This is a genomic window from Humibacillus sp. DSM 29435, from assembly GCF_001758225.1.
Lineage (GTDB): Bacteria > Actinomycetota > Actinomycetes > Actinomycetales > Dermatophilaceae > DSM-29435.
On the sequence record NZ_MAST01000019.1, the window covers coordinates 1 to 57,173 of the forward strand.

A 57,173-nucleotide genomic window follows, 5' to 3' on the forward strand; every position below is an offset into this window, starting at 1 on the left:
CGTAGCGAGCCCGGGACTCGGTGTAGCTCATGGTCTTCATGATGTCCTCCTGTACACAAAAGTGTACGTCATGATTCGGGGATGGGCAGCGCACCCTCTCGGACAATTCACTCATCTGACGCGGACAGGACGTCTCATCTTCGGCACGTAGCGCGCAGTCCTACCGAATCGCAGATCTTGCCCGACCCTCAGCACGCGTCGGCTCGGATGATTACTCAGGCCCCGACATTCACCGGCCCGCTAGCCTTGACGAATGTTCGGGAGGAAGAGAACCGCCCCAGAACAGCCGCAGTACCCCCAGCCACCGGGGAAGCTCGCGACGTTCCACGGCTTCAGCGGCTCCCCAGACAAGAGGGTCCTTGATACCGGGCTGTACGAGTTCTTCACCGACCAGAACGTCCTCATTCACATCCACGACAGCCAGTGCTCGGCGATCACCTTCGAGCCTGACCGGGCACGACTCGAGATGACGTTCATCTTCGACGACCCTCGCTACACCCCGAAAGGGCTCGTCCCGGAGGCACGTATCAACCTGCTGTTCGACCAGGTCGTGATCCTGCGCTGGGACGGGGATTCGGCGGCTCCTGAGCCAGAAGTCCCCGGAGGGCCGGTCAGGGATCTGTTCTTTGAACAACCGCACTTCTTCCGGATCGACCTGCCTTCGACCGCGCTGGAGTTCACGGCACAGCGAGTCGAGCTAGTAGTTACCTAGCGGCCTTTACCGGACATGCCGCGTTGAGGGGCCGACTGGTCTTGCCGGTGTATGGCCTGCTGCATCTATATCAGGTGTCGCTGTCAAGCTCGGTCAAATCGATCCCTGGTCGTAGACACGCCACCCGTCGGGGCCTTGGGTGAGTAGGAACGTCCAGGGCATCCAGCCGGCCGGGATGGAGAGATCGGAGCTACCGGTGGTGTTGATCTCGAAGGTGACCGCCTTCACAGCCGGCGAGCCGGGCCCCGGGGTCTGCAACCCGGCCAGCGCGCGCACGGTGCGGTAGTCGAGGATCTTGGGGTCATCACACCACGCGAAGGCCCTGTCCAGCGTCAACTTCTTCGTCAGATCACAGTCGCCGTTCTTCGCAGCGGCCAGGTAGGCCCGCGCCACCTCCTCTGGGGACGCTGATCGGGAAGGCATCGTCTGGGAGGGTGCGGCGGGGATTGCCGGTGTCGCTGCGCCCCAGAGGTGGAAGCCAGCAACGACGACGAGGACCACTGCCAGAGCGGCGGCAGACCCGAAGATCGCGGTACGGACACGCTGGCTGCGCTGTCGACGCTTACCGGCGAGCAGTACCTGCTGCGGGTCCAGGCTCATGGCGCGTGGTTCCGCCTGCGCTAGGAGGTCCTCGATGCTCATGGTCGCGCCTCAACTTCCTTCAGGTGGCCTCGAAGCTTGGTCAGTCCTCTGGACCCGGCTGCCTTGACGTTGCCAAGACTGACCCCGAGGAGCTCGGCCACTTCCCGTTCTGGCATCCCGACGTAGTACCGCAAGATGACGACTTGCCGTTCGCGCGTCGGAAGCAGTTGCATCATTCGCACCACGTGGTCGCGGTCCTCCACGATCGAGGAAGCGTGTCCCCGCTCGGGAATCTCGCCGTCGAGGGTGACCTCTTCACGAGAACGCGCTCGGACCCGGTCCACGTTCACGTTGAACAGAACCCGCCTGGCGTAGGCCAGCGGCGACGGTAAGCTCACGGATCCCCAACGCGGATACACCCGCGAGAGCGCGTCTTGAACCATCTCCTCGGCAGCGCTCTCGCTGCCGCTGAGCATCCACGCGAGCCGCAGCAACCCCGGCGAGGAAGCGGACACGAAGGCAATGAACTCGTCGTCGCTGGCCTGGCTCACGTCACCCTCTCCCTTCCCTCACATCTATATAACGGGATGCGAAGCGCAAAGGTTGTGCCCGATCGCGAAGACATTGCCCAGCAACAGAAACCCAGACCCACAACATCCTCAATTGCCGCTCTCCGAGGATCGTGGCGACGGGTGAAAGTGCCCTGGCGCGAACGACCGGGCTTCCCCAAGCTCGTCCGGCTGGGCATCATGAGATGCTGCCGGTTCATGGGCTCTTGAAGGGTGTTCGTGTCCGACATGGCTGTTGATCGACCAAGGATCGTTTGTCTGTGCGGTTCCCTGCGCTTCGGCAATGAGTTAGCGGCGGAGCGCACGCGCCTGACGCTCGATCTGGCGATTGTCCTGGCTCCGGAAGCCACCGAGGTGTCCGTGCCGGACCCTTCTCTCGCCCGCTCATTGGGAGAGCTGCACCTGCGCCGGATCGACCTCGCAGACGAGGTGCGAATCGTGAACCCCGGTGGCTACATCGGTGAGGCCACCCGGCGCGAGATCGCGTACGCCGACGCGCTGGGCAAGAGCGTGACGTACTTTCACGAGCCGCCCACGCGGGACAGCTAGCCCGGGCGGCTCCTTCGAAGCACGCTCCTGCCGCGATAGGCGGACTCAGTCAAGTAGATGGAGGTACTTGCGTCGCGCCTTCATGGCGTGAATGACGAGTTGCTGACCGCTGTCGAAAGTCAGGATCGCAAGCTCTAGGAGCCGACCGTTCGGATCGAAACCGAGCACCAACTGCTTGGCCGGGATGTCGTCGTCCGGCTGGCTGGCGTAGGCCCAGTTCTCGGCCGCAAAGAGGATGTCAGGTTCGCTGATGCCGTGCTGGAGGGCCGACGAACCGACCTTCACGCGACGTAGGCGCGAATAGCGGCACGGATCACTTCGGACCGACTCAGGTGGTCATGTTCAGCACGCTGATCCAGTGCGCTGAGCAGCGTGTCGTCAACACGGACGGGCACTACCCGTGCGGGGCCGTCACCCATCGGCTTTCGCCCGCGCTTACGCAGTTTCTCGACGTCGTAACCACGCTCGGCCTCCTCAGCCCACTCCCGGATCTTCTCCTCGCTGACCGGGACGCCGTTCACCGTTTCCATGATCAAAGCGTATTACAGAATGTAGGGCGTGTCACTGGACGCCCGCTCACTGCCGCGATCCGCGCGGTCGACGCCCACGGGCCGGAGGCTCCAAAAGGGATCCCTTCTAGAGACCGCGACCTGAGGCCACCAACCGCTTTTGGGGTCGGTGGCGTCCGACGGCGATGGACTCCTCTAGTTCAGCGCTCGGCGGTAACGCATGGCCACCACGCCGTTGCGGAACGGCTCCGCGGAGAGAAGCTCGAGTTGGCGCGTGCGTGGCAGCCCGCCTTGGTACAGCGTCGGGCGGTGGCCGGCGATCCTGGGATGGACGAGCATCTGGTACTCGTCGATCAGGTCCAGCCGGTCGAGCTCGGTCGCGAGCTTGCCGCTTCCGAGGAGGACCCCTGCCGGGGTTGCGTCCTTAAGGTTCTGCACGCCCTCGCGCAGATTCCCGGCGATGTGGTGGCTGTTGGACCACGGGAAGTCCTTGCGCGTCGAGGACACCACGTACTTGGGTTTGGCCTCGAGATCGGCCGCCCATTCGCGCACCGCCGGCGGCGCCTCCACGTCGCCGCAGGCGACAGCGGGCCAATAACTCTCCAGCATCTCGTAGGTGACGCGACCCCACAGCATTGCCCAGCTCTCGTTCATGAGACGAGTGAAGAAGCTGTGCGTCTCGTCGTCGGCGATCCCTTGCTCGTGATCGACGCAACCGTCCAGGGTGACGTTGATGCTGAAGGTGAGAAGGCCCATGGTCAGTGATCATGACGCCACTGCGGGCGTCGCCCGGGCCAAGTGGACCGCCGACTCAATCCCGCGATTCGAGCGCTATGGGCCGCAGCACCGCTGGCTATTGCCCTCACACCCTCACGGATCAGGGACAAGCTCGCGGCGCGAGCAGCCGAGACCGCAGCTGCCTACACCGCTCAACCCTCGCCTCCGTAGTGAGCAACATCAACAGCGAATACCGCGCCCCAGCCGACCGTCAGCGGCGTTCCGCAGGCCGGTCGTCGATCGACGCAGAGTGATCGCTTGGCGGATGGCCGCGTCACGGGAACGCCGTGAGGATCATTCTGTCGGTGTGGACATCGAAACCGCTCGTCAGTTCGCTGCATCGTGGGTCCGGGCGTGGAATGACCATGACCTGGACGGGGTGCTCTCCCATTTTGATGACGATGCGGACTTCTCTTCACCTGTCGCAGCCCAGCTCCTCCCGCACACCGGGGGTGTGCTCCACGGCAAACAAGCCATTCGGGACTACTGGACGATCGGTCTGCAGCGCTTCCCCGATCTGTACTTCGAGATCGTGCACGTTTACTGCGGGCTCGATTTGATCGTCATCAACTACCGCAACCACACCGGTGGGCTCGTGAGCGAAGTCCTGACTTTCAACGCTGCGGGCCAGGTCGTGACCGGTGCAGGGACCTACCTCCTCCAGGACGCTGCTGGAGCAAGCGGCGCCCACCCCGTTTAGCGAGAGCCGCCGATGTTAAGCCGAACACCGTTAAGCGGTGAGCTTATTGACGATGTCGCGTGCGTCGGGCACGGAGCGGGCCAGCCAAACGAGCTTGGTGACGACGGGGGGACCGCTTTGTTGGCAGGGGAGGCAAACAGTCCGAGGCGGCTATCGTTGCGGGTCGTCAGGCGCGGCTGTTGCTTGCGTAACTATGCGTCAGCGGCCTGATCCCCCATTTCCGGTCTTGCCGCGGAGCGGGTGAGTTCGGCGCCGCTTGTCTCAAAGTCCCCGCGCGAAGTCTCAAATACGCAGCTGAAGTGACGATCTGTCTCACGCCGTCTCAAAATCGTGAGTATTTCCCGAAACCGTTCGCCGCTGACAGCCCCGGTAGAGTCGGCCCCGATGACGACGTCACAGCCCGCCCACGGACGGCCGAGGTCGGCGCGCAGGCTCGCACGGGCTCGATGCCCCCCGCGAAGCCGCCACGGTCTTCGGCGCCCCCTCGTCGGGCGGGTGGATGGCAGGGATGACGAATCAGTGTTGGCCGGGTGACGATGTCGGCCGGTCTCGGCGTCCTGCAGCCGGGCTGGACCGCGTTCGAGCCCGACGAGGGGCGGGCTGTGCGCGCGAAGAAGCTCGACGAGTCGCTGGCGATCTATGCCGGCCTCCTGAGCGGGGAAGGCACCTTCACGTATACCGGCGAGTACTACAGCGCCGGCCCCAACGACTTCCTGCTGCCACCCGGCGCGCCGCCGCGACCGCATCCGCCGGTTTGAGACGTCGCTGCGCCGACCTCCGGCGGAGGTCGAGAGCCCTCGCTCGAACGCGTGACCCGCTGGCAGGGGTCGACGGAGACGACTGCCGGCCAGCCTCCCAACGAGCAGTCTGCAACTTCTTGCAAACAATCTTTGGATTATTGCGGCCGATACGGAACGATGGTGGCCCGTGACGCAATCAGCCGTGGACCTGACCACACCCTTGACCGCACCCTCGATCAGACCCTTGATCGCACGCCTCCCCGACCTGTCGGGCGACGCCACCGTTCGCGAGTCGGCCGTGGTGACCCACCACGGCGCCGGACCCGACGCGGCGTGGTGGCGTCAGGCCGTGATCTACCAGATCTACCCGCGGTCGTGGGCCGACAGCGACGGCGACGGCATCGGTGACCTGCCCGGCATCACGGCCCGGCTCGACCACCTGAGCCGCCTCGGCGTCGACGCCATCTGGCTCTCTCCCTTCTACACCTCACCCCAGGCGGATGCCGGCTACGACGTGGCCGACTACCGCGACGTCGACCCGCTCTTCGGCACCCTGGGCGACGCTGACGCCCTCATCGCGCGCGCCCGTGAGCTCGACCTGCGGGTCATCGTCGACCTGGTGCCCAACCACAGCTCCGACGAGCACGCGTGGTTCCAGGCGGCCTTGGCGGCGGCTCCCGGCAGCGCAGAACGCGACCTCTACATGTTCCGGGAGGGCGCGGGCGACGCAGGCGAGCTACCGCCGAACAACTGGCAGTCGGTCTTCGGCGGCCCCGCCTGGACCCGCATCACGGAGGGCGACGGACAGGCCGGCCAGTGGTACCTGCACCTGTTCGACCCCAAGCAGCCTGACTTCAACTGGGAGCACCCTGCGGTGCGAGCCGAGTTCGAGTCGGTGCTGCGCTTCTGGCTCGACCGCGGGGTCGACGGCTTTCGCGTCGATGTCGCGCACGGGCTGATCAAGGCCGATGGCCTCCCCGACGCGCAGGAGCGCACGACCATGCTCGGCGACACGGTGAGCGATGGCGCCGCTGTCAGTGACGACGTCGACGTCGACGACGTCGACGACGTCGACGACGCCGGCGACGCTGACGACCACCGGGTCGACACCCCCTACTGGGACCAGGACGGCGTGCACGAGGTGTACCGCGCCTGGCGCCGGGTGCTCGACGGCTACGGCGCACCCGACCGCATCCTCTGCGCCGAGGCGTGGGTCGAGCCGCAGTCGCGGGCCGTGCTCTACGTGCGGCCCGACGAGATGCACCAGGCCTTCAACTTCGACTTCCTTCAGACTCCGTGGCGGGCGCCTGACCTCACGTCGGTCATCAAGAGCTCCCTCCGCGCGGCCGACTCCGTAGGCGCGCCGTCGACCTGGGTGCTCTCCAACCACGACGTGGTGCGCCACACCACGAGGCTCGGCTACGCGCCGGGGTACCGGGTGCCGAACGGCATCTCGGCTGATGACGCCCAGCCCGACGAGGCCCTCGGGCTGCACCGGGCCCGGGCCGCGACCGCACTCATGCTGGCGCTGCCGGGCAGCGCCTACCTCTACCAAGGTGAAGAGCTCGGTCTGCCCGACTCGACCGACCTGCCGCACCACGTCCGCCAGGACCCCACCTTCGGGCGCACCGACGGGCAGGAGATCGGGAGAGACGGATGCCGGGTGCCGCTGCCGTGGGTCGGCGGGGCTCCGAGCCTGGGCTTCGGCCCAGCCGAGGCCACCTGGCTGCCCCAACCGGCGAGCTACGACCACTACGCGGTCGACCGTCAGGAGGGAGCGACCGGCTCCACCCTCGAGCTGTACCGCTCGCTGCTGGCCGCCCGACGCGACCTCTCGCTCGGCACGGGCTCACTCAGCTTCGTCGAGGGCTACGGCAACGACGTCGTCACCTTCGTCAACGATGCCGAAGGGCGCGATCGCCTGCTCGTGGTCGCGAACCTCGGCGAGACCACCGTGATGCTTCCGCCGGGCTGTGAGGTCATCGTGGCCTCGGGGCCGCTGGCCGAGGCCGGTGTGCCGACCGACACGACGGTCTGGGCTCGCTGGCTCTGACGAGTCCCGCTGGCAGGTCAGGGCGTTCATCTCCGTCGGGCGCCCTAATCGAGTCGTCTCCGACCCTGTGGACAACGCCCGAGACGTCTCGGCGGGATCTTTTACGGTCGGTGCATGGCTCGCTACCGCATCGATGACGTCGGCGTGTCGCAGGTGCGCCGATCCCTCGCGACCGACCCCGCGATGTTCCGCACCTGCGCCACCTCACTCTCGGTGACGGTGTCATCGGCGCAGGGGGCCGTCGACGCCGACAGCGACGGGCTGCTGCGGGCCCTCGAACGATTCCGGGTCGTGCACGTCGGCTCGTTGCACGCTGTCGCCGACGCGGCTGCCGCTCTGGTTGGTGATCTCGATCTCGTCGTCGACAGCGATCGCGAGACGCAGCTCGGTGTCGCAATGGCGTTCTCGGCCATGATCGGCCTCGAGGTCGCCGGGTGAGCCATCCGTCGTGGCCGTCCGGGACGGCCGTGGCCGCAGGCGCGGCCCTGCCGATGCCAGCGGGTGACGCTGCGCTGCTCCGCGCCCGGGCACGCAGTCTGCGGGGCATCGAGGCGGAAGCACGAGGCACCCCGCTCATACACGGAGTCCTGGCGCAACGGCTGCCTGAGGTCTGGGCCGGCGTGGCGGCCGACACCGCGGTCGCCGAGTCGGTGGTGCTGGTGGGCCGGGCCGCCCGGGTGCTCGAAGCGCTGACGGCAGCCGCTGCCGCCCTGACTCGCTACGCCGCCACTCTCGAGCTGGTGCGCAATGCCGTGGCAGGGTTGCAACAGCAGTGGAACGGCGAGATGGCCGCACACACCCAGGCGGTCGCGACCACCCGCGCCCAGGCCGTCATCGATCTGGCGTCGGCGCACGCCGTCATCCTGCTGACCGAGGAGCACGAGGCCGTGAAGTCACGGTTGTCGTGGCAGCACGCCCAGCAGGTCGAGGTGCTGCGCGCCGCGGCGGCAGCGGCGGCGCGGGCGGTCGAGGCGGCGACAAACCGCACCTTCCCGAACGGTGCCGAGCCGACCGGTACCGCCCTGCGTGAGCGGCTCTTCGTCGGGATGACCTTCGCCGAGGGCGCCGCCGCGGGCGCCCGGTCGCGACGGCTCGCCGTCGGCGACGCGGCCGCGCTCAGGCGGGTGCTCGGGCCGGGTGCCTCGAGCAGGTCGGGCGGGTCATCAGGCCAGCACCTGACCGACCTGCTCGCCTCGATGCGCGGTCGGGCTGGCGACCCGGTGTATGCGCAGGTCGTGGTCGACGAGCTCGGCGTGAACGGCATCCAGGGCCTGCTGGCCGAACTGTCTCGGCGCGACTCCACCGCGAGCGCCGACGACCTCCAGGGCGTCGCCGGGCTGTTGGGTCAGCTGCTGCTGACCGCCAGCAACCCCGCAGCCGCCGGTCTCGACCCCCGCACCCAGCGGCTCGTCGACTCAGGCTCCGCGCTCCTGCGTGACACCGTCGTCGCCTCCCTCGGCGGCGAGGTGGCCGACTCCGCCGGTAGCGACCGTTACGCGGGGTACTGGCTGATGGGGCAGCTGGTGACCGGGGCCCGGCACTCGGGGTGGACCGGCACCATCGCTCCCGGCTTCCTGCAGCGGCTCGTGACCGGCACCGCTCGGGCCGAGGTGGCCGAGACCCGCGACGACGACCTCAGGCGAAGGCACGGCGCCACCGTCGCCCCGCACGGCAGCGACCACTTCACCTCGTTCTTCGACGACGCGAACCGTTCCGGCGACGCCCTGCACGTGCTGCTCTCGGAGGTGGGAGATGACCCGGTGGCCCAGCGCGAGCTGCTGGCCGGCACGTTCGACGGCGGCATCCTGACCGATACCCGCGGCGGTCCGATCTCCGTGGCCGCTTACCTGGCCCGGCGCTTCGTGACCTACAACGCGAACGCCCCGGCCACCAGCAACGACCTGCACCTGGCCACCACCGACGACCTCGCCCGGTTGATGCGGGCGTCGTCTGTCGGCGGCGGCGCGCTGGCGGCTACCTTGCGCGGCAAGGTGATGGCCGAGATCGGGAGGGTGAGCGGCTACGCGCAGCAGGGCGTCTCGAGCACGCGACAGTACGAGCACAACACGGCTGCCGTTGAGAATCAGGCCGTCGATTGGGCGCTGGCGATGCACGCCAACGTGACGAGGGCGTTGAACACCCCGGGTCTGGCCCTCGACAGTGACGAGTACGCCAGCCCGGTCGGTGGTGACTTCCAACCCGTGCTCAGTGTCGGCGAGCTGAGCAACCTGGTGGGCGCATTCACTCTGTCGACCGACTTCTCGGCAGGCCCGAAGGCGCCGGCCGAGAACTATCAACGGCTGATGACCGGCTCGGTCGCCGACGCCAGAGCCGACGCGGTCAGTGGGCTCTCGGTCGACGACGGCATCCAGCGGATGGCTTTCTTCGACGCCTCAGCCTCGTGGGCGCTCATCGGGCTGGCGCGCAGGCAGGACGAGCTCAACGCCTCGATGTGGAGCAACCTCGCCGAGGCCACCAACTTCGTGGTGGCCCTGAGGAAGGGACCGAGAGAGCTCAGAGACCACGTCAAGACCCTGGTCGTCGACGGGAGCACCAAGGGCGACTACGAGAAGCTGGCCATCTCGATGGTGCGATCCGACGTCGAGCTGAAGCAGTCGTTCGCGAACGAACAACGCACCGCGGCTCTGACCGGGCTGCTCAACGGCATCCGCTCCACGACGGCGACGGGTCCCGACTCGCTCAAGGTGCTGCTGAAGAGCGGCACGAACCGCCTTACCCCTCTGCCGAGCGCCGGCTCGGTACTGCTCGCGAGGGTGACCGAGATCGACGCCGCGGTACGTGCCGTCGAGCGTCGACCCGAACCGACCCCGCTGAACCTCACCCCGACGCTGCGCGCCTTGGCCCACGGCGCTCAGTTCGTCTACGACCCCCTCACCGGCGGCAGCTTGGACCGCTCCGACGTCGATCACCTGAAGCAGCACGAGATCGACACTGCGGAGCGGCTCATGCACGCAGGCCACCGCATAGAGTTCATCCACGCCACCGGCACGGGGACCTCTCCCGATGTACGCCTCGACGGTGAGCTGTGGGAGTTCAAGGCACTGTCGGGTAGCAGCACCAGCACGGTGGTCACCGCCATCAGAAGAGGCGGTAGCCAGTCGTCGCGCATCCTCGTCGATGCCACGGAGTCAGGACTGCCCCTCCGGGATATTCTCGGCGCGGTTGACAACGCTCTGCTTCGCTACGGCTCCGCCCCAGCGGTTGACGGCGGTCGCGGAACAATCGAGGTGGTTCGGGTCATCCTGCGCGATGGCCGTACCGTCGAAAGAAGGGTGTGACATGTCAGGTTGGCTGATCAACATCGACCTCCCTTTCGAGCAGGTTTCGGCCCTGCTCCGGGGTATGGCTGGCGCTGCGTTCACCGAGTCCCGCACAGGTCTCAGCCTCGACTTCGGGCAGGACAGGGGGGCCAGCGCCACGAATGCCTTTCCTGATATGGGCACCGACATCGCCGTCGGCGACCTCACCGAGACGCTCCCCTGGACCATCTACGACTTCCTCGCTGAGCGAACGTCGGCCGTGATGTGGATGGTCGATGACCTCACGATGCTGGTCACTGCCCGTGGCACCACCCCTGAGGCGCTCGGGCTGCAGCTGGTCCACGATCGCGTCCCTCCCCTCATCTCCACCATCGACGCGTCGGGTGATGCCTACGAGTGGCGGGCTGAGCCAAATCCGAGATCAGGCACTCTGACCTGAAACGGTGTCAGAGCTGCTGGCAAGGTCTCACAGGTTGGGCGGCAATGTCGGTGGGTCTGCGGCACCGGTCTGGCACGGGCCGCATAGGGTCGCAGGATGAGCAGAGCTCGGCCCTACCTCGACCACACGCCGGTCGCGCTGGCGCACCGGGGCGGCTCGCTGTACCCGCCGAACGTGGGCCTCGAGAACACGATGACCGCGTTCGGCAACGCCGTCGGTCTCGGCTACACGCACCTCGAGACCGACGTGCACGTCACTCGCGACGGGAGGGTCGTGGCCTTCCACGATGTTCGCCTCGACCGGGTGACCGACCGCAAGGGCCTGATCCGAGACCTACCGTGGAGCGAGGTGAGCCAAGCGCGGCTCGGCGCAGATCGGAGCGAGGGGGTGCCGCTGCTCACCGACGTCATCGAGGCCTTCCCGGGCACCTACCTCAACGTCGACCTCAAGGCCCGCGGCACGGCGGGCCCGCTGTGGCAGCTGATCGAGCGGTACGCCGTGCACGACCTGATCTGCGTCGGCTCTTTCCAGCAACGTCACCTGTCGCGGTTCCGTTCACTGGCCAAGGGGTCGGTGGCCACGGCGGCCGGGGCGGCCGGCACCGCCCTCCTGCGCTTCTCACCGGCATCCCTGAGCCGCCTGCTGCACACCCCCGCCGACGTGCTGCAGGTGCCCGCGACGGTGCGCGTCGCGGGTCGGCAGCTCGATTTGGTGACGGAGTCGTTCGTCCAGGCGGCCCACCGCGCCGGTCGCCAGGTGCACGTCTGGACCATTGACGATCCCGCGGAGATGACCCGGCTGCTCGACCTGGGCGTCGACGGTCTGGTCAGCGACCGCATCGACGTTCTCAAGCGCGTCCTGACCGAGCGCGGCGCCTGGACCGGAACCAGCTGAGCACGAGCACCACTCCGCGTGGGACCGGGCTCAACGAACGAGGACGTGCCCCTGCGACGTGCTGAGCCGCGTCCATCGCCCGTTCGCCGAGACGGATGCCGCGGAGCCCGCCACCGTGAAGCCGAGCACATGCGCTCCCAGCGCCAGACCGGCGACGATCGGTGGGCGCGTGTCGCTCATCGCCCCCCACACCCGCCGGCGCAGCGCCTCGACGGCCAGACCTCCCGCCGTGGCGGGGCTTCCTTCAGCGACGGCCGAGATACCCTGTCGCGCAATGTCATCCACGTCGGAGCAGGGCAGTGAACCCACCGGCTCCCAACCTCCACGCGGCGGCGCCAACCCGGCCCACGGCACGCTGACCGTGACCGGGGGGACGGGCAGCACGGCCGAGCCTCCGCGTGCCAGGCGGTCACCGATCGACGCGAACGAGACTGTGGCGTCGAGGTCATCGGTCGCAGCCACCGGCACCACGCGCAGGCCGAGCACGGCCCCCTCCCCCATCAGACCGGAGCCGTCGAGCACCGCGACCGTCGACAGCAGCAGGCCACCCATCACCTGAAGCCGCACCGCACCATCCGCGCGAACCTGTCGGGCGCGACCGACGAAGGTCGCGAAGTCGGCGAGCGCGTGCTCGTCGCCGAAGTCGATGGAGCTCATCGGCGGCTCACCTGCGACGTCGACGGAACGGGGCGGGTCCGCCCATGTGTGCGCGCACCGACTCGCGCTCGTGGTCGCGCATGCGTCGGGGGGTCTCGGAGGTGAAGTCGTAGAGGGCCAGCTCGGTCTCGGCCACCGCGTAGACGATGCCGCCACCACCGCCACCACCGTCTTGGTCGGCGGCCATCCCGGCCGGGTCGGTGACGATGTACGCCACGTCGAACCCGGCTCCACCGACCCGGGAGACCCACATCTGGATCTCCACCGGCTCGTGCCGAAACCCCAGGGGCCTGCGGTACTCGATCTCGTGCCGCGACACGAGCACCCCTTCGTCGAGCAGCGTGCGCTGCCCGGCGTCCTGGCCGCCGAACCAGTCGCGGAACCCGATGACGCGGGCGTCCTCGAGCAGCCGCAGGAACTGCACGTTGTTGATGTGCGCGTAGGCGTCCATGTCTGACCACCGCAGCGCCACGTGTGCTGCGTACGGCTTCGGCTGGTCGGCTGCTGCGTCGGCTCGATCATCGGTCATGACGCCATCCTCGCACCGCCCGTCCACACCCCTCACGCGGTGTCCGCGCTCGTCCACAGCGACCGGATGCCGGGCCGCCGCGTCAGCGGCCCCACGTAGGTTGGGGTCATGACCGGCTCCCCCTCGACCACCACTCTGACCGACGGAACCTTGAACCCAGAGCTGCGCGAGCGGGCCGAGTCCGCCTTACGTCGGCTGGTCGGCCGCGAAGACGTCGACTTCCGTGACGGGCAGCTCGAGGCGATCAGCGCGCTCGTCGAGGGGCGCCGACGGGTGCTCGTGGTGCAGCGCACCGGGTGGGGAAAGTCGGCCGTCTACTTCGTGGCCACCGCCCTGCGGCGGGCCGAGGGCGCCGGGCCGACCGTGATCGTCAGCCCCCTCCTGGCCCTGATGCGTGACCAGATCGGGGCAGCCGAGCGGGCCGGCATCCGGGCCGTCACCCTCAACTCCACCAACCCCGAGGAGTGGGCCACGGTCTCGGCCGCCCTGGCCCGAGGCGAGGTCGACGTGCTGCTCGTCAGCCCCGAACGTCTCAACAACCCCCGGTTCCGCGACGAGCAGCTGCCGACCCTGGCGCAGACGTGCGGGCTGCTTGTCGTCGACGAGGCGCACTGCATCAGCGACTGGGGCCATGACTTCCGGCCCGACTACCGCCGCATCCGCGACCTGCTCACGACGTTGCCCGACCGCACTCCGGTGCTGGCCACCACCGCCACCGCGAACGCGCGCGTCGTCACCGACGTCGTCGAGCAGCTCGGCGCCGGCAACCGTGACGTGCTCACCCTGCGCGGCCCGCTCGCGCGTGCCTCCCTGCGCCTCGGGGTGCTGCCGCTGGCGGCGCCCGAGCAGCGTCTCGCGTGGCTCATTGCGCACCTCGGCGAGCTGCCCGGCTCGGGGATCGTCTACGCCCTGACGGTGGCCGCCGCCGAAGACGTGGCCGTGGCGCTGCGCGAGGCCGGTCACCAGGTTGCCGCCTACACCGGTCGCACCGAGCCCGGTGAACGCATCCGGCTCGAGACGGCGTTGCGCGAGAACGAGGTCAAGGCCCTCATCGCCACCAGTGCGCTCGGGATGGGCTTCGACAAGCCCGACCTCGGGTTCGTGCTTCACCTCGGGGCTCCTTCCTCACCGGTGGCCTACTACCAACAGGTCGGACGAGCCGGCCGGGCCACCGACCGCGCCGACGTGCTGCTGCTGCCCGGGCCGGAGGACAAAGACATCTGGCGCTACTTCGCGTCGGCGTCGATGCCGAAGCAGGAGCAGGCCGACGCCGTGATCCGGGCCCTCTCTGCGGCCCAGAAGCCGCTGTCGACGATGGCTCTGGAGTCGATCGTCGACATCCGCCGCACTCGCCTCGACCTGCTGCTCAAGGTGCTCGACGTCGACGGAGCGGTGCAGCGCGTTCAGGGCGGCTGGACCGCCACCGGTGCTGACTGGGCCTACGACGCGGAGCGCTACGGTCGGGTGTCTGAGGCGCGCGAGCGGGAGCAGCAGCTGATGATCGACTACGAGCGCACCGGCGAGTGCCGCATGGCGTTCCTGCAGCGCTGCCTCGACGACGACTCAGCCCAGCCCTGCGGCCGCTGTGACAACTGTTCGGGCCCGTGGTTCGACGCGCAGATCCCCGACGCGGCCGTCAACACCGCCCGAGCGCGGCTCGACCGGCCGGGCGTGGTGCTCGCGCCCCGAGCCCAGTGGCCTACCGGCATGGACCGGCTGGGCGTGCCGGTCAAGGGCAAGATCGCACCGGCCGTGGCCATGGACGACGGCCGGGCCGTGGCTCGGCTCTCCGACCTCGGCTGGGGCCAGCGGCTGCGCGAGCTGCTGCGTTCCGAAGACCAGCAGGTGCCCGCCCCCCTGGTGCAGGCCTGCGTGGCCGTGCTGGCGGGCTGGAGCTGGGCGCAGCGGCCGGTCGCCATCGTCTCGGTCCCCTCGCGCCGACGGCCGCAGCTGGTGGGCTCCCTCGCGACCGGCATCTCCCAGCTGGGCCGGCTGCCCTACCTCGGCAGTCTCGACCTCGTCGACGGTGGCCCGGTCGGTGACCCCGGCGGCAACAGCGCGTTCCGCCTCGCTGCCGTATGGGAGCGACTCGCGGTGGGCCCGGCGCTCGCGGCCGCCCTCCGCGAGGTCAACGGCCCGGTGCTGCTCGTCGACGACGTCTGCGACTCGCGGTGGACCCTCACGGTCTCGGCCGGCATCCTGCGGCAGGCCGGGGCCGAGGCTGTGCTGCCCTTCGTGCTCGCGCTCGAGTCCTGACTCACGCCTCGAGGGTGCCTTGGCACCCGCCCGGGCTCGGGCACAGGGCGTGCTCTCGTAGCTTCACCGATTGTGGCCGCGAGAGCATCGACAGCGGCTCGCGCCGCCCGTCGACCAGCACCAGCTCGGCGGGCGGAAGCTTCCAGTCGTTGTCGGCCAGCACGGCCACGTCGCCGACCTGCCTCAGGGCATGCCGCCTCGCGCCAGCGGACTGACGCCCAACGCCTATGCGGCCACTCTCCGCGACCACCCCAGAGGCCTCGCCCACCCAGTCTCGCCCGAGCCCATCGTGGCGCAGACGCCCTACGCAACCCGGCCGTCTCATGCTTCATCCTGCGCGTGACGCTGTGAGGGCGATCAGAACGGTGGCGGGTCGTGGGGCTCGGCAGCTCGCCGCTGCAGATCCATCGAAGCCGGCGCGATCGGTGGGGTGTGGTCGGAGGCCGGCTGATTCGGCCTGACGCCCTCGAACCAGTCGTACGGAAAGGTGATGTAGCGTCGGCCCGCTGCGGTACGCCACTCGATCGAGTCGTCAGGGTGGCGAACAGCCGACCACAAGCCGGTCGTACGTACCCGGTGGTGCTTGCGGTCCTTCGACGAGAGGTGGTCGACATCGGTCGGACCGACCGGCCACGGAATGTCGTGGTCGATGTCGCACCGATCGGCCCTCACCTGGCAACCAGGCCCGCGGCAGATGCCGTCAACGGCCCGAACGTGCTCGATCATCTCCGGAGTCGGGCGGTACCCCTTGCGGGAGAGGGCGAGTGCGCGACCGGTGTCGAGGTCAGCGAGCAGCGCCTGCCACGTCGACCCCTCGGCCGTGGCCATCTCGCGCGCGTGCCGGGCGCTGACCCAGCCGTGCCCGGGCAGCTCGCACGGCGCGTCGTCGTGGCCGAACAACGTGCTGAACGGCATGACGACCCGCACCGATCCGGCGGGTTGGCGTCTGACCGACCCGAAGGAGCCACGGCCATCGGGCCAGCCGAAGATGGCGGCATCCGTGAGGAAGTCGGCGCGCAGCTGGTCGAGCGTTCTCGGGTCGCCCTGGGCGCGGGCGGCGCGGGCCGCACGATCGGCCCGGTCGATGGCGGCAGCGATCTTCTCAGCATCGTTGGTGATGGTGAGCGTGCCGGTGCCGTCGTCGAAGATCTGGGCGTAGGCGCCGACGCGCTTGCGGGCGGCCGCACGGGTCGCTTCGCGTTCGGTGTCGACCGCGAGGATCGCCCTTCGCATCCGCTGCGAGAAAAGCGGGTCGGACAGCCCTGAACCGTCACGGGTGGGAGCCAGGGCGGTACGGACCACCGTGTCGGTGGCCTCGTCGCCGAGCTGGCGCGTGGCCTCGACGAGGCGGCAGGCCCGCCGCAGCGTGGTCAGCCCGGCGGCCACCGCATCACGCAGAAAGCCGAAGCGGGCTACGGAGCCGATGGCAAGGTCGAGACGGCTACCCACCTCACCGGCCCCAAGGCCGGTCGCGGCCGTCACCTCCAGCACCACCATCTCGTGCACTGTGAATGGGGTGCGCCCCACCCACGACTGGGCCGCCGCCGAGTCGAAGACGGCTTGCGCCGAGGAGTGCAAGCGCGTCAGCGCCCCGAGCTGGGCCGCGTCGACGAGCCCACGCAACCGCTCCGCGGCTTCGAAGGCGGACAGCCCCATGGCCATCGCGGCCTCGCCGTGCGCCAGGTCGCTGCCGGCGGTCGAAGACACCCCCAGATCGTCGTGACTTTCGGGTGCATCAGAGCGTCGGTCAACCAACGTCATCAGATGGTCGACCATCAACGCGAGCGGCAGCGGCGCGGCGGCCGCGAGACCCTCGACCTGCACCTCGACCGTGCGCTCCAGCACTGAAACGACATCCATGGTTCCTCCCTCGCCGTTCCATAATTAGAACACATGTTCGATAGGGCAGGCAAGGGTCAGATCAGGGAAATCCGTTCTGCTGCAACGCAGCTCAGCCGAGACGAACGGATCTACCGCGGCGCAGCCGCGAAGCGAGGTGCGCAGCTCGTACCGCCGGGGGGCCAAGGTCAGCACCACCGTGCCGAGGTTGGTTAGGGTCTGACGGGTGACCGACACCTCCGATGCCACCGAGACCTCTGCCGCCTCAGGAGCCCCAGCACCCCCGGCGGGCCTCTCCCCGATGGACGACCTCGTCGACGTCCTCACGCTCAAAGAGCTCGGCACCGCGTATCTGTCCGTCACTGGCATCGAGGGCCAGGACGCCGCATCGTCGATCGGCGCCACGTCGGCGCGGGTCTTTCAGGGCCGTAGCCAGCGGATGCCGCACGGTCGGGTCTTCGGCGGCCAGGTGCTCGCCCAGTGCGTCATGGCCGCCGGTCTCACCATCGACGCCGAGCGGCTCGGCGCCCCCCGGCCGATCCACTCGCTGCACGGTTACTTCATGCGCCCGGGCGACGACAAGCTTCCGATCCGGTTCGCGGTGGAGGAGATGCGCGACGGTGCCTCGTTCTCGACCCGCCGGGTGCACGCGGTACAGAAGGGGGCCCCGATCATGTCGATGACGTGCTCGTTCCAGACGCGCGCCAACGGTCTCGACCATCAGGACGTCATGCCCGACGTGCCGGCGCCCGAGACCCTCCAGCCGTTGTCCGAGCTGTTCGCCGCCTCCGACGACCCGAGAGCGAGACAGCTCGCCGAGGCTCGCCCGATCGACCTGCGCCACGTCGAGGGCAGCCTGTGGCAGGGCCCGCCCGGCGGAGCGGCATCCGAGCAGCACGTCTGGATGCGCACGGTCGCCCCCCTCCCCGACGACGAGCTGCTGCACGCCGCGGTGCTCGCCTACGCCAGCGACTACTCGCTGCTCGAGCCGGTCATCCGGCGCCACGGCCTCAGCTGGACCGACCCGCGACTGCGCGTTGCCAGCCTCGACCACTCGATGTGGTTCCACCGCTCCGTGCGGGCCGACGAATGGATCCTCTACGCCCAGCACTCACCGTCGGCCACGAGCGGGCGGGGCCTCGGCATCGGCGAGATGTTCTCGCGTGACGGCGTGCTCGTGGCCACCACCGCCCAGGAGGGCATGGTGCGCGTCAAGCAGTCGTGAGCTGTTTCAGCTCGTGCGCAGCACCGCCACGTCGTGCCCGTCGAGCCGGATGCCGTCTGCCTCCATCACCGGCGGCGCACCCCACGACGCCACGACCTCGAGATCCTCGCCCTTGACCGGCACGACCTGACTCTCCTCGGCGAGGTTCGCCACGATGACGAACGCCCCTCGGGTCAGGGCGAACCATCGAGCCGCATCGTCGACCCGCACCTCGGAGTCGGTGAGGTCGCCGCTGGCCAGATCGGGCTCCGATCGGCGCAGCGCGATGAGCCGTCGGTAGAAGTCGAGCATCGCGGTGTGCTCAGGTTGGCTCACCTCCTGCCAGACGAGCACGCTCGCCGCGCGGGTCTGCGGGTGCTGAGGGTCGGGCACGTCGTTCTCATCCCAGCCGTGCGAGGCGAACTCACCACGGCGGCCCTCCCGAACGGCATCAGCCAGCCACTTCTCGTCGAAGGAGGTGAAGAACTGGAAGGGTGTGCTGGCCCGCCACTCCTCCCCCATGAAGATCATCGCCGTATAGGGCGAGAGCAGGTAGAGCGCGGCACCGATCGCCTGCTGCCCCGGGGTGATCGACTCGCTGATGCGGTCGCCGGTGGCGCGGTTGCCCACCTGGTCATGGGTCTGCAGGTACGCCAGGAAGCGGTGCCCCGACGTGACGGACTTGTCGACCGGCGCGCCCCACGTGTCGTCGCGGAACGAGGAGTAGCGCCCGTCGTGCAGGAACGCGTCGGACATCGCCTTGCCCAGCACCGACAGCGGGCCACCCACGGGCCACGAGTCGTTGTCGCCGGCGAAGTCGGAGTAGTAGCCCTGGGTCTCACCCGTCAACACCACGTGCAACGCGTGGTGCAGGTCGTCGTCCCACTGCGCTGTCATGCCGAACCCGCCGTCGGCGGTCGGCGTCACCATGATCGGGTCGTTGAGGTCGCTCTCGGCGATGAGGTCGAGGGAACGACCGAGATCGACTGCGAGAGAAGCCACCTCGTCGGAGAGCTGAGCCAGGATGTGCGGCCTCGAGTCGTCGCGCAGCTCATGCACCGCGTCGAGCCGCAGTGCGTCGACGTGAAAGTCACGAAACCAGCGCAGAGCGTTGTCGACGATCCAGCGGCGCACCTCGGCGCTGCCCTCACCGTCGAGGTTGACCGCGTCACCCCACGGCGTCGAGTGCGTGTCGGTGAAGTACGGGCCGAACTGGGCCAGGTAGTTGCCGGTCGGCCCGAGGTGGTTGTAGACAGCATCGAGGCATACCCCGAGGCCGCGGGAGTGGCATGCGTCGACGAACCGCTGGAACGCCTCGGGGCCGCCGTAGGCATCGTGAACGGCATACGGCGCCACCCCGTCGTAACCCCAGCCATGGTCGCCGTTCCACGCCGACACCGGCATGACCTCGACCACGTCGACACCCAGGTCGGCCAGGTGGTCGAGATGTCGTAGCGCCGCGTCGAAGGTGCCCTCGGGTGTGAAGGTGCCGATGTGCAGCTCGTACACGACTCCACCCAGCACCCCGGCACCGGCACGCGGCCCGCTCCAGTCGGCATCCGCCCACGCGAACGCCGACGCGTCGAACCGGCGGCTGAGCCCGTGCACCCCGTGTGGCTGCCACGCGCTTCGGGGATCGGGCAGCGGGTCACCTCCGTTGAGACCGAACCCGTAGTCGAGCACGTCACCGGTCGGCTGCCAGCCCCACCAGCCGTCGCCCTCCAGGTGCATCGGATGCCGGGCGCTGACGGCTCCGACTGCTCCGTCGGCTCCCCCCGACAGCACGATGTCCACGGTGTCGGCCCGCGGGGCCCACACCCGTACGTCTGCGGTCACGCCTGCTCCTCCGCTCGCACCAGCAACGCGACGGGAAGCCCCGGCTCGCGCAGCACCCTCTTGATGGGCACTGACCCGCCTGAGAACCGCTCTCCCGACAGGAGGTCTTGCCACGCGCCCTCGGGGAGGTCGACGGTGTCGTCACCCCACCCACCGCGATCAGCGAGCAGACCGGCCAGCCGGGTCGCCAGCACGACGACCTCGACCCGGTCGCCGCGACCGCGACCGAAGGCGACGAGGTGCGCTGAGCCGGTGGTCAGCCCGGCATGGCTCGTCGACAGGCCCACGAAGACGTCAGGAGTGTCGCGGCGCAGGCGCAACGCTCGTGAGGTCACCAACAGCTTCTCGTCACTGAGGTCGGCCGGCGCCTGACCGGCGTCGAGCCGAGCAAGACGGGAGCCACGGTCTTCGTAGTCGACAGCCCGACGGTTGTCGGGGTCGACGAGCGAGAGATCGACGAGCTCGTTGCCCTGGTAGACGTCAGGCACTCCGGGCATGGTCAGCTGCACCAGCTTCTGACCGAGCACGTTGGCCCGGGCCTCGCGAGACGTGGCGTCGTGCCAGGCCTCGAGGTGTGTCGCCACCGCCGGGTCGCTCGCCATGAGGGTGACGAGGTCGGCGACGGCCGACTCGTAAGCCTCGTCGGGGTCGGTCCAGCTGGTGCGCAGCTTGGACTCCCGGATCGCCTTGAGGGCGTAGCCGCCCAGGCGATCGGCCGTGATCGGCCAGGCCCCAGCGACGGTCTGCCAGAGGAAGTACTCGGTCAGCGCGTCGACCTCGTCAGAACGTCGGTCGGCCACCAGCTCACGGGCCGTGCGCACCCAGTCGGCCCAGGCCTCGGGGCGCTCGGCCAGCACGAAAAGCCGGGCCCGCAGGTCTTCCGACCGCTTCGTGTCGTGTGTCGAGAGCGTCGTCATCGTGTGCGGCCAGTCGGCGGCCAGAGCAGCGGCGAAGGCGTGGAACTCGCCCGTCTCCGTGCCGAGCGACGACGGGTCGCCCCCCACCTCGTTGAGGCCCGTCAGCCGGACATAACGGTAGTAGGCCGTGTCCTCGATGGCCTTGGCCATGGCCGGCCCGCAGGTCTGCTGGAAGCGCACCATGAACTCGTCGCGGGCGGCATCGGAGCCGGCCGCCTCCCCGGCCACGTCGACACCTCGCGCGATGTCGGCCACGAGCGCGACGGCATCCCGGTCACTCTCGTCGGCGGCAGCGGTGGCCCGTGACTGCGCCTCGGCCAGAGCCTCGCTCGCGTCGGGCGTCATGACCTCACCGGGGCGCACATAGGCGCGGTAGCGGTCCATCGCGACGAGCAGCTCGACGAGCGCTCGTCGCAGCATGGCCTGGTCGGCAGCCGGCACCACCCGCGCGAGCAGGCGAACCAACCGGCTGACCTCGGTGGCGAGCATCCCCTGCACGACCCAGCGCTTCGACTCCTCGACGATGGCGTGCAGGCTCTGCGGTTCGCCGAGCAGCTCCGTCGAGAGGGCGTCAAGGGGCGCAGCGCCGGCCGGGTCGACGAACAGCCCACCGACCCGCAGCAGGGCGTCGTAGCCCGTGGTTCCGGCGCAGGCCCAGTCGGCGGGCAACACCTCGTCGCCCTCGAGGATCTTCTCGACGACGACCCAGGTGCCCTCCGTGGCCTCGGCCAGCGCGTCGAGATAACCCTCCGGGTCGGCCAGGCCGTCAGGGTGGTCGATGCGCAGGCCGTCGATCTTTCCCGCCTGCACGAGTCCCGCGATCTTCGCGTGCGTGGCCTCGAACACGACCGGCTCCTCCACCCGCACCGCGATGAGCGACGTCACGTCGAAGAAGCGCCGGTAGTTCAGCTCGTCGTTGGCGATCGTCCACGACGCCAGCCGGTAGTGCTGAGCGGCCAGCAGGTCGGCCAAGGGCAGCTCGGCCGTGCCCGCTGCAACGGGGAAAACGTGGTCGTAGTAGCGCACGACCGGGTGTCCGGCCTCGCTCCCGATGGTGATCTCACCCGCGGCGAGCACCGCTTCCAGCGTGTCGCCGAGCACGGGCATGAGCACCTTGCCCTGCTGCGCGTCCCAGTCGATGTCGAACCACAACGCGAGTGGCGACTCCGGGCCGTCGCGCAGTACCGCCCACAGGGGACGGTTCTGCGTCAGCGGCGTGGGTGTCGTCATGTGGTTCGGCACGATGTCGACGACCACGCCCAGCCCGGCCGCCTTGGCGGCGGCGGCGAACCGTTCGAAGGCGTAGTCGCCGCCCAGCCCGGTGGCGATGTGCCGGTGGTCGGTCACGTCGTAACCGTGCTTGGAGCCCTCGGTGGCCTGGAGCACCGGCGAAAGGTAGACGTCGGTCACTCCCAGCCGCGACAGGTACTGCAGGCGTCCCGCGGCATCGTCGAGGGTGAACTCCGGTTCGAGCTGGAACCGGTGGGTCGAGACGGGTGCCCGATCGGGAACGGCGCCTCGGTTCACGACGGCAGGCCCTCCGCGAGGCCGGCCACCGGGTGGTTCAAGGGCTCGCGCGGGGCGCGCAGCACAACGACGCTGCGGGCGTCGACCTGGATCTGCCAGCCGGGCTCGAGCTGCTTGACCTCGACGTCGTGCACGGCCGTGTTGATCTCGGGCACCCAGCAGGCGCCGTACTCCTCGTCGGGAATGGTGAAGGTCAGCGCCTCGTCGTGGGCGTTGAACATGACCAGGAACGAGTCGTCGACGATCGGGTTGCCGCGCTTGTCGGGCTCCGGGATCGCCGCGCCGTTGAGGAACACCGTGAGCGTCTTGGTCAGACCGTCGGTCCACGCCTGCTCGTCCATGTGCTCGGCGTTGGGCATCAGCCAGGCGATGTCGCCGAAGTCGCTCTCGCCGCCGTGTTCGGCGCTCCCGGCGAAGAACCGGCGCCGACGGAAGACGGCATGTTCCTTGCGCAACGCGACGAGACCCTGGGTGAAGGCGAGCAGCTGCTGCTGGCGCTCGTCGAGGTCCCAGTCGACCCACGAGATCTCGTTGTCCTGGCAGTAGCCGTTGTTGTTGCCGTCTTGCGTGCGACCCATCTCGTCGCCGTGCAGCACCATCGGAACCCCTTGCGACAGCAGCAGGGTCGTCATGAAGTTGCGCTGCTGACGGGCGCGAAGGTCAAGCACCTGCTCATCGTCGGTCGGGCCCTCGGCGCCGCAGTTCCACGAGCGGTTGTGACTCTCGCCGTCGTTTCCGCCTTCACCGTTGGCGTCGTTGCGCTTCTCGTTGTAGCTGACGAGGTCGCGCAGGGTGAAGCCGTCGTGGGCGGTGACGAAGTTGATCGACGCGATCGGCTTGCGACCAGAGTGCTCGTAGAGGTCGCTGGACCCGGTGAACCGCGAGGCGAACTCACCGAGGGCGCCACCCTCACCGCGCCAGTAGTCACGCACCTCGTCGCGGTACTTGCCGTTCCACTCGGTCCAGAGCGGCGGGAAGTTGCCCACCTGGTAGCCGCCGTCACCGACGTCCCACGGCTCGGCAATGAGCTTCACCTGGCTGACCACCGGGTCCTGCTGGATGAGGTCGAAGAAGGCCGAGAGCTTGTCGACCTCGTGGAACTGGCGGGCCAGGGTCGCGGCGAGGTCGAACCGGAAGCCGTCGACGTGCATCTCGGTCACCCAGTAGCGCAGCGAGTCCATGATCAGCTGGAGCACGTGCGGGCTACGCATGAGCAGCGAGTTACCGGTGCCCGTGGTGTCGTAGTAGTGCGACGGGTCGTCGTCGACGAGGCGGTAGTAGTTCGCGTTGTCGATGCCGCGGAAGGCGAGCGTCGGGCCCATGTGGTTGCCCTCGGCGGTGTGGTTGTAGACGACATCGAGGATGACCTCGATGCCCGCCTCGTGCAGCGCCTTGACCATGCCCTTGAACTCGAGCACCTGCTGCCCACGTTCGCCGTTGGCCGCGTAGCCGTTGTGTGGGGCCAGGAAGCCGATCGTGTTGTAGCCCCAGTAGTTGCGCAGGCCGCGGTCGACCAGGTGGGAGTCCTGCACGAACTGGTGCACGGGCATGAGCTCCACCGCCGTGATGCCGAGGGCGATGAGGTGGTCGATGGTGGCCGGGTGGGCCATGGCCGCGTACGTGCCCCGGATCTCCTCGGGGATGTCGGGGTGCAGCTGGGTCATTCCCTTGACGTGAGCCTCGTAGATGACCGAGTCGTGGTACGAGTGACGCGGCGGGCGGTCGTCGCCCCAGTCGAAGAAGGGGTTGGTCACGACCGAGAGCATGGTGTTGCCCAGGCTGTCGTCGGCGTTGGGAGGCGTCGCTGTGGCGGCGTTCTCGTCACCGAAGGTGTAGGAGAAGAGCGACTGGTCGGTGGTGGGCTGGCCCTCTATCGCCTTGGCGTAGGGGTCGAGCAGCAGCTTGGTCGGGTTGCACCGGTGGCCGTTCTCGGGCTCGTAGGGCCCATGCACGCGGAAGCCGTAACGCTGCCCAGGCTGCATGTACGGAACGTAGCCGTGCCACACGAAAGCGTCGGTCTCGGGCAGGTCGAGGCGGGTCTCGACGCCCTCGTCGTCGACGAGGCACAGCTCGATGCGCTCAGCCACCTCGCTGAACAGGGCGAAGTTGACCCCGGTTCCGTCGTAGGTCGCCCCGAGGGGGTAGGCACTTCCGGGCCAGATCTCCATCAATCTTCTTCCGTCGTCGTTCGCAGAGCAGCATCACCCACGGTGTCCGCGGGGTGCGGGCGTCACACGGACGCCGTCGGCCGCGGTCGCCATTCTTGCCTGCCACCTACCCTCCGGCACAACTGACGCCCTGTTCACGCCCGGGCGATGAGACGAATCCGCCGCCCTCAGCTGCCCACCTCGTGCTTCCAGTACCCCATGAAGGCGACCTGACGTCGCGGCATCCCGAGCTCGCCCACCAGCATCCGGCGGATCGTCTTGACCGTCGCCGAGTCGCCGGCGACCCACGCGTAGGTCTCGTCGACGCCGACCGGCTCATCCCGTGGTTGCTGGCGGTCAAGCGTCTCGCCCGACGAGCTGAAGACCGGCGTCTCCCACACGTCGTCGTCGGCCTCGAACCCGACCCCCGCCCTCGCCCCCGCGGAAGTGTCGGCGCCGACCGCGGTCAAGCCGCACTCGGCCCGGAAGGTCGCGACCGAGGCCCAGCCCCGTGGCCGCTCGCCGCGCGCGATCCAGTGCATGGCGACCCCGGGCGGGATCGCGAAGTCGAGGAAGTCGGCGGCGGTCGGAACCTCGACGACCGCGACCCCCTCGGCGTTCACGGGCAGGCTCTCGAGGATCGACGCCACCGCAGGCAGGGCCGTCTCGTCGGCGCAGAACAGCAACCGGCGGGCATCTCCCGGCGCGAACTCGATGCCGCCGAAGCCGTCTTCGTGGCCGCGGCGCGGCGCGAGCACGCCGATCCTGTCGCCCAGCCGGGCCGCAGCCGCCCAGGTGGCGGCCGGGCCGCAGGCGCCACCTGAGTCACCTGAGCCAGGTGAGCCAGGTGAGCCAGGTGAGCCATCGCTCCCGTGCAGCACGAAGTCGACGACGAGCCGGCGATCGGCTCCTTCCCCCCTCACCAACCGGGCGGTGTACGTGCGCAGGTGGCCGCGCTCGATCTCGGGCAGCGAGAGCCAGGCGGCGTACCAGTCGTCGGCCTCGAGCACCGACGACGGCACGGGGTGTCCGTCGTTGGGAATGACGATCTTGATCCGCTGGTCGAGCGTTGCACCTTCGGGCCCCAGGTGCTCGAAGCCCCTGCCTCCCAGACTGATCCGCACGAACGACGGGCTGAGCCGTGCGACTTCGCGCACCACCCCGGTCAGACGCAGGACGGGCGACAGGGTCTCGTCCGTCTCGTCAGTGGCGTCCGTCTCGTCAGTGAAGTTGCCGACGTCGCTGGGCGGGTTCGTCGTCGTGGTCATGAGGCAGGTCCGATCAGCTGGTCGCGGGAGGCGGGGATGACGAGTGGGGTTCCGGCCACGGGGTCGATGACGACTCGGCTCTCGAGCCCGAACACCGAGCGCACGAAGGCCTCGTCGACCACGTCGGCCGGCGGGCCCTGGGCGAGCAGCCGGCCGCCGCGCAGCGCGACCACCTGGTCGGCGTAGCGAGCGGCGAGGTTGAGGTCGTGCAGCACCATCACGATGGTGGTGCCGCGACGGCGGTTGAGGTCGACGAGCAGGTCGAGCACGTCGATCTGGTGCGCGACGTCGAGGTAGGTGGTCGGCTCGTCGAGCAGGATGACGTCGGTGTCCTGAGCCAGGGTGAGTGCGATCCAGACTCGTTGACGTTGGCCGCCCGACAGCTCGTCGACGTGTCGCTCGGCCAGCCCGGTGGTGTCGGTCGACCGCATCGCCGCGGCGATGGCCTCGTCGTCGGCCTCCGACCAGCGCCGCACGAGCGAGTGGTGCGGATGCCGGCCACGACCCACGAGGTCGACCACCGTGATGCCCTCCGGTACCGGCGGGGTCTGAGGCAGCAGCGCGACCCGCCGGGCGAACTCCTTGGGCCGCATCGACCAGATGTCGCGCAATGGCCGGGGTTCGCCGCAGGCGTCCGCCGACCCACTCACCGGGTCTGACAGCAGCACCCTGCCCGACACGGGTCTGAGCATTCTGGACAGGCCGCGCAGCACGGTCGACTTGCCGCAGCCGTTGGGACCGACGATGGCGGTCACGGCGCCCCGCTGCACCTCGAGGTCGAGGGTGTCCACGACCGTGCGGCCGTCGTAGGCGAGCGACAACCCGTAGGTGCGCAGGGCGGCCGGCGGGCTCTGTCCACGCTCCCCGAGAGGAGGCTTGACAGCGGCATCCGGGGCCTGGCGCGAAGTCATCTCAAGCCTTTCCGTGTCGACCCGCAGCGATGACCACCGCGAGCATGAGGGGGGCGCCGAGGGCGCCCGTGACGACACCGACCGGCAGGTTGACGTCGGGGATCAGGTAGTCACCGAGGTAGTCGGCGGCGACGACGATCACGGCGCCGACGAGGGCGGCCGCCCAGAGGCTGGGCCGACCACCGGTCAGGCGGCGCGAGATCGGGCCGGCCAGAAAGGCGACGAACGAGATGGGCCCGGTCGCTGCCGTGGCGAAGGCCGAGAGGGCGACCGCGATCAGCAGACCGAGACGCGCACCGGATGCCGGTGAGCCGAGGGTCGTCGACAGCTCGTCGCCGAGCTCGGCAAGTCGCATCCGGCGGGCGTTCAACGCGAGGGCAGGCACGAGCACCACGATGCCGAGAGCGAGCAGCCCGATGAGGGGCCAGGTGGCCCGGTTCAGGCTGCCGGTGAGCCAGACGAGGGCAGCCTGGGCGTCCTGGATCGAGGTGCGAGTCATGACGAGCTGGATGACGCTGGCCAGCAGGGCTGCGACACCGATGCCGACGAGCACCATGCGCTGGCCGGCGAGGGAGGTGCCCCGCGCCACGAGGTACATCACGACGCTCACGGCCATCGCTCCGGCCAGCGCAGCGAGCGGCACCACAAACCCCTGGGCGTCGAAGAAGGTCAGGGCGACCACGGCCGCGGCACTGGCGCCCAGGCTGATCCCGATGATGTCGGGGCTCGCGAGCGGGTTGCGCAGGGTGGTCTGGAACATCGCCCCAGCGGCGCCGAAGGCCCCCCCGGCGAGAGCGCCGATGAGGGCCCTCGGCAGCTTGGCCTCCATGACGATGAACGACGCGCCGGGGGCGGTCTCGAGCGTCTCCCCGCGCAGGATGCGCACGAAGTCGACGAGGGTGACGGTGTACTCCCCGAGCAGCACCCGGGCCAGCACGACGGCCACGGTCACGACGAAGAGCATCCCGACGACCAGGCGGACCCGACGCAGGGGGCGACGATGGGCGCGCGTGACGAGCGCGACGTCGGCGGCGGCCTCGACCGGGTCGCGGCCCAGCGGCATCCGGCCAGTGGGGTGGCGCCGGGCCCTGTCGACGGAGGTGGCCACGGGCGCGCTCACAGCGTCGCCATCCGGCCGCGCCGCACGAGCACCACGAAGACGGGCACCCCCACGGCGGCCGTCATGATGCCGGCCTGAACCTCCGTGGGGCGGGCGACGACGCGACCGACGACATCGGCGACGAGCAGCAGCGCAGGCCCGATGAGCAGGCAGACGGGGATGATCCGTCGGTGGTCGGGGCCCACGACGAAGCGTGCGACGTGCGGCACGACGAGGCCGAGAAAGCCGACCGGCCCGGCCAGTGCGGTGGCGGCGCCACAGAGCACCGCCACCCCGACCGCTACGGCGGAGCGGGCGAACAGCAGGTTCTCGCCGAGGCCGCGGGCGAGGTCGTCACCGAGCGCGAGGGCGTTGAGCTGGCGCACGGCGAGCAGGACGACGACCAGACCGAAGGCGAAGAAGGGCAGCACGGTGATGACGAGGTCAAGCCCACGCCCGCCGATGGTGCCGACCTGCCAGAACCGGAACGAGTCGAGCGACTGCTGGCTCGACACGAGCAGGCCCGACGACCAGCTGGCCAGGCCCGCGCTCACCGCGGCCCCGGCCAGGGTCAGCCGCAGCGGGGTCACGCCCCCACGGGCCAGGCCCGCCAGGGCATGCACGAGCACCGCGGCAAGCCCGGCGCCGGCCATGGCCCACCAGACGTAGCCGGTCAGCGTGCCGACCCCGAACACACTGATGGCGACCACGACGGCGAGCGACGCGCCGGCGTTGACCCCGAGCAACCCCGGGTCGGCCAGCGGGTTGCGGGTCAGGCCCTGCATGGCCGCCCCGGCCACGGCCAGACCCGCCCCGACGAGCAGCCCGACGGCCGTGCGGGCGATGCGGGCCTCGACCACCCCACGGTCGGCGAGGTCGCCACCGTTGCCGGTGAGCACGGCGAAGACGTCGCCGACGGCGACCGGGCGCGAGCCGATGGTGATCGAGGCGAGCACCGCCACCCCCACCAGCACGACGAGCGCACCGGTGAGGGTGAGCGACCGGGTACGGCTGCTCATCAGCTCGCTTCGGCGTTGGCGACCGCCTCGGCCACCGTAGGTACGAAGAGATCGACCATGAACGGGATCGACAGCGGCGAGGGCGAGCTCGTGGTGAGCCCGACACGCTTGTCCTTGGTGGCGACGACGGCCCCGGCCTTGACGGCCGGGATCTGGCCGATGAGCGGGTCCTTGCGCATGGCGGCGACCTCGGCGTCGTCCTCGATGTAGGTCAGCAGGATGTCGGAGTCGAGGGTGGCGGCCTGCTCGGCGCTGACCGTGCGGTAGAACTCCTTGGAGTCACCCGAGAGCTTCTCGATCACCGGGGCGTTCTTCATGCCGAGCTCGGTGAGCATGCGGGGGCGCAGGTCGAGCGGGGTGTAGTAGCCGACCTGGGAGTAGTCGGCCGGAGTCACGAAGCCGTAGATGAAGGTCTTCCCCTCGAGCTGTGGGTACTTCGCCTTCGCGTCGGCGAGGGTCTGCTCGGTCTCCGCCTCGACCGCGGCGGCTTGGGTCGAGCGGCCGAGCGCTGTGCCGATGATCTCGAGCGACTCCTTCCACGGCGTGCCCCAGGCCACCTTCGGGTACGCCACCACGGGGGCGAGCTTGCTCAGCTTGTCGTACTCGACCTTCGTCAGGCCCGAGTTGGTGGCGAGGATCAGGTCGGGAGAGAGCTTGGCGATCTCCTCAATGGGCGCACCGTCGGCGTCGTCGAAGCGGGTCGGTGCGGCCCCGCCGATGACGGCGAGCTGCTTGTCGAACCAGTCGCTCGACAGCTTGGCGTTGCCACCCCAGGTGACCTTGGGAGCCCCCACCGGCGCGACGCCGAGCGCGGCGACGTGGTCGGCGTCGGTCCAGCCGAGGGTGACGATGCGCCTCGGAGTCTGGGTGATGCTGGTCTCTCCGAAGGCGTGCTTGATGGTCACCGGGTAGGCGTTCGCATCGGCCGCGCTCGACGCGCCACCGGTGGCGGCCGCCGGGGTGGCAGGCGGGGTGGCAGGCGATGAACCCGACGGGCCGGTGGAGCAGCCGGCGAGAACGAGCAGGGCCGCAGCCACGGTGACGACGGCAGAACGGGCGGAAGTTCGAAGGCGGAGCACGGCGAGTCTCTCTGTCGTTTATTAGGACAGGCACACCTTACTTAGGTGAGGCTTACTCGCCAAGTGCGGTCTCAGAGGGCCCCGCCCAGGGTCACCCCGCCGTCGATGGTGATCGTCTGCCCGGTGATCCACGAGGCGTCGACGCTGAGCAGAAAGCTCACCGCGCCCGCGACGTCGTCGGGTGTTCCGAGCCGCTTCATCGGGTAGGCGGCCGCCACCGTCTCCTCTCGGCCCTCGTAGAGGGCCTCGGCGAACCTCGTCTTGACGACCGCCGGTGCCACCGCGTTGACCCGCACCTGAGGCCCCAGCTGATGTCCGAGCTCGGTCGTCAGGTGGATGAGCGCGGCCTTCGAGACGCCGTACCAGCCGATGACACCGGAGGCTCCCAGCCCGGCCACCGATGCGACGTTGACCACGGATGCCGGGTGGTCGGAGTCGCCGATGCCCGCCGCGACCGCCTTCTTGATCCACGAGAAGGCCGCGACGACGTTGACGTCGAGCACCTTGCGGGCCATGGCGGCGTCGCCGTCGAGCATCGGCCCGTACGACGGGTTGATTCCCGTGTTGTTGACCAGCAGGTGCAGCCCGCCGAACGTCGCGCGGGCTGCCGCCACGACCTCGTCCTGATGGTCCTCGTCGGCCGCGTTCCCAGCGATGCCGAGCGCGTTCGCCGGCCCGCCCAGGTGCTCGACGGCAGCGGCGAGCGCGTCCGCCTTGCGTGCGGTGATGACCACCTTGGCGCCTTCGGCGACCAGACGCTCGGCGATGCCGAGGCCGATGCCGCGGCTGGCGCCCGTGACGATGGCGACGGCTCCCTCGTGGCGCCTCATGCCCTCGCCCGACATCACAGACCGATGTCCCGGCCGATGAGCTCCTTCATGATCTCGTTGCTGCCGGCCCAGATCTTCGTCACCCGGGCGTCGCGCCAGGCTCGGGCCACCCGGTACTCGTTCATGAACCCGTAGCCGCCGTAGAGCTGGACGCAGTGGTCGAGCACCTCGTTCTGCACCTGCGAGCTCCACCACTTCGCCTTGGCTGCGTCGATCGCGGTGAGCTCACCCTTCGAGTGCGCGAGCACGCAGTCGTCGATGTACGCCTCGGCCACCTCGATCTTGGTGACCAGCTCGGCGAGCAGGAACTTGTTGTGCTGGAAGCTGCCGATCGGCTGACCGAAGGCCTTGCGCTCCTTGGCGTAGGCAATGGTCTCCTCGAGGATCGCCTTGGCGTGCGCGACGTTGGAGACCGCTGCACCGATGCGCTCCTGCGGGAGCCGCTGCATCATGGCGATGAAACCCAGCCCCTGCTCACCGAGCCGGTTCTCGTCGGGAACGCGGACATCCTCGAAGAACAGCTCGGCGGTGTCGGACTCCTCCATGCCGACCTTGTCGAGCTTGCGGCCGTTGACGAACCCCGGCATGCCGCGCTCGACGACGAACAGGGTGATGCCCTTGGCGCCCTTCCCGGGGTCGGTGCGGGCCGCCACGATCACCAGGTCGGCCTGGTACCCGTTGGTGATGAAGGTCTTGCTGCCGTTCAGGCGCCAGGCGTCGCCGTCGCGCACGGCCGTGGTCTTGAGGGCGGCCAGGTCGGAGCCGCCCGAGGGCTCGGTCATGGCGATCGCGATGATCAGGTCGCCGCTGGCGATCCCGGGCAGCCACCGCTGCTTCTGCTCGTCGGTGCCCAGGTCGACGATGTAGGGCGGACAGACGTCGGAGTGGATGCCGAAGCACGAACTGGTGGCGGCGTTGAACCGCGACATCTCCTCACTCAGCACGGCGTTGAAGCGGTAGTCGCGCACACCCGCACCACCGAACTCCTCCGGAATGTCGAAGCCGAAGAAGCCCTGCTTCCCGGCCTCCTTCCAGACGTCCCGCTCGATCGACTTCTCGTCAATCATCTGCTGGGCCCGGGGGCGCAGCGTGCGCTCGACGAACTCGCGGGCAGAGGCCCGAAGCGCCTCGTGGTCCTCGTCGTAGATGTGGCGGGGCATGGCAGATTCCTCCAAGCGAACGGTGACTAAGCGCTTGCTTAGTTTCGCAACGCTGCGGCATGCTGTCAACGTGCCGAGAACCACATCGCCAGCGCCCGATCGCACCACGGTCGGGCGGCTCATGCAGGCGGCCGCGCGGGCCTTCGCCGACAAGGGCTTCCACGCGACCACGACGCGCGACATCGCGTCGGGCGCCGGCCTGAGCCCGGCCGGGGTCTACGTGCACTTCGGTTCCAAGGAGGAGCTGCTGTTCAACCTCAGCCGCACCGGCCACGAGTCGGCCCTGCGTGAGGTGCGTGCGGCCGTCGCCGACGCCGCCACCCCCACGCAGCAGCTCGCCGACCTGGTGGCGACTTTCTCGCAGTGGCACGCCGAGCAGTACGAGATCGCGCGGGTGGTGCAGTACGAGCACCACCACCTGACGCCTGAGCACCACGCCGAGGTGCTCGCCCTGCGCAAGCAGATCGACGCAGTCGTGCGCGGCATCCTCGAGGCCGGCACCCGCGAGGGTCTGTTCACCATCGACGACATCGGTGACACCGCGCTCGCCCTGCTGTCGATCGCCGTCGACGTGGCGCGGTGGTACTCCCCGACGATCCGTCGCACGCCGGCCCAGATCGGCGCCACCAACGCCCATCTGGCGTTGCGCCTCGTGGGCGCCGCCACCTGAGCAGCGCTGCCGCCGCCACCAACACCACCGCCACCACCGCCGGGTCCCAGCCCGGTCACACCGTGTTGCAGGTGCCGGTGCCGCCGCTCGAGGCCTTCGTCCGGGCGCGAACCGCTCACTACGACGCCACCTGGCTCTCCCCCGACGCCGAGTTCGGGCATGCCCACGTCACCGCCCTGGGCCCGTTCCTGCCACCCGACGCGACCGACGCCGAGGCCCTCCGTCGCGTCGCCGAGATCGCCTGCCGCACAGAGCCGTTCGCCTTCACGCTCGGCGGGGTCGACACGTTCCCGAACGGCATCATCCATCTCGTCCCCGAGCCCGACGAGCCGTTTCGCACCCTGACCGCGGCGCTGTGCGAGGCCTTCCCCTCGTACCTGCCCTACGGTGGCGCCTTCGGCGACGTGCACCCTCACCTGACCCTCGACGCCAGGTCGGCGACCGTCTCGGAGACGAGCACCGTTGCCCTGCTCGAGGGCCTCCTGCCCGTGGTCAGCCGAGCCGAGCGGCTCGACCTGGCGCTCTGGCAGCAGAACGGATGCCGGGTGCTCACGAGCTGGCTCCTGGGCAGCGCTCCCGCGTCGTGACTGCGGGCCCGTCAGCGATCAGCCGTCTTCGTCGATGGCGCCGATGCCACCGATGCGTCGCACGAACGCCGGGGTGACTCCAGGGGCACGGTGAGCCGCGGGAGGAAGAACTGCACCAGTGGGCCGATCGAGACCGCATAGAGCACGGTGCCGACCCCCACCGGGCCGCCGAGCACCCAGCCGACCACGAGCACCACGACCTCGATCGTGGTGCGCACCACCCTGATCGACAGACCGGTGCGGCGAGCGAAGCCGGTCATGAGACCGTCGCGCGGGCCCGGTCCGAGCTGGCTGCCGATGTAGAGGCCTCCGGCCAGGCCGTTCAGCACGATGCCGAACGCGAGCAGCAGCCCTCGGGCCCAGATCGTGTCGGGGGTGGTGAGCAGGCCGAGGCCGACGTCGGCCGCGACGCCGATCACCACGACGTTGGCGATGGTGCCGAAGCCCGGCCACTGCCGCAGCGGCCACCACAGCAGCAGCACGAGCGCCCCGACGACGATGGTGACCTGACCGAAGGTGAGCGGCACCCGTGACGCGAGCCCCGAGTGGAACACGTCCCACGGGTCCAGGCCGAGGGCGCCGCGGATCATCATCGCCATCGACAGTCCGTAGAGGGTCAGGCCGACCATCAGCTGCGTCAGGCGACGGGTCAGCCGGCCTGCCCTCAGCTGCTCTCGGGGGGTGAGGTTGGCAAGGGGTGCGTGTCGAAGACGGGCGGCCCGAGCCGCACGCGTGAGGTGGTGGCGCATGATGTTCAGGATGCCGCACAACTGGACCGCATTTCCAGGGCCACTTGTGCCAGAGTGGACTGATGCGCTCGGTATCCGCCCGCTCCTTGGGCAGTCTGCTCGGCCCCGAGCCGCTGCTCACCCGTCCCGCCTACCGCGGGCTCGCCGACGCGGTGCGGCGGCTGATCTGCGACGGTCGACTGCTCGTGGGCACCAGGTTGCCGAGCGAACGGTCTCTGACGAGCGAGCTCGGGCTCAGCCGCACGACCGTCGGTGGCGCTCTCGACCTGCTCCGGGAAGACGGCTTCGTGCTGACCCGTCGGGGATCGGGCAGCATCGTGACCCTCCCCCAGGCTCAGACCGGCCTGGCTCTGTCGCAGGCCGGGTTGATACCGACGCCAGTGCCTGACGACGTCATCGACCTGACGTATGCCGCTCTGCCCGCTGCCGCGGGGTTGTCGCGCGCCTACGAACGGGCTCTGGCCGCCCTGCCCCGCCACCTGGCCACGGCCGGCTACAGCCCACACGGCATCCCCGAGGCCCGCACGGCCATCGCCGACTGGTTCACCGGTCGCGGCCTGCCGACCGAGGCCGACCAGGTCATCGTCACCTCGGGGGCGCACGCGGGGCTGTCGGCCACCCTTCGAGCGCTGCTCGACGTGGGCGACCGCGTGCTGTTCGAGACCCCCACCTACCCCAACGCCCTGGTCGGCACCAGGCGCTCGTCACTGCGTGCGGTGGCGTTCCCGATCACGCGCACCGGCTGGGATCTCGAGGCGATGGAGGCCGCCCTGCGACAGAGCCGAGCCCGGCTGGTCTACCTGATTCCCGACTTCCAGAACCCCACCGGCCAGCTCATGGACGCACCGACGCGCATGGCGGTGGCCCGCATCCTGCGGCGCTGCCGGGCCCGTGCCGTGGTCGACGAGACGTTTGTCGAGCTCGGCCTCGACGGCCCTCCCCCGGCCCCGTTCGCCACGCACGCCGACACCGCTATCACCATCGGCAGTGCGGCCAAGACCTGGTGGGGTGGTGTGCGGGTGGGCTGGGTGCGCTCCCCGCTCGCAGACGCGGCCGCCATCGTCGAAGCCCGCCACAGCCTCGACCTCGGCACGTCGGTGCTCGAGCAGCTGCTCGTGGTCGAGCTGCTGCGCGAAGGCGACGCCCTCCTCGACCAGAGGCGGGCGTCGACCCGTGAGCGCCGCGACGCCATGGCGGCGGCCCTGCACCGGCACGTTCCCGACTGGAGCTTCGAGCTGCCCCCCGGCGGTCTCAACCTCTGGTGCGAGCTGCCGGTCGACCGGGGTGACGCGCTGGTCAGAGCCGGTGAGGAGGCCGGCGTCCGCCTGGCCCGTGGGAGCCAGTTCGGCATCCAGGGTGGGCTCGGCCGCTTCGTCCGGGTGCCGTACTGCGTGGCCCCCGACGAGGCCGACGAGGTGGGCCGACGCCTGGCGCGCGCCTGGCAGCAGGCCCTCAGCGGTGACGCCCCCGTGGCGTCCCGCAGCCCGTTGATCGCCTGACCGACGGCCGGCGTCCGTGTACGAAAGTGGCCACTCGACCTGGGGTGCGTACGAAAGTGGCCACTCGACCTGGGGTGCAGGTCGAGTGGCCAGTTTCGTACATGAGCCTCGGGTCAGTCGCGGGTCAGCTTGCGGTAGGTGACCCGGTGCGGGCGGGCCGCGTCGGGACCGAGCCGCTCGACCTTGTTCTCCTCGTAGGAGGCGAAGTTGCCCTCGAACCAGTACCAGCTGCCCGGGTTCTCGGCCGTGCCCTCGTAGGCGAGGATGTGCGTCGCCACCCGGTCGAGGAACCACCGGTCGTGGGTGATGACCACGGCGCAGCCGGGGAACTCGAGCAGCGCGTTCTCGAGCGAGCCCAGAGTCTCGACGTCGAGGTCGTTGGTGGGCTCGTCGAGCAGCAGCAGGTTGCCACCCTGCTTGAGGGTGAGCGCCAGGTTGAGGCGGTTGCGCTCGCCACCGGAGAGCACACCGGTCATCTTCTGCTGGTCGGGGCCCTTGAAGCCGAACTGCGAGACATAGGCACGTGACGGAATCTCGACGTTGCCGACCTTCATGTGGTCGAGGCCGTCGGACACGACCTCCCACAGGTTCTTCTTGGGGTCGAGCCCCTCGCGCCCCTGGTCGACGTAGGAGATCTTGACGGTCTCGCCGATCTTCACCTCGCCCGAGTCGGGCTTCTCGAACCCGACGATCGTCTTGAAGAGGGTCGACTTGCCCACGCCGTTCGGGCCGATCACGCCGACGATGCCGTTGCGCGGCAACGAGAACGAGAGGTCCTTGATGAGCACCCGGTCGCCGAAGCCCTTGGTCAGCTTCTTGACCTCGATGACGGTCGAACCCAGGCGCGGGCCGGGTGGAATCTGCAGCTCTTCGAAGTCGAGCTTGCGGGTGCGGTCGGCCTCGGCGGCCATCTCCTCGTAGCGGGCCAGTCGCGCCTTGCTCTTGACCTGACGGCCCTTGGCGTTGCTGCGAACCCACTCGAGCTCGGTCTTGAGGCGCTTCGCCAGCTTGGCGTCCTTCTTGCCCGAGATGGTGAGGCGCTCGGACTTCTTCTCGAGGTAGGTCGAGTAGTTGCCCTCGTAGGGGTAGAGCCGGCCGCGGTCGACCTCGGCGATCCACTGCGCGACGTTGTCGAGGAAGTACCGGTCGTGGGTGACCGCGATGACGGCGCCCGGGTAGCTCTCGAGGTGCTGCTCGAGCCACAGCACCGACTCGGCGTCGAGGTGGTTGGTGGGCTCGTCGAGCAGCAGCAGGTCAGGCTTCTGCAGGAGCAGCTTGCACAGCGCGACGCGTCGACGCTCACCACCCGAGAGGTTGGTGACGGGTGAGTCGCCGGGTGGACAGCGCAGGGCGTCCATCGCCTGCTCGAGCTGGCTGTCGAGGTCCCACGCGTCGGCGTGGTCGATGTCTTCCTGCAGGGTGCCCATCTCGGCGAGCAGGGCGTCGTAGTCGGCGTCGGGTTCGCCCATCTCCTCGGAGATGGCGTTGTACCGGTCGACCTTGGCCTTGATCTCGCCGGCGCCCTCCTCGACGTTGCCGAGCACGGTCTTGTCCTCGTTGAGCGGCGGCTCCTGCAGCAGGATGCCGACGGTGGCGCCGTTGGCCAGCCGGGCCTCACCGTTGGAGGGCTGGTCGAGACCGGCCATGATCTTGAGGATCGTCGACTTGCCGGCCCCGTTGGGGCCGACCATCCCGATCTTCGCGCCGGGGTAGAACGACATCGAGACGTCGTCGAGGATGACCTTCTCGTTGTGTGCCTTACGAGCTCGGGTCATGGTGTAGATGTACTCAGCCATGCGTCGCAGGCTATCCGCCCGGGCCCGGGCGACCCAACTCGTCCGCCCGGGGCCGAGTGGGTGCCTCAGGCCGAGAGCGGGTCGACCACCTCGTAGTCATCGGTCTCAGGGTCACCGGTCGTGGCCACCTGGTAGAGGCCGGCGTCGACCACCCCGTTCTCGTCGACGCCCGCCGGCCGCTGGTCGCCAGCCTCGGCCATCGCCTGGAGGGCATCGGCGACCTCAGGCTCGCTGAGCCGGTCGTGGCCGAGGGCAGCGGCCTTGCTGAGACGCTCGAACCTCGAGCGCCCCCAGGTCAGGTCGTGGCCCACGTGCTCGGCGTCGATCTCGGTGCTCTGACGCAGCTGACCGTCAGCGCCCTGCCACTCGCGGGTGCTCAGCTTGCCCTCGACCACGACCGGCTGACCCTTGCGCAGGGAGGCGCCGATGTTGGCCCCGAGGGCGTTGAAGGCGATCACGCCGTAGAAGCTCGTGTCACCGTCGACGAACTTGCCGTCGGCCGTGCGGCTGAAGGGGGTCGTGGCGATGCGGAAGGTCGTGAAGACTCCCCCGGTGCGTGTCTCGCGCACGACCGGCTCGGTCACGACGTTGCCGTGGATGGTCACCCTGGTCTCGTTCATCGATGCTCTGCTCCTGCTGCTCGTCGGGTCAGCGGCCTCGGCTGGTCGCCACGCCCACCGTCTCCTGCCACCAGCCATCACCGCGAGGGCCGCTGGGCGGCCTGTGGACGAACCCGGCTCCGGCATGGGGGGTGTGGACAGGGTCAGGAACGGGCGCGGTCGAGCTGACGGCGGGTCTCGCGATGCCTTCCGAGCACCTCGGCCACCGGGGCTGCCACGCGATCGTCACCCACGGTGGCGATCGACGATGCGAGCCGCTTGGCGATGGTGGCCCGGCGACGCAGCGCCCCCACCCGAGCCCACCACCGACAGAGCGCACCGAGACCCACCCCGAGCAGGAGTCCGCCGACGAGCATGACCAGCGGCACGGGCAGGATGCCGAGCGACGGAGTGTCGGGGCGGGGCAGCTGAGCCAGGCCGATCCCCCAGAGCACGGCGAGCCACGCCAGCCCGGCGAGCGCGAGCAGGCCGAGCGTCCACTGCATCAGGTTGACGACCAGCCACCACGCCGGTCGTCGAGCCCGGAGCGACGTGCCGAGCACGGCCATGTCGAGCGCGTCGCGCAGGGCCCCCTCACCCTGGTCGACGGCATCCTCGACGGCGACGGCCCAACGCACCGGCAACCCGTCGGAGGCCGAGCGCACGAAGCTACGGGTGGCCACGTCGACGGCGGCCACGGCGGAAACGCTCGGGCTTGGGATCGACGACCGGCCGAGCACCGCTCGCACGTCGGAGGTCTGGATGTCGACGGGGATCGGGTTGGCATCACCAGAGCGGTCGAGTCGCAGGCGCCGCAGCGGATCGGCGGCGAAACCCCGGGTCCACCGGGCGAAGAGCCAGCCGGTGTGGGCAAAGGCCTCCCGCCGGTAGTCGCGAGCAACGGCGTCGAGCACGATGGGCACCCCGGCCGCCCTCGCGAGCGCCGAGTCGAGCTCGGGCCGAGGCAGCTCCATCGCCTCGGGCTCATCGTCGGCCACTCCGGCACGCAGCGTGATGGCTGCGGCGACGATGTCGGCCCGAAGGCGTCGACGGGACGCCGCGTGACCGGCCACCGCCTGAGCGATCTGCTCCGTGAGCTCGGCGACTCCCCCACCGTCGATCGCGGACGTCGGGAGGACCGTCGCTGCGGCGACCCCGTCGGCGACCAGCAGGCGCATGAGGTCGTCGCAGACCGACGACGCCTCGCCCGGCGTGAGCCGGTCGACCTGGTTGAGCACCGCCAGGGTCGCGGCGTCATGCCGCGACAAGAGGCTGACGAACTCGTCGTGCAGGCGCGCATCGGCGTACTTCTGGGGGTCGGTCACCCAGACGAACACATCCACGAGCTCGAGCACCCGTTCGGCTTCGACACGATGGCTCACCTCCCGGGAGTCGAAGTCGGGAAGATCGAGCAGCACGAGGCCGTCGAGGCGCGACGTTCCATCGGCAGCGAGGTCAGCGACGTCAGCACTGACGACGTGGCGGGCGTCGACGTGCAGCCAGTCGAGCAGCTCGGTGGCGTCGCTGCTGCCCCAGACGGCAGCCGAGGGAACCGACGTGGTCGGCCTTCGGGCGCCGATCGCGGCGACCGGCGACCCGACCAGCGCGTTGAACACCGACGACTTGCCGCTCCCGGTGGCGCCGGCCAGGGCCACGACGGTGTGGTCACCGGCGATGTGCGTGCGTTCCCAGGCCTTGTCGACCACACGACGGGCCAGGTCGGAGTCGGTGGGGTCGAGCTCGGCCCCGCCCGACATCAGGGCCATCGACAGCGCCTCGGCGCGTCGGGCCAGGTCAGATGCCGAGAGGTCCCTCGCCGGTCGTCGCGTGGCTCGGCTGCCGCGGGCTGCCCGTCCGGTTCTGATCGCACTCATCGTGACCTCCTTACGGCCTCGGCGGCTGCCGAGAGGTGGCGCGACTGGTCTGGGTCGACGCCCAGGCTCGCGACCGCATCGTCGAAGCGCAGGCGTTCGACCTCGTACAGCTCGGACACGCGGTCGAGCAGTCGTTCACGGGCCTGGCGGGCCAGCTCGCGAACGGCTTGGTCGCCGAACACGGCCTCGAGCAGCTTCTGCCCGACGACGGCGGTGCCCCCGGCGATGCCCACCTCGGCGCCGGTGATGCCGGCGGTGCTTGCAAAGGTGACGAGCATGAGCACGACCCCGAGACCGTTGACCCCGTACGCCATGATGCGGGCCGTCGACCGGCGGTCCTTCCCCTCGTGGCGAACCATCGCGAGGATGTCGCCCTGCCAGTCGCGCACCAGCCGGGCGATGCGTTCGTCACCATTGCCACTCGAGCGAGACAGCCCAGGGTCGGTGACGAGCAGCTGCCGGCCCCCCGGCAGGGTTCGCCACTGCCGCGCCGTGGTGCTCGCGGCCAGCTCGGCCCGGTTGGCGATGAGCGCCTCCACCCCGTTCTGCAGCGCCTCACCGAGGTTCTCGGCCATGGCCGGCTCGCCCTTGACGAACGCGGTGAAGCGGTCGCGCAGTCGCGAGACGGTCGACTCGACCTGACGGAAGAACTCACCTGTGCCGACGAACTCCTGCCAACGGGCCAGCACCTCACCTCGAAGCAAGGTGCCGTCGACCATGCCGGCCCGAACCTGCTGGTGCGCGTCGCCGTAGGCCTCGTGGGCGACCGCGACGAGCGTGTCGACGGCGCCGGCCTGCTCGGCAGAGCTCGTGGCCAGGGCGGCGACGCGGCTGTCCAGGGAGTCGAGCGCCCCACGCAGGGTGTGGCGCACCACGTCGGCTCGCGCCGTCGCGTCGCCGGCGAGGGTGCCGAGCCAGGTCTGCAGGGGTGCGACCTCGTCGCGGGGAAGCAGGCCTTCTCGCAGAGCGGTCTCGGTAACCGTGAAGACGGGCGCCTGCGCGAGGCCCTGCTCCCGCAACATCGACGCGAGGTGCGGACGAATCTCCGCCACGGCCTCCGCCGGTACGCGGTCGAGCACGACGGCCACCGAGGTGCCTCGTTCGGCCGCCTCTCGCAACAGGTCCCACGGAACGGCATCGGCGTAGCGCGCGGCCGTGGTGACGAACAGCCAGAGATCGGCGGCAGCGAGCAGCTGGGCCGCGAGCTCACGGTTGGCGGCGACGACACTGTCGATGTCGGGGGCGTCGACGAGAGCGAGCCCGGGCCAGACGGCATCGGTCGACACCAGCCGCAGCGACCCCGGCCCTTCACTGTCGGCGTGGGCGCCGGTGACCCGCGACAGTCCGGGCAGCACGCGCTGTCCAGAGAACCACGGCTCGTCAGACGGGTGGTGCACGAGCACCGGCGAGCGCGTGGTCGGTCGCAGCACCCCCGGTGACGACACCTCGAGGCCGACCAGGGAGTTGACCAGGGTCGACTTGCCCGAACCGGTCGACCCGCCCACCACGGCCAGCAGGGGCGCATCGAGGGCCTCGAGACGGGGGATGACGTAGTCGCCCAGCTGGTCGAGCAACCGGGTGCGGGCGCTCCGAGCGGCGACGACGGCGGGCAGCTCGAGCGGCAACCTCGCGTCGGCCACGGCCACGCGGACGTCGCGAACGGCATCCAGAAGCGCGGAGTCGCTCTGGGACAAACCCGCCGAAGTGCCGAAAGCTGCTGCCACGGCCACAGTCTGGCGGGTCGGGGCAATGCGGCCAAACCCAGGCGCGCCGTGTCTACGACCAGCCCGCCGCGCGGGTGGTCAGCGGAGCCCGAAGGAGCCGGCGCGGCTCAGCCCGGCAGCCCCGTCGCGCCGAGCAGCAGCAGCTGGTCGGCCGACCGCGCCAGCAACCGGGCCACCACGGCCGGATGCTGCTCGTACCAGCCCAGCTGCACCGCACGAACCTCGGCGGCGCTCACCACCCGGCCGCCCACGACCCAGTCGGTGTGGTGCTCGCTGCCGCCGGCCGGCGGCAGCCCCAACGCCGCGCGCACGGGCGCCTCGACCGGCGCGTGCACGCTGTCGAGCAGAGTGCGCCCCGGGTCGCCAGCCGAAACCGGCCACCCGAAGCCCGCCTCCGCCCGGCGGGCCAGACCCACGATGAGCGCGTTGCCCGGGTGGTTCACCGTGTGCGCCGCACCGGCACCGGCCGCGAGCACGAGCTCGCTCACCGTCAGCGCCCCGGCCTCGGCCTCCCGCCGGGCGAGCTCGGCCAGCGACCACTGCGACACGGCGCGGATGCCGTCGGCCGTCGTGACCGGCGCGGGCCGGCCCGCGGCGACCAGGAGGGTGCGGGCGTCGTGGTAGGGCACCAGGGGGGATCGCCGACCCCCGGGTGGTGGTAGACGATCTGCCACGGGTGCAGCCCGGCGTGGCGAAAGACCGGGTACACCATCGTCGTGGCACGAGCCGCTCGACGGGAGACCTGGTGGCTGCCGAGCGGGAGGCCGCGGTAGTCGTCGGCGATGGGCTGGGTCAGCACCCAACGGGCGCGGCTCAACAAGCGCTCGAGCAGCGGAATCTCGTCGGCCGCGATCTCGTGCACCGGTGGGATGCGCACGCTGGCGCAGGGCGCGTGCGGGCTCTGCTGAAGCACCACCCGCAGAGACTCGGCCTGACAGTTCCCGTGCACGACGAGCAGAGGGCGGTCGGTCGGAACCGGATCCAGGCCGTAGAAGGCCCCGTAGTGGTGCGCCCGCCCCGGGTCGGCCTCCACCGCGGCGGCCGGTCGCCGTGGCGCAGCAGGCCCGTCGTCGCGGTTCACGCGCCCCGTGGAGGTCGCTGGTTGCCCCACCACGGGCCTCCCTCCACGATTGGTGCGTCTGTCGGGTCGGCCTCCTGGCCTGGTGTGCGATGGCGCCCCCGGCAGGAATCGAACCTGCGACCAAGAGATTAGAAGGCTCTTGCTCTATCCGCTGAGCTACGGGGGCCGGTCGCCGGCACGGAGCACGTCAACCGCGCGAGCGAGGTCTCATGATAGTCGGGCCGGTCACGTGACCGGCGAACCGATGAAGGCCCGGCGGTGTGCGGTGATGGCATCGAGCAGCACTCGCTCGCGGTCGCTCGCGCCGTTCTCGGCCGTGCCTCGCACCAGCCGGTAGCGCAGCAGGGCAAGCTCGCTCGCGCTGTCCTGGAACGCGCGCATGGACCGGCGAGCGGGCGAGCCGCCCGTCGACCGGGCCCACGACCGGGCGGCTGCTCGGGTGCGCAGCCGCGACAGCATGGCCACCTCACCGTGGCTCAGCCACCCGGCATCCGCGTAGGGCGAGAGGTACAGGCCGATGAGGCGACCCTCCCGACGTCTCAGCCACACGAGAAAACCGATGAAGGTCAGGAAGATCGGCACCTGGTAGGTCAGGTACGCCTGCACGAAGCCCGACAGGCCGGCCAGGGCGGAGAGGTTCCACAGCCCGTGCAGCAGCATCGCGCAGACCCAGCCGGTGACCACGGCCACCACCTTGCCGAGCGGGCTGCGCACCCCGACCGCGATGCCGATGCCGATGCCGATGCACGAGGTGAACAGGGGGTGCCCGAACGGACCCATGAGGCCCCGAACGATGAACGTCGCCTGGAGCCCCTCATCGCCGTACTCGGTGATGGCCTGACCGAGGTAGAGGATGTTCTCGCTGAACGCGAAGCCGGCCCCGATGAGACCGGCGTAGACGATGCCGTCGATGATGCCGTCGAACTCCTTGCGCCGCAGCAGGAAGATCAGCAGCACGCCGAGGCCTTTGAGCGTCTCCTCGGTCAGCGGAGCGAGATAGACGGCGCCGGTCTCGAACGGGTCGCTCCACTGGGCGTCGATGAGCACCTGCAGGCCGAAGGTGTTGATGAAGAACGCGCCCACGACCGCGACCAGCGCCCCCCAGAGAAAGGCGAAGACGAGGTAGCCGGGCGGCTCGGCCTCGAAGCGGTCGAGCCACAGAAAGGTCGGCACGATGACGAACAACGGCACGATGGCCGCCAGGGCTGCCGTGAGGATCACGTGCGAGTCGAGCCGCCCGCCCAGGATGCCGAGCAGCACGAGCAGGCACACGAGGAACAGCGACACGGTGACCCCGGCCGTGATCGTGGTGCGCAGCCACGGCCGGCTCGTCGGGTTGCTGACCGTGCTCCACTGCTGACCGGGGTCGGACGTGCCCACCGCGGTTTCGCTCGTCCCGCGCGTCGTCGGGTCCCCTGAGGCCATGGCGAGAAGGCTAGTGCAGGCAGCGGTCATCGGCCCTCCCGTAGGGTGAGGTGGTGACCGAGACACACGCCCGATCGACGGCCGACCGCATCATCTGGATCGACTGCGAGATGACCGGACTCGACCTGCGAGCCGACGCCCTGGTGGAGGTCGCGGCCCTCGTCACCGACTTCGAGCTGAACCAGCTCGACGATGGCATCGACGTGGTCATCAGACCGCCCGCCGAGGCGCTCGAGCAGATGGACGACTTCGTGCGCAACATGCACATCACCTCGGGCCTGATCGAGCAGTTCGACTCCGGCGTCACGCTGGAGGAGGCGCAGACCCTCGTGCTCGACCACATTCGCCAGTTCGTGCCAGAACCCCGCAAGGCACCGCTCGGCGGAAACACCGTCGCCACCGACCGCGGCTTCCTCGCCCGCGACATGGCGCAGCTGGAGGCGCACCTGCACTACCGCATCATCGACGTGAGCTCGATCAAGGAGCTGTCGCGCCGCTGGTACCCCCGGGTCTACTTCAACGCACCGAAGAAGTCAGGGGGGCACCGGGCCCTGGCCGACATCCGCGAGTCGATCGCCGAGCTGCGCTACTACCGCGAGGCCGTGTTCGTTCCGCAGCCCGGCCCCGACAGCGCCACCGCCAAGGCGCTGGCCCGACCCCACGTCATCACCACCTGACCTCGGTTGGCTCTGGCACGCCCTCGGTCACGCTCTGAGGCCCGGTCACGAGCACCCCTCCGGAGCAGGTACGATTGGCGTCGCTGTCCAGCCGGCCTCGGGTTCGCCCGCAGCCGACGGAGAGTCTTGGTGGGTGTAGCTCAGCTGGTAGAGCACCTGGTTGTGGTCCAGGTGGCCGCGGGTTCAAGTCCCGTCACTCACCCCAAGAAGGCCCCCGCGCGAAGACCATCGTGCGGGGGCCTTGCTCGTCCACCGATGGGCCACAATGGGGCATGCTCTCCACCAACAAACGCACCCAGAAGATCACCGTCGGCGTCATCGTCGGCCTGGTCATCATCAGCCTGGCCCTGTCGCTCGTATCGGTGGCCCTGGCCTAGGCTCGCCCCACCGATCGGAGCATGCGGAACCGGCTCTCTGGGGATGGCAACCACGGCGCTATCGATTTTGTCGGGGTCGAGCCGACTGCTAACGTTTCCCCTCGTTGCGCCGCTAGCTCAATTGGCAGAGCAAGTGACTCTTAATCACTGGGTTCGGGGTTCGAGTCCCTGGCGGCGCACCAAAAGCAGAGGTCCCTCGCCGGCGCGAGGGACCTCTGCTGCGTCGTGGGTCAGCGACGGCGGCGACGCACGAGCGCGATGACCACGATGGCGGCGACGGCCGCCGCAACCACCGCCCCCACCCGTTCGACTCGCAGCTCACCGTCAGGGGTGTGAGTGGCCTCGTCGAACCTCAGCTTGAGGCTGCGCACCTGGCGCTGCGCGATCACCTTCGGCTGGGCGCGATAGGCCAGCTCGTTGACGGTGACCTCCAGTCGCTTGCGGGCGGCCTCGATGTCGGCCTCGATCCGTGCGGTGTCGCTCATCTGGCTTCCTTTCGCTGCTGTGCCGACTCTGGGGCCGACTCTAGCGGCGTGTCTCGGGGGGCTCGTCGCAGGCCGAACGTACCCATTCGGTCAGCCCTCGAGGCCGAGGTCACGGCGCAGCTTCGCGACGTGACCGGTGGCCTTGACGTTGTAGAGCGCTCGGGTGACCACGCCCTCTTCGTCGATGACGAAGGTGGAGCGGATCACTCCCTGCACCGTCTTGCCGTAGAGCTTCTTCTCGCCGAAGGCCCCGTAGGCGCGGTGGACCGTGAGCTCCTCGTCGCTCAGAAGCGGGAAGCTGAGGCCGTCACGCTCACGGAAGCGGGCCAGCTTGGCCGGCGGGTCCTTCGAGATGCCGACGACGTCGTAGCCGTCTCGCGTGAACGAGGCCATCGACTCACTGAAGTCGCAGGCCTGCGTGGTGCACCCCGGGGTCATCGCTGCGGGGTAGAAGTAGGCGATCACCTTGCGACCGCGATGGTCAGCCAGCGAGACCGGCGCACCCGTGTCGTCGGGGAGGGTGAAGTCGGGCGCGGGGTCACCGGCCTCGATCCGGCGCTTCGGGTCAGTCACGAGCTGCTCCTTCAGAAGGTCTGGGTGCGGACGGCGGGACTCGAACCCGCACACCTAAGGCACAGGAACCTAAATCCTGCGTGTCTACCAGTTCCACCACGTCCGCCGGTCGCTGCGCCACCAACTCTAGTCAGAAGGCGATCTCGGTCATGGAGACCGTCACCTGCGCCAGCACGTCGGGCAGCACCTCGACGCCGATGCCCGGACCGGTGGGCACCTCGAGGTGTCCACCGTCGAGCACGAAGGGCGCGGTCAGGTCTTGCTCGTAGTACCGGCTCGAGGCCGAGGTGTCGCCGGGCATCACGAAGTTGGGCAGCGCCGCGAGAGCGACGTTGGCCGCACGACCGATACCCGTCTCGAGCATCCCACCGCACCACACCGGGATGCCGTGTGCGGCGGCGACGTCGTGGATGCGGCGAGCCTCGAGGTAGCCACCGACGCGGGCCGGCTTGACGTTGATGACACTGCAGGCCCCGAGGGCGATGGCCGACGCGGCATCGCGAGCCGACTCGATCGACTCGTCGAGGCAGATGGGGGTGGAGATGACCTGGGCCAGCCGGGCGTGCCCGAGGAGGTCGTCGGCGGCCATCGGCTGCTCCATCAGAAGCAGGTCGAAGGGGTCGAGCCGGGCCAGGTGTCGGGCGTCGGCGAGGGTGTAGGCGGTGTTGGCGTCTACCTGCAGCAGCATCTCGTCGCCGAAGCGCTCGCGCACGGCCCGCACCGGCTCGATGTCCCAACCCGGCTCGATCTTGAGCTTGATGCGCAGGTAGCCCTCGTCCAGATAGCCCGCCACCGCCGCGAGCAGCTCGTCGATGGAGTCCATGATGCCGACGGAGACACCGGCCGGGACGCGGTCGCGAACCGCTCCGAGATACTGCCCGAACGAGACCCCGCTCGCCTTCAGCTGGGCATCGAGAATGGCCGTCTCGAGCACCGCCTTCGACATCGGGTGACCGGTGACTGCGGCCAGAGCCGGGCCGACACGTTCGGCGGTCAGGGCCTCGCCCTCGGCCCGCAGCCGGGGGATGAGATGGTCGCGGATCACCAGGTCGGCGCCGTCGAGGAACTCCGGGCCGTAGAGCGGCTCGGGTTCGGCGGCAGACTCGGCCCACCCCTCGGCGTCGGCGGTGACCACCCGCACGATCGTGGTCTCGCGCTCCGTGGAGGTGCCGAACGAGGTGCGGAACGGGGTGACCAGCGGGAGGCAGACCCTTCGTAGCTCGATCTTCTCGATCTTCATGACGCGCCTCTCTCGGTGCGGCCCGTGCCCGCGGCATCCCCAGCATTCCCAGCATCCCCAGCATCGTTCGTGAGCCGGTACCAGCCCGTTCTGGTGACCCCGGTCGCGCGGTATCCCGACCCGAACGCCTCCACGAACACCTCCCCCACCCGGGTGCGCCACTGTGATGCCTCGTCGGGGTTGCGGCGGCGGAGCACGACCACGTCGGCCGGAACCCGGCACCAGCGTGCCCCGGCGACATCGACGACGAAGGGCTGACCGTCGGGGCCTGTCGCCGACACGTCGTCGGCCGTGAAGTCGGGCAGGTCGACCGGTGGGGGCTGGCCCTCGCTGCAGGCCACCGAGCGCTGGTCGGTGAGCGGCCACACTGCCGCGAGGCGGTCGCTCGGGCCGGTGTTGATGGCATCGGCCATCGGCCCGTAGAAGTCGGGCAGGTACTCGTCGCAGTGGGCTCCGAGCTTGGTCAGGTTGAACCGGGCGTTGCGGCTGACCAGCGGGTCGAAGGTCCAGTTCAGGGTGGTGAAGCCCCGCTCGAGGGCCCACGCTCGCTGGTGCAGCTTGAGGGCGAACCCGATGCCCCGGTCGCTCACGTCGGGCGCGACGGCCGCGATGAGCGAGTAGGCGCCCACGCCGTCGGGTGAGACGATCGCCACCGCCGTTCCCAGCAGGCGTCCGTCGTCGTCGTGGGCCACCGTGACGTTGCAGCCGGCGTGACTGATGGCGCGGAGCACGTCGGGCGGGAGCGGCGCCCCGTCGGGCGAGCTCCCCCAGACGCTGGTGAGCAGCGCTGCCACGTCACGCAGCCGGTTCATCGCATGCTCGTTCCCGACCGCGACGTTCGAGAAGGATGCCGCTCGGGCAGCGGCATCCCGCGCCTGACGGACGAGCGGGTCGGCACTGGCGTCGGCCATGGGTTCTCTCCCCTGTCTCTGCGCTTGCGGGTGGTGCGGTGCTGCGCCCATTGTCGGTCGCTGGCCCCTCGGTGGCGAGGGCGGCAGTCAGCCGATCACACCGACCCGTTCGGTCAGGGCCTGCGCGTTGCGGTCGGCGAGGGCCAGTGCGCACTCCCGCAGGGTGGCGCCTGAGGTGCGGTGGTCGCCCTCCACCGTGTCGACGAGCCGACGCATCACCGTGTCGATCTTGGCGAACGACGCTGCGGCCGTGGGCTCGATGTCGCCGAAGACGACCCACCACCACCACGCGTTCGTCATGACGTTGGCGAGGAAGTCAGGAACGACGGGGATGCCGCGCTGCGCCAGCGCCGCTTCGGCCTCGGGGAGGGTCGGCATGTTCGCGCCCTCCACGACGGCTCGGGCCCGCACCCGCTCGACCACGTCGCCAGTGATGACGTACGACATGGCCGCAGGCACGAGCAGGTCGCACGGAACGTCGAGCCAGGTGTCGCGATCGGCCGTGACATCGCCGGGGCGCAGGCCCGCGCGGTCGATGACGCCGTGCTCGTCGCGCGAACGCAACAGGCCCTCGACGTCGAGGCCGTCGTCACAGCGGACCAGCCCCTCTCGGTCGGCGACGGCCACGACCTTGACACCGGCGCGTGCGAGATAGCGCGCTGCGGCTCCCCCGATCGACCCGAAGCCCTGCACGACCGCCGTCGTTCGCGTCGGGGGCAGCCCCAGGCCCTCGGCCGTGAGCAGGGCTGCCTGCGCGACGCCGTACCCACCGACGAGCCCGTCGAGGGAGATGCCGTCGACCGTGCAGGCGAACGCATCGGCGAGTCTCCCCCGAGCGGTTGAGGGGTCGTCGAACGTGGCGAAGACGGCCTCGACGGTGGAGGGCAGCCCGAGCTCGGCAGCCACCTCGTCGATCGTCTCCTGGCGCAGGCCGAAGTCCTCCCCGGTGTTCCACTGCGAGCGCACGGTCGGCAGGATGGCCGAGAGAAAACGCTTCAGCACGTCGCGGGCGTCGGGGGCACCCGGGTCGATGTCGATGCCGCCCTTGGCGCCGCCGAGGGGAACGTAGGCGTCGGCCGGGTCGTACACGAGGGCCTCTTTGCGCGTCATGCCCTGGGCCAGTCCGCGCACCTCCTCGAGGCTGCACCCGTCGCGCAGCCGCAGGCCTCCGGAGGCCAGCCCGCGCACCAGGGAGTCGATCACGACGTAGCCCCGTCGAGAGGTCACGGGGTCGCACCAGGTGATCTCGAGCAGCGAGCTCATGCGTGCTCTCCTCCCCCGGCCGGAGCGGCCCGCTCGTGGTGGCGCACATGGATGACGGTCGGGCGGTCGGCGAGAAGGCCCACCCTGACCGCCGCGGTCAGGTCGACCGGATCGTCGACGGTGGTACCGAGGCAACCGAGCGATCGCCCGAGTGCCGCGAAGTCGGGGGCCTCGAAGGTGACGGCGTGCACCGGGTCGCCGCGCCCCGTCATCTCGTGGCGGATCTCGCCGTATCCGCGGTTGTCGACCACGACCACCGGCAGCGTGAGACCCAGCTCGGCAGCGGTCGCGAGCTCCGCGACGGTGAACATCAGCCCGCCGTCACCGAGCACCGCCACCACGGGACGGTCGGGGTTGCCCACCTTGGCCCCGATGGCGGCCGGCAGTCCGTAGCCGAGCGTGCCGTAGCCCGTGGGGAAGAGGTACGAGCTCGGTTCGTGCACAGGCAGGTTGGCCAGCATGCCGTAGTAGCAGAACATGGCGTTGTCGGTGCCGAGCACGACGTCGCGAGGCAGCGCTGCCGACAGGGCGCGCACGAGCGGGAGCCAGGTCGCTCCCTCCCGCTCGGCGTCAGCCCTTTTGCGCTCCCGCCAGCCCAGAAGGTCGATGGGATCACGTCTGGCGGGCTCCCCGCCCAGCGCGACGAGCAGGTCGGCCAGCACCCGTGCCGAGTCGCCGACGAGCCCCAGGTCGGGCAGGGCGTTGGTGACCATCGCGACCGGGTCGATGTCGATGCGCACGAGCCGGCCCGCCAGCGGCAGCGGGCCGTTCCACAGGTCGGCCGGTGCGAGCTCGGTGCCGACCGCCAGCACCACGTCGGCCTCCGTCACGAGGTCGCGCACGACCGGCAGGTGGATCCCCGCCCCCAGGGCGAGAGGGTGGTCCTCGGGCAGCACCCCCTTGCCGTTGGTCGTCGTCACCACCGGGGCGCCCAGCCGCTCGGCCACGGCCCGCAGCTCGGCTGCTGCCCGGTTGGCGCCGCCCCCCGCGAGGATCACCGGGAAGGCGGCATCGTCCAACCAGGCAGCCGCCTCGGTCACGACGCCGGCCGGCGCCGTGGGGGCGAGCCGGTGACAGGCGCCCGCGGGCCCGGTGGCCGGCCCGTCGGTGGTCTCCAGGAGCACGTCGAGGGGGACCTCCAGGTGCACCGGGCGGGGTCGGCCGTGGGTCATGATCGCGAAGGCCTGGGCCACGGCGACGGGGATGTCCTCGACACTGGTCGGTCGCAGGCTGGCCGCAGCGACCGCGCGCATGGCCCCCTGCTGGTCCTTCGTCTCGTGCAGCAACCCGTTGCCCGCGGCAGGGTGTCGCAGGGGCAGGCCGGGTGAGACGACGAGCACCGGCACCGAGTCGGAGTAGGCCTGACCGATGGCGGCAACCGCGTTGAGCAGGGCCGGTCCGGTGGTGACCAGGGCGACCCCGACCCGGCCGGTCGTGCGCGCATAGCCGTCAGCGGCGTAGCCCGCACCCTGCTCGTGCCGGGTGCCCACGTGTCGAACCCCGTGGGCGAGCAGGTGGCGGTAGATCTCGAGGTTGTGGGTGCCCGGGATGCCGAACACCGTGTCGACCCCGTGCGCGACCAGCGCAGCGACCAGGGCCTCACCGCCGCTCGTCGGCCCCGTCACATCAGGCACGGTCTGACAGGCTGAGCTCTCCGGCCCGGGCCCGGGGGACGACCACGACCGGCACCGGGGAGTCTCGGATGATCTTGGCGGCTCGCGATCCGAGAAACACACGAGCGAAGGGTCCTGCACTGCCCGATCCGATGGTCAGCACGTCCCCTGACGCCCACCCGATGCTGTCGAGGGCCTCGCCCCAGCGGCTCCCCCGACCGACCACGATCTCCATCCGGTCTGACTCCAGGGTCTGTGGGGCGTGGGCCTGCAGCGCGCGGCGCGCCGAGGCCTTCATGTCAGCCGTCCACACCGCCACGACGTCGTCGGCCTCGACGCCGAACCGGGCGGTGACCGGCGGGCGGGCCTGTACCGCCAGCAGGGCCAGTCGCAACGACGCGTCGACCTGCGAGGCCACGTGTCGGGCCGCACCGACCAGCGCCTCGTCACGTTGCGACCCGCCGTAGGCCACCGTGATCCGACTGACCTTCTCCGACTCTCCGCATCGAAAACCCCTGGTGGCCAGCGCGATCGGGATCGGTGAGCTGTGCAGCAACCGCGACGCGACACTGCTCATGGTGATGTGTCCGAACACCCCGGCGGTCGAGCTGCCCAGCACGATCATCGAAGCGCCGTGTTCCTCGGCAGCCCGAAGCAGGCCACTGGCCCCAGAGCGAGCCTGCAGCTGCACGTAGCTGACCGGTACGTCGGCCGGGGCCTCAGACCGCGCCCGGTCGAGCGCCCGGTCGGCGAGATCGACCATGTCGGCCAGATACTCGGCATCCACCTGGGTTCCGCCCGGCAGCCACGGAGCCGGCACGACACTGCAGACCACCACATCCGACCCGGCCGACCGAGCGAGCATGGCCCCCAGCTCGAGGGCCGAGCGGCCCTGCAGGTTGGGCGGGTAGCCCACCAGAACGGTCACGGCAACGGCCCCTGCATGATCTTGCCGCGGCCGCTTCGGCCCAGAACGGAGTGCGTGCGGGCGTACACGAAGTACCACGCGACCGCGGCCGCGATCCAGACCACGAAGACGTAGAGGGTCACGGCTCGCAGGCTGGTGATGATCCACAACGAGCCCACGATCGACAGGATCGGGGTGACGGGGTAGAAGGGCACCCGGAAGCCGCGCGGCAGGTCAGGAGACCGGTGGCGCAGGATCATGACGCCGATCGAGACGGTGATGAACGCGGCCAGGGTGCCGATGCTCGTCATCTCGGCCAGGAAGTTGATCGGGATGAGCCCAGCGAGCAGCGACACCACCACCGCGACGATCACGGTGTTGTGCACCGGGGTCAGGGTGCGAGGGTTGACCTTGTGGAAGATCGGCGGCACCATGCCGTCTCGAGACATCGCGAACAGAATGCGGGTCTGGCCGTATAGCGAGACCAGCGTCACGCTGAAGATCGAGATGATGGCGCCGGCTGCCAGCACGGTGCCCGGCCAGGTCGACCCGGTCACCTGTTGCAGGATCTGCGAGAGGCCGGCCTCCTGGTTCTTGAACCCTTCGACCGGCTGGGCGGCCACGGCCACGATCGCGACCAGCACGTAGAGCGTGGTGACGACCACCAACGAGATGAAGATGGCCAGCGGCAGGTTGCGCCTCGGGTTCTTGGCCTCCTCTCCGGCCGTCGCGACCCCGTCGAGGCCGATGTAGGAGAAGAAGATGATGCCGGCGGCCGAGGTGACGCCGCTGAAGCCGAACGGGGTGAAGTCGCTCATGTTGTCGGAGTTCCAGCCCTGGAAGGCGATGACGATGAACATGACCAGGATGGCGATCTTGATCAGCACCATGACGGCGTTGGCCGTCGTCGACTCGCTCGTGCCCCGGATCAGCAGTGCTGCGCAGGCCGCGATGAGAATGACGGCGGGCAGGTTGAAGATGCCGCCCTGCTCTGGGGCGTTCGACAACACGTCGGGGATGGTGAAGCCGAAGAGGTTGTTCAGCAGCTGGTTGACGTACTCCGACCACCCCACCGCGACAGCGGCACCGGCCACCCCCCATTCGAGCAGCAGGCAGGCACCCACCCCGAGAGCCGTCAGCTCGCCGAGAGTGGCGTAGGCGTAGGAGTAGGAAGATCCCGCCACCGGCACCGCGCTCGCCAGCTCTGCGTAGCAGACGGCGGTCAGACCCGCCACGACACCGGCGATGAGGAACGACCCGATCACGGCCGGGCCGGCGATGGGCACGGCCTGGCTCAGGATGAAGAAGATGCCCGTGCCGATCGTGCCACCGATTCCGATGGCCGAGAGCGGAAGGAGGCCGATGGTGCGTTTCAGCTCACCGCTGTCACTGTCGCCGCCCGTGTCTTCGGACGTCTGCTGCACTGGCTTTCGACGCAGCACCTGATCGCGAACTGACGACATGAGATCCCTCCCGAGGATGTGATCCGCGTCACGCTAGCAGCACCCTCGCCGTTCACCGGGGCGAGAAAGGTCACCTGCTTGTCACGCTCGACCAGAGGGAGGAGGAGGACGCGGCTCAGTCGACGCGCACCGTGACGGTGTGGATGCCGCTCGCACCGTCGGGCGCCGGGGGCGCTTCGAAGGGCGACTGCACCTCACCGGTGTTGTCGTAGGCCCGCACCCGAACCTCGTGGCTGCCCGAGGTGGCGTCCCACTCGTAGACCCACTGGCGCCACGCGTCGATGCTCGCGTCGACGGCGAGTCGGGCGGGGGTCCAGGGGCCCGTGTCGACCTGTACCTCGACCTTGGAGATACCGCGGTGCTGGGCCCAGGCCACGCCGGCCACGGCCACCTTGCCCGCCTTGACCGAGGCGCCCGAGCGAGGGACGTCGATGCGCGACTCCGTCTTGACCGGGCCCTTCGGCGACCAGCCCCGGGGGGTCCAGTAGCCCTGGTCACTGGCGAAGGTCGTCACCTTGAGCTCGCTGACCCACTTCGTGGCCGACACGTAGCCGTAGAGACCGGGCACGACGATGCGCGCTGGGAAACCGTGTTCGAACGGCAGCGGCTGGCCGTTCATGCGAATCGCGATGAGGGAGTTGCGGTCGTCGGTCAGTGCCTCGATCGGGGTTCCGGCCGTGAAGCCGTCGACGCTCCGGGAGAGCACCATGTCGGCACCCGGCTTGGGCCGGGCCATCTTAAGCAGCTCGCGCACGGGCCAGCCGGTCCACACGGCGTTGCCGGTCAGCTCTCCCCCGACCTCGTTGGAGACGCACATCAACGTCACCAGCGCCTCCTGCATGGGCTTGGACTGCAAGGTCGCCCAGTCGATCTCGATCTCCTCCTCGACCATGCCCGTGACCTTCAGCGTCCAGGTGCTGGCGTCGACCCGCGGCACGACGATCGCGGTGTCGATGCGGTAGAAGTCGTCGTTCGGCACGACGAAAGGCGCGACGCCCGGGATCTTGAGGTCGGCACCGGGCGGGATCGTCACCGTGTTCGACGGCGCAGGGGCCTTGGCGACGGCAGCATCGCGAGAGGCGGTGGCCGCGGCGGAGTCGCCAGTGATGAAGTTGCCGAACCAGGCCGCCACGATGCCCAGCCCCCCGCCGAGCACCCACCGTCGCGTCGGGCTCTCGGCCTCACGCGAGGCGGCGCCACCGGAGCGGCGCAACGCGTCCATGCCGACGCCGCGGCGCAGGAACCACAGACCGGCAATGGTGCCGAGCAGGGTGGGCACCACGTCGGCCAGGGCGGCCCCGGGGCGTGAGAGCACGGCCGCCATGCCCACGAGGCCCACCAGGGCGAAGAGGGTCAGGCCGAGCGGCATCCGACGCCTCACGACCAGGCCGATGACGGCGCAGATCACCGCCAGTGCGACGGCCGTACCGACCAGCAGCGCACGCTTGTCGTTCGTGCCGAACGTCGCGATGGCGAAGTCCTTGAGCCACGCCGGCGTGCGGTCGATGAAGGCGCCGCTCACTGCGGCGATGGGGGCCGGCTGACCGCCGGCCTGGCCCAGCGCCTGGAACAGGGCCGCGAGGAGGGTGCCGAGACCCACCGTGACCAGCCCCGCCACGACACCGTCGACGGCTCCGACCCACCGGGGCGGTGGCGTTTCGGAGGGGGTCGTGACGGGTGCGCTCGAGGTGGTGACGGTCATGGACTCAGGTACTCCTTCAGGTGCGGCACGAGGGCCCGGAAGGCCAGGGCCCGGTGCGAGACGTCGTTCTTCTCGTCAGGGGTGAACTGCGCCAACGTGCGGCCGCCGCCCGAACGGTGGTCGGTCTGCGGGTCGATGGGCTGGTTGGTGGGCACGAAGATCGGGTCGTAGCCGAAGCCACCCGTGCCGGCCGGCTCTCGCGCCACCCGGCCGGGGAAGTGCCCGAGCTCGGTGGCAGCCCGACCGTCGGGCAGCACGAGGGAGGCGGCACAGACGAAGGCCGCCCCGCGGTGCTCGTCGCGCACGTCACCGAGCTGCGCGAGCAGCAGCTCGAGGTTGGCGCGGTCGCCGCGGCCGCCTGACCAGCGAGCGCTGAAGATGCCCGGTGACCCACCGAGCACGTCGACCGAGATTCCTGAGTCGTCGGCCAACGCGGGCAGCCCGGTCGCGGCCGCTGCGGAGGCGGCTTTCAGGGTCGCGTTCTGCTCGAACGTGACGCCGTCCTCGACAACGTCGGGCGCCTCCGGAAACTCGTCGAGACCGACGATCGTCAGACCGAGCTCGTCGCAGACGTCACCGAGGATGCCGCGCAGCTCGTCGACCTTGTGCGCGTTGCGGGTTGCGAGCACCACGCGGGTCATGCGGGCGCTCCGCCGGGTCGAGCCACCGGTTCGCCGCTCGTCGCCGCCTGCTGCAGCGCGGTCAGGTCGGCACACCCCTTCGTCGCCAGGTCGAGCAGCTCGCCCAGCAGCATCCGGTCGAAGGGCTCGCCTTCGGCGGTGCCCTGCACCTCGACGAAGCGCCCGTCGCCGGTCATGACGACGTTCATGTCGGTCTCGGCGGTGCTGTCCTCGGGGTAGTCGAGGTCGAGCAGGGGCCGGCCGCCCACGATGCCCACCGACACGGCCGCGACCGAACCACGGAGGGGCTGCGCGTTCTTGCCGATCAGGCCTTTGGCCCGGGCGTCCTCGACGGCGTCGTTGAGCGCCACCCAGGCTCCCGTGATTGCCGCCGTTCGCGTGCCCCCGTCGGCCTGCAGCACGTCACAGTCGAGCACGATCGTGTTCTCGCCGAGGGCCTTGGTGTCGATGACGGCCCGGAGGCTACGACCGATGAGCCGGCTGATCTCGTGGGTGCGGCCGCCGATGCGCCCCTTGACGCTCTCGCGGTCGGAGCGGGTGTTGGTGGCTCGCGGCAGCATCGCGTACTCGGCCGTCACCCAGCCGGTGCCCTTGCCCTTCAGCCAACGGGGGACGCCCGCGGTGAAGGAGGCCGCGCACAGCACCCGGGTGCGCCCGAACTCGACGAGCACGCTCCCCTCGGCGTGGTCGAGCCAGTTGCGCGTGATGCGCACCTCGCGGGTCTCGTCGGGCGACCGCCCGTCAGCACGGACGCGGTGGGCAGGGCTGGGCTGGGCAGTCATACCGCCGAGGCTAGCCATGCCTCAACGGTAAGCCCGCATCGAGCCCACCGTCGGCCCTCGACGGGCGCTGCCGCGGTCGGTAAGGAGCCGGTAAGCGTCCGTCGAGGAGCGGGAGCGGGGCCGGTCAGCCGGCGTCGGTGGCCGAGAGGGACTCGAGCTCGGCGGCCGTGAGCTCGAGGTCACCGGCCTGCGAGGAGTCGGTGATGCTCTCGGGCCGGGAGCTTCCGGGGATCGGGATCACCACGGGCGCCAACGCGAGCTCCCACGCGAGCGCCACCTGCTGCGGGCTGACGTCGTGGGCCTTGGCCACCTCGGCGAAAGCGTCATGGTCATCGCCCAGGCCGGCCGCGCTCTTGATGCCACCGAGCGGGCTCCAGGGCAGAAAGGCGATGCCCAGCTCGGCGCACAGGTCGAGCTCGGGCCGGCTGCTGCGGAACTTCGGTGAAAACTGG

The 57,173-nt window shown here is 69.8% G+C and carries 52 protein-coding genes, 4 tRNA genes and 1 pseudogene (1 of these 57 running past the window's edge); 17 read left to right on the forward strand and 40 right to left on the reverse strand.

Going from position 1 to position 57,173, the window contains the following annotated elements; genetic code table 11:
- The first annotated feature begins 253 nt into the window (after positions 1-253).
- Complete coding sequence (locus tag BA895_RS13335) at positions 254-712, forward strand: hypothetical protein (protein ID WP_070192399.1); 459 nt, start codon at positions 254-256, stop codon at positions 710-712.
- Between the two features lie 93 nt (positions 713-805).
- On the opposite strand, the gene BA895_RS23565 is transcribed toward BA895_RS13335, so the two are convergent.
- Complete coding sequence (locus BA895_RS23565) at positions 806-1,354, reverse strand: hypothetical protein (RefSeq protein ID WP_139142652.1); 549 nt, start codon at positions 1,352-1,354, stop codon at positions 806-808.
- A complete protein-coding gene (locus BA895_RS13345; protein WP_070192401.1) occupies positions 1,351-1,845 on the reverse strand; it encodes a SigE family RNA polymerase sigma factor in 495 nt (164 codons plus the stop codon). The genes BA895_RS23565 and BA895_RS13345 overlap by 4 nt, the downstream gene beginning before the upstream one ends.
- A 246-nt stretch (positions 1,846-2,091) precedes the next feature.
- On the opposite strand from BA895_RS13345, the gene BA895_RS13350 reads away from it, so the two are divergent.
- Positions 2,092-2,412, forward strand: a complete 321-nt coding sequence (locus BA895_RS13350) for a hypothetical protein (RefSeq protein ID WP_070192443.1) — start codon at positions 2,092-2,094, stop codon at positions 2,410-2,412.
- 45 nt (positions 2,413-2,457) lie between these two features.
- Here BA895_RS13350 and BA895_RS13355 read toward each other — a convergent pair whose 3' ends face one another.
- The 3 genes from BA895_RS13355 to BA895_RS13365 form a co-directional block, all read right to left on the reverse strand.
- Positions 2,458-2,697, reverse strand: a complete 240-nt coding sequence (locus BA895_RS13355) for a toxin (protein ID WP_070192402.1) — start codon at positions 2,695-2,697, stop codon at positions 2,458-2,460.
- Positions 2,694-2,942, reverse strand: coding sequence for a ribbon-helix-helix domain-containing protein (locus tag BA895_RS13360; protein ID WP_070192403.1), 249 nt, complete (start codon positions 2,940-2,942; stop codon positions 2,694-2,696). The genes BA895_RS13355 and BA895_RS13360 overlap by 4 nt, the downstream gene beginning before the upstream one ends.
- Before the next feature lie 174 nt (positions 2,943-3,116).
- Entirely contained in the window at positions 3,117-3,677 is a 561-nt protein-coding gene (locus tag BA895_RS13365; RefSeq protein WP_070192404.1) for a dihydrofolate reductase family protein, read from the reverse strand.
- A 328-nt stretch (positions 3,678-4,005) separates the two neighbouring features.
- Between BA895_RS13365 and BA895_RS13370 the strand changes: the two genes are divergently transcribed.
- From BA895_RS13370 to BA895_RS13400, 7 genes are all read left to right on the forward strand, one after another.
- Positions 4,006-4,398, forward strand: a complete 393-nt coding sequence (locus BA895_RS13370) for a nuclear transport factor 2 family protein (RefSeq protein WP_254666461.1) — start codon at positions 4,006-4,008, stop codon at positions 4,396-4,398.
- A gap of 530 nt (positions 4,399-4,928) precedes the next feature.
- Positions 4,929-5,156 (forward strand): hypothetical protein, encoded by a 228-nt coding sequence (locus BA895_RS13375; RefSeq protein ID WP_070192406.1) that lies wholly within the window; start codon positions 4,929-4,931, stop codon positions 5,154-5,156.
- 247 nt (positions 5,157-5,403) lie between these two features.
- On the forward strand, positions 5,404-7,191 hold the full coding sequence (locus BA895_RS13380) for a glycoside hydrolase family 13 protein (RefSeq protein ID WP_371327717.1): 1,788 nt from the start codon (positions 5,404-5,406) through the stop codon (positions 7,189-7,191).
- 114 nt (positions 7,192-7,305) lie between these two features.
- Entirely contained in the window at positions 7,306-7,629 is a 324-nt protein-coding gene (locus BA895_RS13385; protein ID WP_070192407.1) for a hypothetical protein, read from the forward strand.
- Positions 7,626-10,490 (forward strand): hypothetical protein, encoded by a 2,865-nt coding sequence (locus BA895_RS13390; protein ID WP_139142653.1) that lies wholly within the window; start codon positions 7,626-7,628, stop codon positions 10,488-10,490. The genes BA895_RS13385 and BA895_RS13390 overlap by 4 nt, the downstream gene beginning before the upstream one ends.
- A gap of 1 nt (position 10,491) precedes the next feature.
- Positions 10,492-10,911 (forward strand): hypothetical protein, encoded by a 420-nt coding sequence (locus tag BA895_RS13395; RefSeq protein ID WP_070192409.1) that lies wholly within the window; start codon positions 10,492-10,494, stop codon positions 10,909-10,911.
- 96 nt (positions 10,912-11,007) lie between these two features.
- Positions 11,008-11,805, forward strand: coding sequence for a glycerophosphodiester phosphodiesterase (locus BA895_RS13400; protein ID WP_070192410.1), 798 nt, complete (start codon positions 11,008-11,010; stop codon positions 11,803-11,805).
- A gap of 30 nt (positions 11,806-11,835) precedes the next feature.
- On the opposite strand, the gene BA895_RS13405 is transcribed toward BA895_RS13400, so the two are convergent.
- On the reverse strand, positions 11,836-12,462 hold the full coding sequence (locus BA895_RS13405; protein WP_070192411.1) for a hypothetical protein: 627 nt from the start codon (positions 12,460-12,462) through the stop codon (positions 11,836-11,838).
- Between the two features lie 7 nt (positions 12,463-12,469).
- The gene (locus tag BA895_RS13410) at positions 12,470-12,991 is read right to left on the reverse strand and encodes a thioesterase family protein (RefSeq protein ID WP_070192412.1); all 522 of its coding nucleotides are present in this window, start codon (positions 12,989-12,991) and stop codon (positions 12,470-12,472) included.
- A 108-nt stretch (positions 12,992-13,099) separates the two neighbouring features.
- Between BA895_RS13410 and BA895_RS13415 the strand changes: the two genes are divergently transcribed.
- Positions 13,100-15,247, forward strand: coding sequence for an ATP-dependent DNA helicase RecQ (locus BA895_RS13415; protein WP_070192413.1), 2,148 nt, complete (start codon positions 13,100-13,102; stop codon positions 15,245-15,247).
- Between the two features lies 1 nt (position 15,248).
- On the opposite strand, the gene BA895_RS23955 is transcribed toward BA895_RS13415, so the two are convergent.
- A complete protein-coding gene (locus BA895_RS23955; RefSeq protein ID WP_175442323.1) occupies positions 15,249-15,416 on the reverse strand; it encodes a hypothetical protein in 168 nt (55 codons plus the stop codon).
- A 188-nt stretch (positions 15,417-15,604) separates the two neighbouring features.
- A complete protein-coding gene (locus BA895_RS13420) occupies positions 15,605-17,107 on the reverse strand; it encodes an HNH endonuclease signature motif containing protein (RefSeq protein WP_070192414.1) in 1,503 nt (500 codons plus the stop codon).
- Between the two features lie 280 nt (positions 17,108-17,387).
- Between BA895_RS13420 and BA895_RS13425 the strand changes: the two genes are divergently transcribed.
- Entirely contained in the window at positions 17,388-18,311 is a 924-nt protein-coding gene (locus BA895_RS13425; RefSeq protein ID WP_070192445.1) for an acyl-CoA thioesterase II, read from the forward strand.
- Between the two features lie 6 nt (positions 18,312-18,317).
- Here BA895_RS13425 and treZ read toward each other — a convergent pair whose 3' ends face one another.
- From treZ to BA895_RS13475, 10 genes are all read right to left on the reverse strand, one after another.
- The gene (gene treZ, locus BA895_RS13430) at positions 18,318-20,126 is read right to left on the reverse strand and encodes a malto-oligosyltrehalose trehalohydrolase (protein ID WP_070192415.1); all 1,809 of its coding nucleotides are present in this window, start codon (positions 20,124-20,126) and stop codon (positions 18,318-18,320) included.
- Positions 20,123-22,570 (reverse strand): malto-oligosyltrehalose synthase, encoded by a 2,448-nt coding sequence (treY, locus tag BA895_RS13435; protein ID WP_070192416.1) that lies wholly within the window; start codon positions 22,568-22,570, stop codon positions 20,123-20,125. Before treY ends, treZ begins: the two co-directional genes overlap by 4 nt.
- Complete coding sequence (gene glgX / locus BA895_RS13440) at positions 22,567-24,738, reverse strand: glycogen debranching protein GlgX (RefSeq protein ID WP_070192417.1); 2,172 nt, start codon at positions 24,736-24,738, stop codon at positions 22,567-22,569. The genes treY and glgX overlap by 4 nt, the downstream gene beginning before the upstream one ends.
- A 167-nt stretch (positions 24,739-24,905) precedes the next feature.
- Positions 24,906-25,985 (reverse strand): siderophore-interacting protein, encoded by a 1,080-nt coding sequence (locus BA895_RS13445; protein ID WP_083283330.1) that lies wholly within the window; start codon positions 25,983-25,985, stop codon positions 24,906-24,908.
- On the reverse strand, positions 25,982-26,896 hold the full coding sequence (locus tag BA895_RS13450) for an ABC transporter ATP-binding protein (protein ID WP_083283331.1): 915 nt from the start codon (positions 26,894-26,896) through the stop codon (positions 25,982-25,984). Before BA895_RS13450 ends, BA895_RS13445 begins: the two co-directional genes overlap by 4 nt.
- Position 26,897: 1 nt before the next feature.
- Positions 26,898-28,016: an iron chelate uptake ABC transporter family permease subunit gene (locus BA895_RS13455; RefSeq protein WP_254666463.1), complete on the reverse strand. Its 1,119-nt coding sequence runs from the start codon at positions 28,014-28,016 to the stop codon at positions 26,898-26,900.
- Positions 28,013-29,014 carry an iron ABC transporter permease gene (locus tag BA895_RS13460; RefSeq protein ID WP_070192419.1) on the reverse strand — a complete coding sequence of 334 codons (1,002 nt, stop codon included), beginning with the start codon at positions 29,012-29,014 and terminating at the stop codon, positions 28,013-28,015. The genes BA895_RS13455 and BA895_RS13460 overlap by 4 nt, the downstream gene beginning before the upstream one ends.
- Positions 29,014-30,093: an iron-siderophore ABC transporter substrate-binding protein gene (locus BA895_RS13465; RefSeq protein WP_070192420.1), complete on the reverse strand. Its 1,080-nt coding sequence runs from the start codon at positions 30,091-30,093 to the stop codon at positions 29,014-29,016. The genes BA895_RS13460 and BA895_RS13465 overlap by 1 nt, the downstream gene beginning before the upstream one ends.
- A 71-nt stretch (positions 30,094-30,164) precedes the next feature.
- Entirely contained in the window at positions 30,165-30,923 is a 759-nt protein-coding gene (locus tag BA895_RS13470; RefSeq protein WP_070192448.1) for an SDR family oxidoreductase, read from the reverse strand.
- Positions 30,924-30,937: 14 nt separating this feature from the next.
- Positions 30,938-32,083 carry an acyl-CoA dehydrogenase family protein gene (locus tag BA895_RS13475; RefSeq protein WP_070192421.1) on the reverse strand — a complete coding sequence of 382 codons (1,146 nt, stop codon included), beginning with the start codon at positions 32,081-32,083 and terminating at the stop codon, positions 30,938-30,940.
- Positions 32,084-32,153: 70 nt separating this feature from the next.
- Between BA895_RS13475 and BA895_RS13480 the strand changes: the two genes are divergently transcribed.
- Both BA895_RS13480 and BA895_RS13485 read left to right on the forward strand, forming a co-directional pair.
- A complete protein-coding gene (locus BA895_RS13480) occupies positions 32,154-32,753 on the forward strand; it encodes a TetR/AcrR family transcriptional regulator (RefSeq protein WP_254666464.1) in 600 nt (199 codons plus the stop codon).
- Between the two features lie 71 nt (positions 32,754-32,824).
- Positions 32,825-33,340, forward strand: a complete 516-nt coding sequence (locus BA895_RS13485; RefSeq protein ID WP_254666465.1) for a 2'-5' RNA ligase family protein — start codon at positions 32,825-32,827, stop codon at positions 33,338-33,340.
- A gap of 11 nt (positions 33,341-33,351) precedes the next feature.
- On the opposite strand, the gene BA895_RS13490 is transcribed toward BA895_RS13485, so the two are convergent.
- On the reverse strand, positions 33,352-34,089 hold the full coding sequence (locus tag BA895_RS13490; protein WP_070192423.1) for a YitT family protein: 738 nt from the start codon (positions 34,087-34,089) through the stop codon (positions 33,352-33,354).
- A 62-nt stretch (positions 34,090-34,151) separates the two neighbouring features.
- On the opposite strand from BA895_RS13490, the gene BA895_RS13495 reads away from it, so the two are divergent.
- A complete protein-coding gene (locus BA895_RS13495) occupies positions 34,152-35,588 on the forward strand; it encodes a PLP-dependent aminotransferase family protein (RefSeq protein ID WP_070192424.1) in 1,437 nt (478 codons plus the stop codon).
- Positions 35,589-35,701: 113 nt separating this feature from the next.
- Here BA895_RS13495 and ettA read toward each other — a convergent pair whose 3' ends face one another.
- The 7 genes and pseudogenes from ettA to BA895_RS13530 all read right to left on the reverse strand — a co-directional run bounded on the left by ettA (position 35,702) and on the right by BA895_RS13530 (position 44,087).
- Positions 35,702-37,384 carry an energy-dependent translational throttle protein EttA gene (ettA, locus tag BA895_RS13500; RefSeq protein WP_070192425.1) on the reverse strand — a complete coding sequence of 561 codons (1,683 nt, stop codon included), beginning with the start codon at positions 37,382-37,384 and terminating at the stop codon, positions 35,702-35,704.
- A gap of 65 nt (positions 37,385-37,449) precedes the next feature.
- Positions 37,450-38,004 carry a single-stranded DNA-binding protein gene (locus BA895_RS13505; RefSeq protein ID WP_070192426.1) on the reverse strand — a complete coding sequence of 185 codons (555 nt, stop codon included), beginning with the start codon at positions 38,002-38,004 and terminating at the stop codon, positions 37,450-37,452.
- A 143-nt stretch (positions 38,005-38,147) separates the two neighbouring features.
- Positions 38,148-39,857 carry a GTPase gene (locus tag BA895_RS13510; protein ID WP_070192427.1) on the reverse strand — a complete coding sequence of 570 codons (1,710 nt, stop codon included), beginning with the start codon at positions 39,855-39,857 and terminating at the stop codon, positions 38,148-38,150.
- Positions 39,854-41,581, reverse strand: a complete 1,728-nt coding sequence (locus BA895_RS13515; protein ID WP_254666466.1) for a dynamin family protein — start codon at positions 41,579-41,581, stop codon at positions 39,854-39,856. The genes BA895_RS13510 and BA895_RS13515 overlap by 4 nt, the downstream gene beginning before the upstream one ends.
- 107 nt (positions 41,582-41,688) lie before the next feature.
- Positions 41,689-42,695 (reverse strand): annotated as a pseudogene (locus BA895_RS24945) (WcbI family polysaccharide biosynthesis putative acetyltransferase).
- Between the two features lie 57 nt (positions 42,696-42,752).
- Positions 42,753-42,828, reverse strand: a tRNA-Arg gene (locus tag BA895_RS13525).
- 59 nt (positions 42,829-42,887) lie between these two features.
- On the reverse strand, positions 42,888-44,087 hold the full coding sequence (locus BA895_RS13530) for a PrsW family intramembrane metalloprotease (RefSeq protein WP_083283335.1): 1,200 nt from the start codon (positions 44,085-44,087) through the stop codon (positions 42,888-42,890).
- Between the two features lie 53 nt (positions 44,088-44,140).
- On the opposite strand from BA895_RS13530, the gene orn reads away from it, so the two are divergent.
- From orn to BA895_RS13545, 3 genes are all read left to right on the forward strand, one after another.
- Entirely contained in the window at positions 44,141-44,764 is a 624-nt protein-coding gene (orn, locus tag BA895_RS13535; protein WP_070192451.1) for an oligoribonuclease, read from the forward strand.
- Positions 44,765-44,893: 129 nt separating this feature from the next.
- Positions 44,894-44,969 (forward strand) — tRNA-His (locus tag BA895_RS13540).
- Between the two features lie 278 nt (positions 44,970-45,247).
- Positions 45,248-45,323: transfer RNA gene (locus BA895_RS13545), tRNA-Lys, on the forward strand.
- A gap of 48 nt (positions 45,324-45,371) precedes the next feature.
- Here the strand turns inward: BA895_RS13545 and BA895_RS13550 are convergent.
- The 13 genes from BA895_RS13550 to BA895_RS13610 all read right to left on the reverse strand — a co-directional run.
- A complete protein-coding gene (locus tag BA895_RS13550; RefSeq protein WP_070192429.1) occupies positions 45,372-45,626 on the reverse strand; it encodes a DUF3618 domain-containing protein in 255 nt (84 codons plus the stop codon).
- A 90-nt stretch (positions 45,627-45,716) separates the two neighbouring features.
- Entirely contained in the window at positions 45,717-46,199 is a 483-nt protein-coding gene (bcp, locus tag BA895_RS13555) for a thioredoxin-dependent thiol peroxidase (protein WP_070192452.1), read from the reverse strand.
- 25 nt (positions 46,200-46,224) lie between these two features.
- Positions 46,225-46,305, reverse strand: a tRNA-Leu gene (locus tag BA895_RS13560).
- Positions 46,306-46,329: 24 nt separating this feature from the next.
- Positions 46,330-47,439 carry an o-succinylbenzoate synthase gene (gene menC, locus BA895_RS13565; protein WP_070192430.1) on the reverse strand — a complete coding sequence of 370 codons (1,110 nt, stop codon included), beginning with the start codon at positions 47,437-47,439 and terminating at the stop codon, positions 46,330-46,332.
- Positions 47,436-48,350, reverse strand: coding sequence for a GNAT family N-acetyltransferase (locus BA895_RS13570; RefSeq protein WP_175442325.1), 915 nt, complete (start codon positions 48,348-48,350; stop codon positions 47,436-47,438). Before BA895_RS13570 ends, menC begins: the two co-directional genes overlap by 4 nt.
- Before the next feature lie 87 nt (positions 48,351-48,437).
- Entirely contained in the window at positions 48,438-49,613 is a 1,176-nt protein-coding gene (locus BA895_RS13575) for a Glu/Leu/Phe/Val dehydrogenase (protein ID WP_070192431.1), read from the reverse strand.
- Positions 49,610-51,247 carry a thiamine pyrophosphate-binding protein gene (locus tag BA895_RS13580; RefSeq protein ID WP_217493902.1) on the reverse strand — a complete coding sequence of 546 codons (1,638 nt, stop codon included), beginning with the start codon at positions 51,245-51,247 and terminating at the stop codon, positions 49,610-49,612. The genes BA895_RS13575 and BA895_RS13580 overlap by 4 nt, the downstream gene beginning before the upstream one ends.
- The gene (locus tag BA895_RS13585; RefSeq protein ID WP_070192433.1) at positions 51,240-52,154 is read right to left on the reverse strand and encodes a universal stress protein; all 915 of its coding nucleotides are present in this window, start codon (positions 52,152-52,154) and stop codon (positions 51,240-51,242) included. The genes BA895_RS13580 and BA895_RS13585 overlap by 8 nt, the downstream gene beginning before the upstream one ends.
- A complete protein-coding gene (locus BA895_RS13590) occupies positions 52,151-53,596 on the reverse strand; it encodes an amino acid permease (protein ID WP_070192434.1) in 1,446 nt (481 codons plus the stop codon). Before BA895_RS13590 ends, BA895_RS13585 begins: the two co-directional genes overlap by 4 nt.
- Positions 53,597-53,711: 115 nt before the next feature.
- Positions 53,712-55,298, reverse strand: a complete 1,587-nt coding sequence (locus tag BA895_RS13595; protein ID WP_070192435.1) for a molybdopterin-dependent oxidoreductase — start codon at positions 55,296-55,298, stop codon at positions 53,712-53,714.
- Positions 55,295-55,939 (reverse strand): non-canonical purine NTP pyrophosphatase, encoded by a 645-nt coding sequence (locus BA895_RS13600; RefSeq protein ID WP_070192436.1) that lies wholly within the window; start codon positions 55,937-55,939, stop codon positions 55,295-55,297. Before BA895_RS13600 ends, BA895_RS13595 begins: the two co-directional genes overlap by 4 nt.
- Positions 55,936-56,721: a ribonuclease PH gene (gene rph / locus BA895_RS13605; RefSeq protein ID WP_070192437.1), complete on the reverse strand. Its 786-nt coding sequence runs from the start codon at positions 56,719-56,721 to the stop codon at positions 55,936-55,938. The genes BA895_RS13600 and rph overlap by 4 nt, the downstream gene beginning before the upstream one ends.
- Positions 56,722-56,845: 124 nt before the next feature.
- Positions 56,846-57,173 carry the end of an aldo/keto reductase gene (locus tag BA895_RS13610; RefSeq protein WP_070192438.1) on the reverse strand. 542 nt of this gene lie beyond the right edge of the window, so 328 of the gene's 870 nt are visible here — the last part of the coding sequence; the start codon falls outside the window, past its right edge; the stop codon is at positions 56,846-56,848.

Bases quoted from the DNA above. Each gene is read 5' to 3' on its own strand.
- BA895_RS13530 (WP_083283335.1), bottom strand. From the start codon at position 44,087: ATGGCCTCAGGGGACCCGACGACGCGCGGGACGAGCGAAACCGCGGTG.
- BA895_RS13410 (WP_070192412.1), bottom strand. From the start codon at position 12,991: ATGACCGATGATCGAGCCGACGCAGCAGCCGACCAGCCGAAGCCGTAC.
- menC (WP_070192430.1), bottom strand. From the start codon at position 47,439: ATGAAGATCGAGAAGATCGAGCTACGAAGGGTCTGCCTCCCGCTGGTC.
- BA895_RS13405 (WP_070192411.1), bottom strand. From the start codon at position 12,462: ATGAGCTCCATCGACTTCGGCGACGAGCACGCGCTCGCCGACTTCGCG.
- BA895_RS13550 (WP_070192429.1), bottom strand. From the start codon at position 45,626: ATGAGCGACACCGCACGGATCGAGGCCGACATCGAGGCCGCCCGCAAG.
- BA895_RS13385 (WP_070192407.1), top strand. From the start codon at position 7,306: ATGGCTCGCTACCGCATCGATGACGTCGGCGTGTCGCAGGTGCGCCGA.
- BA895_RS13495 (WP_070192424.1), top strand. From the start codon at position 34,152: ATGCGCTCGGTATCCGCCCGCTCCTTGGGCAGTCTGCTCGGCCCCGAG.
- BA895_RS13395 (WP_070192409.1), top strand. From the start codon at position 10,492: ATGTCAGGTTGGCTGATCAACATCGACCTCCCTTTCGAGCAGGTTTCG.
- BA895_RS13445 (WP_083283330.1), bottom strand. From the start codon at position 25,985: ATGACCACGACGACGAACCCGCCCAGCGACGTCGGCAACTTCACTGAC.
- BA895_RS13595 (WP_070192435.1), bottom strand. From the start codon at position 55,298: ATGACCGTCACCACCTCGAGCGCACCCGTCACGACCCCCTCCGAAACG.
- ettA (WP_070192425.1), bottom strand. From the start codon at position 37,384: ATGGCTGAGTACATCTACACCATGACCCGAGCTCGTAAGGCACACAAC.
- BA895_RS13415 (WP_070192413.1), top strand. From the start codon at position 13,100: ATGACCGGCTCCCCCTCGACCACCACTCTGACCGACGGAACCTTGAAC.
- BA895_RS13335 (WP_070192399.1), top strand. From the start codon at position 254: ATGTTCGGGAGGAAGAGAACCGCCCCAGAACAGCCGCAGTACCCCCAG.
- BA895_RS13360 (WP_070192403.1), bottom strand. From the start codon at position 2,942: ATGGAAACGGTGAACGGCGTCCCGGTCAGCGAGGAGAAGATCCGGGAG.
- BA895_RS13575 (WP_070192431.1), bottom strand. From the start codon at position 49,613: ATGAGCTCGCTGCTCGAGATCACCTGGTGCGACCCCGTGACCTCTCGA.
- BA895_RS13460 (WP_070192419.1), bottom strand. From the start codon at position 29,014: ATGAGCAGCCGTACCCGGTCGCTCACCCTCACCGGTGCGCTCGTCGTG.
- BA895_RS13450 (WP_083283331.1), bottom strand. From the start codon at position 26,896: ATGACTTCGCGCCAGGCCCCGGATGCCGCTGTCAAGCCTCCTCTCGGG.
- BA895_RS13470 (WP_070192448.1), bottom strand. From the start codon at position 30,923: ATGAGGCGCCACGAGGGAGCCGTCGCCATCGTCACGGGCGCCAGCCGC.
- BA895_RS13570 (WP_175442325.1), bottom strand. From the start codon at position 48,350: ATGGCCGACGCCAGTGCCGACCCGCTCGTCCGTCAGGCGCGGGATGCC.
- BA895_RS13600 (WP_070192436.1), bottom strand. From the start codon at position 55,939: ATGACCCGCGTGGTGCTCGCAACCCGCAACGCGCACAAGGTCGACGAG.
- BA895_RS13490 (WP_070192423.1), bottom strand. From the start codon at position 34,089: ATGCGCCACCACCTCACGCGTGCGGCTCGGGCCGCCCGTCTTCGACAC.
- BA895_RS23565 (WP_139142652.1), bottom strand. From the start codon at position 1,354: ATGAGCATCGAGGACCTCCTAGCGCAGGCGGAACCACGCGCCATGAGC.
- rph (WP_070192437.1), bottom strand. From the start codon at position 56,721: ATGACTGCCCAGCCCAGCCCTGCCCACCGCGTCCGTGCTGACGGGCGG.
- glgX (WP_070192417.1), bottom strand. From the start codon at position 24,738: ATGGAGATCTGGCCCGGAAGTGCCTACCCCCTCGGGGCGACCTACGAC.
- BA895_RS13590 (WP_070192434.1), bottom strand. From the start codon at position 53,596: ATGTCGTCAGTTCGCGATCAGGTGCTGCGTCGAAAGCCAGTGCAGCAG.
- BA895_RS13350 (WP_070192443.1), top strand. From the start codon at position 2,092: ATGGCTGTTGATCGACCAAGGATCGTTTGTCTGTGCGGTTCCCTGCGC.
- BA895_RS13505 (WP_070192426.1), bottom strand. From the start codon at position 38,004: ATGAACGAGACCAGGGTGACCATCCACGGCAACGTCGTGACCGAGCCG.
- BA895_RS13365 (WP_070192404.1), bottom strand. From the start codon at position 3,677: ATGGGCCTTCTCACCTTCAGCATCAACGTCACCCTGGACGGTTGCGTC.
- BA895_RS13400 (WP_070192410.1), top strand. From the start codon at position 11,008: ATGAGCAGAGCTCGGCCCTACCTCGACCACACGCCGGTCGCGCTGGCG.
- BA895_RS13475 (WP_070192421.1), bottom strand. From the start codon at position 32,083: ATGCCCCGCCACATCTACGACGAGGACCACGAGGCGCTTCGGGCCTCT.
- BA895_RS13420 (WP_070192414.1), bottom strand. From the start codon at position 17,107: ATGGATGTCGTTTCAGTGCTGGAGCGCACGGTCGAGGTGCAGGTCGAG.
- BA895_RS13510 (WP_070192427.1), bottom strand. From the start codon at position 39,857: ATGAGTGCGATCAGAACCGGACGGGCAGCCCGCGGCAGCCGAGCCACG.
- BA895_RS13425 (WP_070192445.1), top strand. From the start codon at position 17,388: ATGGACGACCTCGTCGACGTCCTCACGCTCAAAGAGCTCGGCACCGCG.